The sequence below is a fragment of the Campylobacter sp. JMF_06 NA1 genome, assembly GCF_027737785.1.
Classification (GTDB): domain Bacteria; phylum Campylobacterota; class Campylobacteria; order Campylobacterales; family Campylobacteraceae; genus Campylobacter_B.
This window is the reverse complement of record NZ_JAOVUA010000001.1, coordinates 230,687-288,357: the sequence shown is the minus strand read 5'-3', so window position 1 is coordinate 288,357 and position 57,671 is coordinate 230,687. Positions and strand designations below refer to the sequence as shown.

Sequence of the window (57,671 nt, the reverse complement as noted above, 5' to 3'; positions counted from 1 at the left end):
AGATTTGACCGCGAAATTTGGCGCGCTAAATTTGGAAATTTCAAATTTAGCTACTCTTATCAGCGCAAAACGAAAAGCAAGTAAAAATGTGCTAGAAAGCCTAATAAATCGCTATTTGGGCGATTTGTATATGCCTAGCGTGAGGCTGGAATTTTTAGAGCAGAGCTTGGAAGCAAACGGCAGCGACGAAGTGCGCGTAATGCTAAATAATACCGAATTTAAAAATTTAAGCTCGGGCGAGACAAACCGCCTGCGCCTCGCCTTCATCGGGGCAAATTTGGAGATTACAAACCAAGGAAGCGGGATTTTAATCCTTGATGAGATTGATTCAAATTTGAGCGGAAAAGAGGCGATGAGTATCGCAACCGTGCTAGAAAAAATCTCGAAATTTTACCAAATTTTCGCTATCTCGCACCAGCCACAACTCAGCTCCAAAGCTCACTCGCACTTTTTAATCACCAAAAATGGCGAAATTTCGAGCGTAAAACTGCTAAATGAGAGCGAAAAAATCACAGAACTAGCCAGAATGATTAGCGGAGAGACGATAAGCAAGGAAGCATTAGAATTCGCCAAAAAGCTCAAAAATTAGCTAAATTTAAGCCAAAAATGAAACTAGTTTGGTATATTTAATCTTTGTTTAATTTTAATTTGGCTATTTTGGCGTAAAATGTTTTGTTTATAAATTTTTAAGTGAGTTTTATGATTATTGATACACATTGCCATTTAGATGATAGTAGCTATTTTAGCGACCTTGACGCCGTAGTTCAAAGAGCAAGCGAGCACGATGTCGGCACTATCGTCATCCCTGGTGCTAGCATGTCGGATTTAGCGCGCGCTAGGGAGATTTCTCACACTTATGCAAATGTATTCTTCGCCGTGGGCGTGCATCCTTATGAAATAGATGAATTTGACATTAATACGCTAAAAGAGTTCGCAAACGACTCAAAATGCGTGGGTGTAGGCGAGTGCGGTTTGGATTATTATCGCTTAAATGGTCTTAGCGACGAGCAAAAATCTAGCGAAAAAGCACGCCAAAAAGAGATTTTTTTGGCACAAATTGAGCTTGCCAAAGAACTAAATTTACCACTAATCGTGCATATTAGAGATGCAAACGAAGATGCTTATCAAATTTTAAAAACTCACGCAAATGGGCTAAACGGCGGTGTTTTGCACTGCTACAATGCAAGCCCACTACTCGCAAATTTAAGCGAATTTGGATTTTATTTTGGAATCGGCGGTGTTTTGACATTTAAAAACGCAAAAAATTTAGTCGAAATTTTACCAAAACTTCCACTTGATAAAATCGTCGTCGAAACAGACGCGCCATATCTTACCCCGCACCCTCACAGAGGCGAGCGCAACGAGCCAGCCTTCACAAGCCTTGTCGTGGATAAGATAGCCGAAATTTTAGATAAAGATGTAGAATTGATTAAAAGTATCACTACGCAAAATGCTTACAGACTTTTTGCAAATCAAATTAAAGGAGATTAATGAGAGTCATTAAAATCATTTTTTTGATGCTAATTTTCGCAGGTTTTGCGCACGCTAGCCAGTCAAAAATTTCACGAGTAAATCACGACTACATTATGAACGAATTTGGCATAGAAAACAACCTTTCAAGCCAAAAAGTCGTCGCTGACATTTACCGCTCTATCGATTCTTCGGATAAAAAATTATTCAAAGACATCATCACTTCACAAGCTCACAATGCCTTTTTGGTAAAAACTGAAATCGAAAGCATTGAAGCGCCTGAGTTTTTGCTCTACCTTGCTATGGTAGAATCTCACCTCAAAAACACTGTTACTTCGCACGCCAAAGCAGGCGGTATGTGGCAACTCATGCCTACAACTGCCAAAAATTTCGGCCTGCGTATAGATACGCATGTAGATGAGCGCAGAGATCCCGCAGCCTCGACGGACGCTGCGTTTTCATATATTTTGCATTTAAGACAAAATTTTGGCAAATGGTACACTGCCCTCATGGCGTATAATTGTGGCGAAGGCTGTATGAACAGAGCCATAAAAGCGGCTGGAAACGATGATTTAGGCACCCTACTTTCTAGCAATGCAGTGCCAAAAGAGACCAAAAATTTCATCAAACGCATTATCAAATTCGCCTACATCGCCCAAAGCGATAGTATGCAAAAGGTGCTAAGATTCGAAAACGAGCCGTGGGCGTTAAAACGCATCGCCGTAGCCCCAGGCACGAAGCTAAGCGCGATCGCCAAACAAATCGGCATTTCGCAAACCCAAATGAATAGCTACAATGCACACATTACAAACGGCGTATCACCTAGCAACGGCAAGTATTTTTTCTATATCCCAGAGAGCAAATATACAGAATTTGTCCTAAGCAGAGGCGATTTTCAGGCGTATGAACCAAACCTTATCAAAAATCGTCCAAGGCTAAGTTTTGCGAAATTTAAGCCTCAGCACGAGCATATAATCAAGGTCGAACAGATCGAAAAAACCACTCCGACATTTGCCTCTAAAACTGATGAAAAAATCCGCACAGTCGCAATGGCGTTTGATTTCAAATTTTAAATTCGGAGTAAATTTTGCATTTTAAAAAATCAATAATTTTTAGCGCGCTTGTCGCGCTAATCTTTGCTGGGTGTTTCTCATCACACAGAAATTATCCGTCATCTAGTCCTAGTTCGGGCTCAAAAGCCCCTAAAATCGGCAAAAACTCGCCTGCAACCATGCGCCCTTACAAGATAAATGGCAAAACCTACTACCCCGAGCAGGTCAGTATCGGCGATACACAAAGTGGCATTGCTAGCTGGTATGGACCTGGCTTTAACGGCAAAAAAACGAGCAATGGCGAGATTTACGATATGAACGCCATGACCGCCGCACACAAAACCTACCCGATGAACACCATGGTCAAGGTCACCAACCGCGACACTGGCGCAAGCGCTACCGTGCGCATAAACGACCGCGGGCCGTTTGTGAGCGGGCGCGTAATCGATCTTAGCAAAAGCGCAGCCAATAAAGTCGGCGTCTTCGCCAAAGGCACGGCTCCTGTGAAGCTCGAAGTCGTGGGATTTTATGGTCAAACTATCAAAAAAGGCGCGCCAAATGCGACGATTGTGGGCGGAAATTTTATGGTGCAAATCGGAGCGTTTAGAAACCAATCTGGCGCAGCACGCTTCACGCGAGAAAACGACGCTCTGCACGGATATCCTAGCGTAATGCGCGAGTTCGACCTAGACGGCGCGCCGATTTATAGGGTATTTTTAAGCGGATTCAAAAGCGAGAGCGAGGCGCGCGATTTCATCGCCAGTGGCTCACTTCAAAACGCATTCTTCGTGCGTGAGTAAAATTTATGGCTAAATTTAGGCGAAATTTCGCCTAAATTTGGTTAAATTTATCCAAAATTTTGATTTCATTTTTTCACACGCTAACGCAATTTTTAAACACTACCTCGAAAACAATCTATAAATTTAAAATTTCAGCGCAGTGTTTTGGCAAAATTTCATAAATTTTAAATTCTGCGAATTTAGCTAAATTTGCGCTTCAAATTTTTAGTGAATTTTTTATCCGCGCACAGATAGACGCCGTATCCTAGGAAAATGCAAATCGCCATTACCACAGCCAGCGAAAATGGGTGATTTGCGCCAGCAGCTCCCACGATCGCAGCGATTAGCCCAGCTACCGCCATTTGCACCGCGCCTAGCACAGCCGAGGCAGAGCCTGATTTGCCCTTGAAGCGCGCCATGGCAAGCACCACGGCATTTGGGATTATGAGACCTTTCATACCCAGCGTGAAAAAAAGGCAAACCTCAAACGCCCAAAATCCAAGCCCCAAAAGCCCGCACCCAAGCAAACACAAAGCCCCCACAATCATCGCTAAAAAGGCAAATTGCACAATCACAAAAGGCGAGATTTTTTGCACGATTTTGGCATTTATCGCCGAAAAAATCGTCATTGACAGCGCATTTACGCCAAAAATCAGCCCAAATTCCTTGCTACTTAGCCCAAAATGCTCCTTAAAAACAAACGCAGAGCCCGTGATATAGGCAAACATCGCCGCCATTGTAAGCGCAGATGAAAGCGTAAAAATGAAAAATTTGCGATTTTGCAAAATTCTAGCGTAGTTTATAAAAACGGGCTTGAAGCCCAATTTTAGGCTCTTGTCGATAATCGCGCTCTCCCTAAGCCCTAAAAATATCATACAAAATAAAATTATTCCAAGCACAAAAAGCGTGCCAAATATCACTCTCCACCCGCCAAAATCTAGTATAAACGCCCCAAATGTGGGCGCTAGCATAGGCGCTATGGAGCCTACTATCATCATCAGCGCCAAAACTGACGCGCCCTGGGCGGTGTCAAATTTATCATTTATCACAGCGCGCGCAATCACCACGCCAGCGCACCCGCCAAGAGCTTGAACAAATCTAAAAAATATAAAAGCATAGATATTTTGGGTATTAGCACATAAAATACTCGCCACGATAAATAGCGCAACGCCCGCTAGCAGGGGCTTTCTGCGACCATAAATGTCGCTAAGTGGTCCATAAATCAGCTGTCCTAGCGAAAATGCCACAAAAAACGCGCTGATTGAGAGCTGAGTGTAAAATTCGCTCGTCTCAAAGCTGGTTTGGACATTTTTGAGCGCTGGCAGATACATATCCGTCGAAAGTGGCGCCACAGCCGACATATAGGCCAAAACTATGATTAAATATGGTTTTGCGATTTTGGGCGAATTTAAAAATTCGCCGATTTTTTCAAACATCAAATTCCTTAAATTTTAAAATTTAGCTAAATTTTACCCCTAAATATCCACAGGGTTTTCGTCGTTTTCGCTCGCATTTTCATCGCCAAAAAGCTCTTCGCCTTGACTTTGATTTTGCGTATATGCGCCCTGTTTTAGGACATTTGCCATATTTGTGTCAGGGATCGCGAAGCTTTCGATATCTACGCTTTGGCTTGGCACATCTACACTTTGCATAATCTCATCTGCACCAGTTTCGATAAATTCCCCGCTTTCGCTTTCTTGCGCAAAATTTGGCGCACTATCTCCCACGCCCTGAGGCGCAAAATTTGGCGCAAATTCGGGCGCAGTATTTGGCGCACCTGCCCCATTTTCTAGCGAAATTTCGCCCACCATTGGCATTGCTTCGGCAAAATCTGGCGTCATATCAGGCGTCATTTCAAACTCGCTACTCTCCATTGGCGCACCGCCGAAGCTCACCAAATCCACAAAACGCGTATAAGGCCCCTGAAATGCGACCTCTATCGTGCGTCCTGCTTCGCCTGAGCGGTTTTTACCGATGATGATTTCAGCCTTTTCTTCTAGCTCATTTCGCTTAAATTCCTCAATCTCGCTCGGATCTTTTCCAGCCATTTCGAGGGCGGCTCTTTTCTCGCGATACGCCCTTTCTTTATAGACCTCATCACGATAAACAAAAAGTATAATATCCGCGTCCTGCTCGATCGCCCCACTCTCGCGCAAATCCGCCATTTGCGGGCGTTTATCAGATCTAAGCTCCACGCCACGATTGAGCTGAGAAAGCGCGATAATCGGTATATTTAGCTCGCGCGCAAGTAGCTTTAATCCACGCGAAATTTCGGCGATTTGCAAATGCCTCTCGCTAAAATTACTAGTGCTTGTCATCAAACCTATATAATCCACCACGCAAAGCTCGATATTTTCGTGCGCGGCTTTGAGTTTGCGCATTTGGGTGCGCACTTGTTGGATATTGACATGACCGCTATCATACACAAAAAGTGGCAAATCCATCATACGCTCACACTCGGCATTAAACCTGCTCCAATCATCATCGCTTAGCGTCGCACTTAAAATCGAATTTAGTGGCACAGAGCTTCCAATACTTAGCATTCTATACATAATCTGCACAGCTGGCATTTCCAGCGAGAAAAACACCACGCCCTTTCCCTTTTCGAGCGTTTTTAGCATGGAGTTTAGCACAAAGGCTGTCTTTCCCATACCTGGGCGCGCAGCAATGATGATAAGCTCGCCTGGTTTGTAGCCTTTGGTGAATTTATTAAGGTATGTAAAGCCCGTGTCAAGCCCCACTAGCTCGGAGCCTGCTTGCTCTTTTTGTTTGCGTAGCTCGCTGACGACTTCGGTGATGATTTCGGGGCTCGTTTTGACCCCGCCGTGTTTTTCCTCGTCGATTAGTTTGTAGATTTCTGCGCTGATTTTATCGGCAGCTTCTTTGGCTTTTTGGGTTTCATTTACGATAGTAGGCGTCCTGTGCGCGATAGAATTTAGCCCGCGTTTGATAGATTTTTCTTTTAGCTCGTTTGCGTATTTTCGCGCGTCGATTAGTCCGCTCGTGGCTAAAATTTCAGCGAAAATTTGCTCATTATACCTGCCTTCTAGCCATTTTTTGATAAAACTAGGCGCGATAGGCTCATCATGCGCCACGCACTTCGTGATAGCCTCATAAACATCGGCATGTGGCTTGAAATAAAAGTCCCCCACGCCAATCATATCGCCGATTTCGCTGTATGCCTCGTCGTCTTGTATGAGCGCGCTTAAAATCGCTCTTTCCATATCCAAATCATATAAATTTGCAGCTACTTCCATAAATTTGCCTTGATTACATTTGATTAAATTTCATTAAATTTGCCAAAATTTAGCGCTCTTCATGGCGCTTCACTTCGTCCTCTACTTCGCTTAAAAATCTCTCCACAAGCTCGCTCTCTTTTAGCTTTGCGACGATTTCGCCGTGGCGAATCACTAGCCCGTTTCCCTTGCCAAAGGCGATAGCGACATCTGCGCCTTTGGCTTCGCCAAGTGCATTTACCACGCAGCCCATGACAGAGATGTTTAAAGGTGCTTTTATGTGTTTTGTTCGCTCTTCTACGATTTTAATCGCACTTACTAAATCGCTTTGCAAACGCCCACAAGTAGGACATGAGATGATATTTATGCCGCTTTTTTGCACTCCGGCGTCTTGGAGTATGGCTTTGGCGACCTTGATTTCTTCTTCGAGTTCGCCAGTAATGCTTACTCTCATCGTATCGCCGATACCTTCTAATAAAAGCGTTCCAAGTGCGATTGCGCTTTTTATCGTCGCGTGGAAGGTCGTCCCAGCTTCGGTAACGCCTAAGTGAAACGGATACTCGCAAAGCGGACGAAGTGTGCGATACGCTTCGACCGTGCGGGGCACATCGGAGCTTTTAAGCGAAATCGCAATGTCAGTAAAATCGAAGTCTTCGAGCAATTTGAAATTATAAAGCGCACTCTCTATCATACCTTGCGGGGTTCTACCAAATTTGGCTTCAAACTGTTCTTCGAGTGAGCCGGAATTTACCCCTATGCGAATCGGCAAATTTCGCTCTTTGCACGCGGTAACGACTGCTTTTATGCGCTCTTTTCCGCCGATATTGCCCGGATTTATGCGAATCGCATCGACGAAAGGGGCGACTTCCAACGCCAAGCGATAGTTAAAATGAATATCCGCAACTATCGGCAAAGGCGAGTTTTTCTTTATCTCTGCCAAAGCTTTTGCGTCGTCATGATCCAGCACAGCACATCGCACCAAATCAGCCCCCGCAAAATAAAGGCGATTTATCTGCGCAAGAGTGTCATTTATATCTTTTGTCTTTGAAAATGTCATCGACTGCACCGAAATCGGCGCGTCCCCACCGATAGCGACACTTCCTACTTTTATCTGCTTTGTTTTGTATCTCATTGTAAATTTGCCTTGAATTTTAAAATTTAGCGTGCAAGATTGTATCAAAATGTGCTTTAAATTTTGCAAATTTATAAAATCTCTCATTGCAGAGTAAGTATTATCGCACCCAAAATTTGCAAAAAACAAAATGAAATTTTATTTCACCCAAATTTGCCAAATTTAAAACAAAACCCAACTTTAATATGATAAAATGCAAGTGTTTTTTTAATTTTTTTATAAGGATTGCTTATGAACGCATTTTTTGTTTTAGGCGACGATGTGCGCGATGTCACAGCCAAATTTGACGGCGCTGTGGCGCTAAATATCGTCCCAGATGTGGCGAGCGAGAGCGAAATCATATCGCTTTTAGAAAAAGGCGAGATTGCACAAATCTCAAAAATGGCAATAGCCAAATTTGACGCAGTCTCAAAAAACGCAAAATGCGTAATCGTCTATGGCGCAAAAGGCTTCGATGAGGTGCTAAATTTCGGCCTTAGCAAGGATTTGGCTCTGCCTGTGGTGGGACTATATACGAGCGAGAGCAAGGCGAAAATCGCCGAGAATTTCGCCAAAAAATGTGGCGCACAAGTTTTGCGCTTCACCACAAAAGATGTCTGCGCTGATTGCCTAGGCGAGGCGCTAAAAGGCGCAAAATGCGAAATTCTAACCCCAGTGAGATTTGAGAGCACACTTTATGCCAAAGCAGCGTCAAACAAAAAATCAGTCGTCCTACCTGAGGCCGATGATGAGAGGATTTTGCGCGCTAGCGAAATTTTGCTAAAAAGTGGCGCGGTAAATTTAGTCTTGCTTGGCGATGAAGCGCAAATCAAAGAAAAAGCTGGAAATTTAGGGCTAAATTTAGACGGCGTCAAAATCATAAACCCAGCAAACAACGAATTCTCTGATGAGTTTGCAAACACCCTTTACGAGCTTCGCAAAGCCAAAGGCATGGAGCTAGAAAAAGCGCAAAAATTAGTCAAAGACCGCACATTTTTCGGCACAATGTTAGTGTATAGTGGCAAGGCCGACGCTATGGTCAGTGGCGCTAGCACGACCACAGCCGAGACTATCCGCCCAGCACTACAAACAATCAAAACAATGCCGGGCGTTAGCACTGTTAGTGGCTCATTTATCATGTGCCTAGATAGCCAAATTGTGATTTTCGCAGACTGCGCCGTCGTGCCAAACCCTGATGCAAACGCCCTTGCAAGTATCGCGATTAGCTCGGCAAATACTGCGCGCGCATTTGGACTAGAACCTCGCGTAGCCATGCTAAGCTACTCTACCAAGGGAAGTGGCTCAGGCCCAAGCGTAGAAATCGTAGAAGAAGCCACCAAGCTAGTCGGCGAGCTTGCCCCTGATTTAGCAGTCGATGGACCTTTGCAATTCGACGCAGCGTTTGATCCTACAACCGCAAGCAAAAAGGCCCCAGGCTCAGCGGTAGCTGGCAAGGCAAATGTCTTTGTTTTCCCTGATTTAAATGCAGGAAATATCGGCTACAAGGCAGTTCAACGCACATCTGGCGCAGTAGCAATCGGCCCAATCTTGCAAGGTCTTAAAAAGCCAGTTAATGATTTAAGCAGGGGTTGCAAGGTCGAAGATATCGTAAATACAGTGCTTATTAGCGCAATTCAAGCAGGAGTAAATTAATGGAAATTTTAGTCATAAACTCAGGTAGCAGTTCAATCAAATTTAAATTCCAAGATATGGATAATAAAACTTGCCTTGCAAGTGGCGTCATCGAAGAGATTGGCTCAGAGCATTCAAAAGCCAAAATTGAGGCAGGCGAATTTGAAAAAGAGGTCAAAGAGCCGATTAAATCTCACGAAGAGGGCATTGAGATAATGTATCGCTTGCTAAAAGAAAGTGGCACGCTAAAAGACATCAACGATATCGAGGGTATCGGACACAGAATCGTCCAAGGCGCTGATTATTTCGACAAAGCAGCCTTCGTAGATAGCGATGTGCTAGCCAAAATCGAAGAGCTTTGCCCGCTTGCTCCACTTCATAACCCAGCAGCAGTTGCTGGAATCAAATCATGTATGAGCGCGTCAAAAACCCCAAATGTGGCTGTTTTTGACACTACATTTCACCAAAGCATGCCGCGCGAAGCATATATGTATGCGCTTCCGTATGAATTCTACGAGAAAAACAAAGTCCGCAGATACGGCGCACACGGCACTTCTCACTGGTATGTATCACGCACAGCGGCTGAATTTTTAGGCGTGGATTATGATAAATTTAACTGCATTACGCTTCACCTTGGAAATGGTTCTAGTATCACCGCTATCAAAAATGGCAAATGCGTCGATACTTCAATGGGTATGACTCCACTCGAAGGCCTTATGATGGGCACTAGGTGTGGTTCGATAGATCCTGCGATTATCGCGTATATGGAGAGAGTAGCAGGTCATGGCGCACAAGAAATGGACGCGATAATGAACAAAAAAAGCGGACTTTTGGGGATTTGTGGCACTAGCGATTTGCGCAAAGTCGAGGAAATGATGGAAGCAGGCGACGAAAAGGCAAAACTCGCCTATGATATGCTAGTCTATCAAATCGTCAAACTCGTAGGCGCATACTACGCAGTGCTTGGCAAAATCGACGCTATCGTCTTTACTGGGGGTATCGGAGAGAACGCAAATATCTTGCGCGAGAGAGTTTGCGAGAAGCTAGCGCATTTTGGTATCGCAATCGACAAAGCTGAAAACAATATCCGCAGGAAAATCAATCGCGATCTAAGCGCGAGCGAGGCAAAAATCAAAACTCTAATTATCCCTACAAACGAAGAGTTAGCGATCGCCGAGCAAGTAGTCGAGGTGCTAAAAGCTAAAAATTTAGCCTAAATTCCGTAAATTTTAGGCGAGAAATCGCCTAAAATTTGCCTATTTTTCAAAATTTACGCTACAATACGCGCTTAAATTTTAAAATTTCACTTCCACACAAAATTTAAAATTTCACCGAATTTAAGGGTTTAAAATGAGTAAAATTTATTTTATCAGCGATTTGCATTTCGGACACGAAAACATTATGAAATACAGCCCAAAATACCGAAATTTTAAGAGCGTGGCCGAAATGGACGAGTATCTAATCGCCCTGTGGAACGACACTGTGAGCGATGATGACATCGTCTATAATCTAGGCGATCTCTCATTTCACAAAGACAGCGCCAAAACAGCGCGGATTTTAGAGCGGCTAAACGGCTCTCATAGGCTGATTTTGGGCAATCACGACAAACAAATCATCGCAAACGCCGATTTGCAGGGATATTTCGACGAAATTTGCGATTATAAATATTTCAAAGCCCCAGGCGTGAAAAAGGGTCTCGTGCTATTTCACTACCCGATTTTGGAGTGGAACGGCGCGCATTATGGCTCGGTGCATTTATACGGCCATGTGCATGACAAAACCCCACCGCTAAAAGGGCGCGCGATTAATGTTTGCTATGATTATAACGGCAGATTTTTGGAATTTAAAGAAATTTTAAAAATGGCTGAGAAGCTGGATTTTAGCGGGTTTATACATAATACTAGCGATGATGATAACGAAGAGTAATGGGATTTTTAGCGTAGGTTTGGGTTTTTGGCATGGTTTGAAATACTGTGCCGAAATTTGACAAATTTTAAATTTGCGCGAATTTTCTAAATTCGGCGCAGAATTTAACTTCGCTCAAAATTCAAAGCTTCTTAAAATAAAACGCATCATCTTTTTGATAATACAAAAATCACCGTATTCGCCGTCAATATAAATTTTGCAATTCTCAAATTCGTTTAAATCCATAGCGCACCTACTCAATCACAAGTTGCATTAGATACAAATCTTCGCCGTCGGTTACTTTTAAATTTCTACTCTCGCATTTTGGGCAGATGAAGTTGTTTTGCTCCAAAACGCCGTTGTATCCGCACTTTTCGCACTCTATAACGACATCTTGGATATGGATTTTTAGCTCGGCATTTTCGCAGACCGTGCCCTGCCTAAACACATCGTAGCAGCTTTGCAAATAATGCGCCTCTACGCCACTAAGCCTGCCTACTTTGACTACGATTTCTTTGATTTCTCCGCCACCGTTTGCATTTAAATTTTTCTCGCAAAGCTCTACTAAACTCTGCACTATCGACATTTCGTGCATATTATCTCCATTTATAAAATTTTGTCATTAAATTTCTTTTTCAAAAAAACTTTTTTGCATTTTATTTATATCTTTTCCGATTTTGTAAATAAAATACTTTCTTATTTCATTATATTCCCATTGTGTCGGAATATAAATTTTAAGCATTTTATTATTTTTAGTCCTTATCTCCAATGTATCGTAAAATCTCAAAAAACCTAAACCATTTAAATATATTTGAAATAAAATTGTAGGTAAAAAAATCACAATGGCAATTATGCTAATGGCAAATAAAAAATATAAAAAACTACTTGGGTCTATAATAAAATTTGCAATGTAAATCATAGATAAAAAACCTATACACAAATATAATACAAATTTATTTATTTTTATTTTTTCTTTATCAATATCATAAGGTGAAATTGCATAAGTAACTTTTTCTATTTCTTTAATATCGTTTAAATTTAACTCTTGTATTGGGAGATATTTATTTTTTGCGTGGGTAATTTTTGAATTTTCAAAATAATAATGGCTATTTTTACGCTCTGAATATCCGTCAAAAATAAATTTAAATATTGGAAAATATAAAATTAGTAAAAATATTTCTTTTTGAAGCCTTATTAAACCAAACAATAAACCTATAAGACTAATAGAAACAAATAATACAACCGAAAAAATATTTACAGAAATCCCATAATCTTTCATAACAATCGGATTTTCATCATAATTTCTCAAATTTGATTTTTTGACATTTGGTTTATTTTCTAAATTTTCGTTTTCCAAATTTATCCTTTTGTTTTTGCTGTTCGGTCAGTATCGTTTGATACTGAATTTTAAATTTCAGCAAATTCTAGGCAAAAGCTCACCCTTTGGAAGCTCCAAAAATCGCCCTGAGCCATACGCATTTTGGATTATCACCCTATTTTGCGATTTTGCCGTGCCTGTTACTTCGCCGATGATTTCGGCATTTTTATCAAATTTACGCAACACTTCCAAAGCTTTTGCTTCATCGCCGTTAGCAACGACTGCGACAAAAGTGCCTTCGTTTGCCAGTTCGTAAGGCTCAAAACCTAGCAACTCGCACACGCCCACGACTTCATCGCTCAGCGCGATTTTTTCTTCGAAAACCAAAATTTCATTGCCCGAAATCTCGGCAAATTCGTTTAGCACTGCACTCAAACCACCACGCGTAGCATCTCTCATAGCACTTATTTTCACGCCACTTTTTAACAGCTCCCCTACTACGCCATTTAGCGGTTTGCAGTCGCTTTTAAGCTCACTTTCAAGCGAAAGCTCATCTCTGGCGGCCAAAATCACAGCCCCGTGTCTGCCGACATCGCCACTAAGCAAGATTTTATCGCCGATTTTGATATTTTTTGCTTCGATATTTTGGGCGATGATTTGCCCTATTCCGCTTGTATTTATGAAAATCTTGTCGCATTTGCCGTGCGGGACGACCTTGGTATCGCCACAGACGATTTTTACGCCACACTGCTTGGCAGTATCGGCAATGGAAGCTAAAATTCGCTCAAATTCAGCAAATTCCAGCCCTTCTTCGATGATGAAGCCCACACTGATAAAGAGCGGTTTAGCTCCAACCATACAAAGATCGTTTATAGTGCCACAAACTGCGATTTTACCGATGTCGCCACCGCTAAAAAATATCGGCGTAACGACATACGAATCAGTCGTAAAAGCTAACTCACCACCGAAATTTGGCAAAATCGCGCTGTCGTTGCACTCACGCAAAATTTCATTATCAAACGCCCTAAAAATCGTATCATTGATGAGTTTATTCATCTCTTCGCCACCACCACCGTGGCTTAAAAGTATCGTTTTTTTCAAAATTTATCCTTATTTTGTAAAATTTTACGCAAAATTTTATGAATTTCGTGCGTATTTGAAATACGCAGCACATGCGCCCTCAGAACTTACCATGCACGAGCCTATCGGGTTTTGCGGGGTGCAGACCTTGCCAAAAACCTTGCAATCATAAGGTTTTGCCTTGCCACGCAGTATCTCGCCACAAATACACGCCCTATTTTCGCCCTTACTTTCTAAATTTTGCAAAATTTCAGCGAATTTTACTCTCGCGTCAAATTCGGCGAATTCGGCTTTTAGCTTCATACCGCTTTTTTGGATTTCGCCTAGCCCTCGCCACGAAAAATCGCAAATTTCAAAATACTTATCTATCAAATTTAACGCAGTTTTGTTGCCATCAGCCTTAACTACGCGGTCGTATTCGTTATAGACTTCATGCGTGCCATTTTCAAACTGAGTTACCAAATTTAGCACACCAGCCATAATGTCAAGTGGCTCAAATCCGCTCACGGCGATTGGTTTTTTGTATTTTGTGGCGATATTTTCGTAAATTTTGCTTCCTGTGATGACGCTGACATGGCTAGGTCCTAAAAATGCGTCGATTTTGGCTTCTTTATCTTGCAAAATGGCTTCTACTGGGGCTGGGACGGTTACATGATTTATGTGAAAAAATAGATTTTTTAGCCCCAAATTTATCGCCTTATCCACCAAAACCGCACTCATCGGCGTGGTCGTCTCAAAGCCAATCGCAAAGAAAATGACATTTTTATCCGGGTTTTCTAAGGCGATTTTTAGGGCATCGAGCGGACTATAAAGTGCGCGTATATCGGCTCCACCCGCACGCAGTTTTTGTAGGCTCGTGGTGCTTCCGGGGACTCTTAGCATATCAGCCAAAGTGCAAAAAATCACGCCGTCAAGCGACGCAAGAGCGATTGCTTCGTCAATGCGAGCTCGTGGCATTACGCACACAGGACAGCCCGGACCATGCACGAAATTTATATTCTCGCCTACTAAATTTGGCAGCCCAAATTTCATAATGCTGTGCGTATGACCGCCACAAATTTCCATTATATTTATAGGTGTTTTACTAGCTTTTTTAATCGCTTCTGAAAGCCCTAAAATCAGCTTTTTATCTCTAAAATCTTTTATCAAATCCATTTTTACTTCTTTGTAAGTTTATAACTTTCTTCGATTAAATCGTATGTCGTCGCCTCGTCGCAAACGCCCAAAATTACGCTAATCCAATGCTTTTTGTTCATGTGATACGCTTCTATGATACTCTTGCCGTCGCGCAAAATTTCGCCCAAATTCGGCTCGATTTTCAAATTTAAAATATCAAGCGTTTTTTCGCTCATAAACGCGCCGGGTTCGACGCCCAGAGTTTTTACGCTCACGCCCTTCATCAGCACGGCAAACCATTTTTTGTTTTTTTCGTGGCGAAAAACGCAAAAGCCCGGCGCACTTTTCCACAAATACTCAGGCTTTGCGCGATACCTGCGCCAGATTTCTTGGATTAGTGCTTCTGCTTCCACCGCGCGCCTTATTTTAAAATTTTCGCTTTCGCTGTCATCTCGTAAATTTTAAATTCATAAATTTTAGTATGACTTAACGCACCCAAAGCCGCTGTCTCGAAAGCGTCCATAAATTTCGCGCAATATTTAGCGCTAAGAATTCGCAAAGCCTCTAATTTGGCGTTTTTGTCTGTGATTTCATAGGCTTTTGTTTTTGCGACCACGCTTTTGTATTCGGTCGTAAAAACCCTATTTCCAAGCTCTTTTGAATTATCTTTTATCGCTTCAAATTCGGCGTCGTTTAAATTTGGTACAGCGTTGAAACTGACGCAAACTATGCTCACATCGCGTCCGCCAGTGAAAAGTTCAGCTTTGCTTCCTTTTGTCGCACCGTGAATAAAAATGCTGTCATTTTCACGCACGATTGAAAGCGGGATTGAAAAAATTTCTCCATTATCCCTCACGCATGAAAACACGGCATATTCGGCATTATCGATTATTTCGTAAGCTTCGGATACGCTTAAAGCTCTATCGATTCTACGCAAAATTTAGCCTTTGAAATTCGCTAGCCCCATATCGCCCTCATCTGCCGAAATTTCGCCACTATTCATCTCTTCGGCGATTTGTTCGTAAATTTTCAAGCTCTCTAAGGCGACATCCGTGTCGATTTTTTCCATCGCAAAGCCCACATGAATGAGCACGAAATCCCCCACGCTAACTGGCTCGGAGATCAGATCTAAGCTCACGCCACGCCTAACGCCGAGCGTTTCGACGGTCGCGAAATTGTTTTCATCAATTGAAATCACTTTTGACGGGATTGAAAGGCACATTATTTGAATTCCTTTTTAAATTCCAAAAATTTTAGCCATTTTTCCACGCCCTCGCCAGTTTTACTATCTAGGGCGATTACAGCGGCTTTTGGATTTAGTTTTCGCACCTCTTTAACCACCTCTTCGACGCTAAAATCAAAATGCTCGATTAGCGAGTGTTTGGTTACCACGACCAAATCCGCCGCGCGAAACATTACAGGGTATTTTGCTACTTTATCGCTTCCTTCGGTTACGCTTAGAAGCACGACATTTGCGTGCGCGCCGACATCGTAGCTTGCAGGGCAGACGAGATTTCCGACATTTTCTATGAAAACCAAATCAAGCCCAGTGGTATCGAGGTGATGAAGCCCTTCATGCACCATAAAAGCGTCTAAATGACAGGCTTGTCCTGTGGTGATTTGATGAGCGCGCGCGCCTGCTTGCAATACGCGATCGGCGTCGCGGTTGGTTTCTAAATCGCCCTCGATTACGCCGATTTTAAATTTACCGCTTTTGATAGTGGCTTCTAGTAGCGTTGTTTTGCCACTTCCTGGGCTACTCATCAAATTTACGCATAAAATCCCGTCTTCGTCGAAATGCTCTCTGATATGCGCCGCTTCGGCATCGTTAGCTGAGAGAATTTTCGTGATTACTTCAACGGTTTTTTTATCATTTAGCACAGGGTGTGCGTGGTCGCCGTGAATTTCGCCGTGCTCGTGCTCGTGCGCCTCTCCATGAGAGTGAGCATGAGCGTGATTATGCTCGTGAGTGTGCGTAACACCGTCAGAGTGCGTGTGGCTGTGAGTGTGTCCTGCGATAGAACATCCGCAATCTTTACACATTTTTTATCCTTTAATTTGAGATTAAATATACAAGAAAAATTAAAACCAAAGCCCACACCACCGACCAAATAACAAATTTTTTCCAAAATTTATTGCTACTTTGCTCATGGGTTGCGACTTTGTTTTGTGAGTTTTCGTAAAAATCTTTTGCCTTCATATCCGCGCTACTTAAAACAGCGCGCCTGACATCGACAAATTCGCCATTATAGCGCATTGCCCCGTCTGGTTCGATCCTGTAAGAATCTATTTTTTTAACGCTCCATAAAACTTTATTGGTTGCGCTTTGCATTTTGATTAGGGCTAAAATTTGCCCCTCGCTATCAAGGGCGTAAAATTTTAAAATTTTATCGTATGTAGCCTTGTCGATTTGCCCCAAATCCGCTAAATAATCTAATTTTTCTTTAATACTTTTTTGGTGAAAAGTATGTAAAAACATAAAAATTCCTAATCGTAAAATAACTTACGATTTTACCTAAATTTAATTATTTAACGCTGAAATTTAGCCTTTAATGTAATCGCTGGCGTTGTATGCCTTGCCCGCGTCGAAATCCCGCAGTAAGCGCACTACAATGCCACTTAAAAGCAAAATCGCAATCAGGTTTGGAATCACCATAAGGCCGTTGAAAAGATCGGCTAGCTCCCAAACAAGGTCGATTTTAAGCAGTGAGCCCATAAAAACAAAGCCAATAACCAAAAGCTGTAAAAATTTCACCCCTTTTGGTCCAAGCAGATAGCGGATATTTATCTCAGCGAAATAATACCAGCCCATAATCGTGGTAAATGCGAAAAACAAAAGACAAATCGCCACGAAGCTATATCCAAGCTCCCTGCCCAAAAAATTCGACGAAAACGCCTCTTGCACGAGCGCAATCCCGCTAAATACAGCCTTGCCATCAGCCCCAAACTCCACCACGCCCGAGGTCAGTATCACAAAAACCGTGATATTTAGCACGATAAATGTATCGATAAAAACGCTCATAATGCCCAGCATTGCTTGATCGACTGGGTGAGTGACATTAGCAGCGGCGTGAGCGTGAGGGGTAGAGCCCATACCAGCTTCGTTGCTAAATAGTCCGCGCGCCACACCATATCTCATAGCCATAGCGATACTAGCCCCCGTCGCACCACCCCATGCAGCGCTTGGATCAAAAGCTGATTTGAAAATCAGCGAGATTGCACTAGGAAATTCAGAAATATTTGCGCAAATTATACTAAATCCTACCAAAATGTATAAAATCGCCATAAGCGGGACGACCTTTTCGGCTACGCGCGCGATCGCCCTGACACCGCCGATGAAGATTATCGCGCAAACCACAGCCAAAATTTCGCCGATATAGACCTTGTCGATATTAAAAGCCTTGCTAAATCCGTCTGAAATGGCGTTTGCTTGCACCATATTTCCCATGCAACCAAGCGCTAAGATTATCGCTATGGCAAAAACCACAGCCAAAATTTTGCCAAATTTCCCGCCAATACCGCGCGAAATATAAAACGCAGGTCCGCCGATAATATGACCACTTTTATCCTTTGAACGATAAATTTGAGCTAGACAAATTTCAGCAAAATTTGTCGCCATACCAAAAAACGCAGCCAACCACATCCAAAAAATCGCCCCAGGTCCGCCCATAATAAGCGCAGTCGAGGCCCCTACTAGATTGCCCGTGCCCACTTGTGCTGCAATCGCAGTCGAAATCGCCTGAAACGAGCTCATACCGTGTTTGCCCGCCTTTTTGCCATGGAGCGAAAAATCGCCCAAAAGTCTATTTCCAGCAAGCTTAAATTTTAAAATTTGAACGAATTTTAATCTGATTGTAAAATACACGCCAGTTCCGCAAAGAAGGGCTATGAGAAAGTATGGCCCCCAGATAAATGAGTTTATGTCGGTTACGATTTTGATAAAATTTTCCATTTTGTCCGCCTTAATCTGCCTCGAATTTGTTAAAAATCGATTATTTTACTTTTTTCGCGCTTAATAAAACTTAAAATTTTATAAATTTCAGTTTTAATTTATAATTGTAAGAATTTATGGCGCCAAATTTTGCTAAAATTCGCGCCGTTTTTAAAAAAATTTGAAATTCATCGAGGCTAAAATGAATCTAAAAAATGAAAATATCTCCAAACTCTCAAATTTCCCGATTATGTTTTTTGCCGTTACAATGGGGCTTGGCGGGCTTAGTATCGCTTATCGCGCCATTAGTGAGGCGTATGGTGCGCCACATTTTATATTTGAAATTTTGCGATTTTTCGCCCTTGGTGTGTTTGCGCTAATTTCGGCGTTTTACACGGCAAAAATCATCAAATTTCCACGCGCTGTGCAGTCAGAATTTACCCACCCAATCAAGCTAAGTTTTTTTGCCACATTTTCGATTAGCCTACTTTTACTAGCCATCGCATTTAACGATATTAGCGCGCTTCATAGCGCATTTTACGGCGTAGCGATGATATTTCATGCGTTTTTGACGCTTTATATCATTTCGTTTTGGATACAAAAAAACATGCTCATCACCCACTCCAATCCAGCGTGGTTTATCCCGATCGTAGGCAATCTCATCGTAGTAATCGCCGCGAGCGAAAAAGGCGAATATCTGTGGTATTTTTTTAGCATTGGGATTTTCTTTTGGATTGTGCTTTTTAGCATTGTTTTTTACCGCATTATTTTTCACGACCAGCTCGCACAAAAATTCGTCCCCACGCTTTTTATAATGATTGCGCCCCCGTCTGTGGCGTTTCTGGGCTATATCAACATCGGCGGCGAGTTTGATATGCTCGCTAAAATTTTGATAAATTTGGTGCTATTTTTCACACTTTTGATATTTTTCATGGCAAAAAGCTTTTTCGGGCTTAAATTTTTCCTATCATGGTGGGCTTTCACTTTCCCGACAGCGGCTGGGTGCATTACCTTTATGAAGGCGTATTTTTTAAGCGCGGAAGTATGGTTTGCGCGCCTTGGGCTTGGTATGTTTGCGCTTTTGTGTGTTTTGATTTGCATAGTTAGCTACCACACCATAAAAGGGCTAATTAACGGCGAAATCTGCGTGCAGGAGTGAAATTTAGCGCAAATTTCGCCAGATTTATTGTTTAAGAAAATTACTTGCAAAATGCACATTATCAACCTTAAAATTTAGTAAAAGTAAATTTATAAACTTACAAATTTTCTTAAAATCCACTTACAAATCCGCTATTTTTATTGACTTTTAAGAATTAATATTATATTATAACGCCAAATTTTCACAAGGAGCAACCTATGGCAGTAGATGTTATAAAAGTCGAGCAAATGGTCAAAGACGCTGAATTTTTAGAAAATATCAGAGGCAGAGAAAGTTATAGAAAAGCTCTAAAACTCTTAGGAATTGCTAAAAATTATAGCCTTTTGGATAGCGAGAAATGGGAAGCTCTCCATAATAGCGTGCAAACAATGGCTTCGCTCTTGGGCCTAGCAAGGGCAGAAATAGACGAGGTCTATACCCCTAAACAGCAGGTTTTAGCCGGCCACACTATGGAAATCATAGAGCTACTCAAAAAGGAAAAAACCCCGCTTCAAATCACAAAAATTTTGCAAGAACGAGGCGTGGAGGTGGCCTACTCTCAGGTCAGCCATTTCATATCAGAGACAAGGCTTAATCAATTTTCCGCACCATCAACTAGGGACAGGCTCGCCAAATACAAGGACGAAATCCAAGCCAAACTCGAAAACGGCGATAGCTACTACTCAATCGGTGGCGATTTGGCAGAGGCATACCCCGAGCTTAGCGAGCTTACATATTCGCAGATTAGCAACTTTATCAAAAGCGAATTTGGCGAAAAATACTTAGCCGAAATAAAGGCGAAATTCGCAGGTCCGACAAGCAAAGAGTTGCTAAGCCCATACAAAGATGAAATTCGCAAAATGCTAGCTAGCGGCGAGCAGCTCACGGATATCCGTGCCAAACTAAAAGAATTAAAGCCCGAGCTAGGGAATATTTCGTATTCTCAGCTTAACTACTTTATCGCAACGAAACTCTCACAAGGCTGAAAGCCTGCGATAAGGGCGTGAAATTTGGCGTGAAATTCTCGTAATGGCGCATTAGCGGTGCGCGTAATGCTGTCATTGCGAGAATTTAAAATTCCAGCATTGCATTTGCTGTCATTGCGAGAAGCGAAGCGACGAAGCAATCTACGAACTTGAAATTCCTTACGCTAAATTTGCAAAAATACTGACCTTGAATTTTTAATTCGTAGATTGCCACGCTCACTGCGTTCGCTCGCAATGACAAAAACGAATTTATAAATTCTTGCATAAGCTTAGAAGTTTTTCTAACTCCGACGCTATAAATTCTTGCTCATTTTTTGGTGGCAGGGGGATTATTGTTCCTTGAACTTTTTCGGTTGATAAATTTTTTACAACCGCCCCAGAAACAGTTTCTCTAAAAGATTTCTGAACATAATTGCAAGTTAGTAAATAAAATAAATAATCTATTATTGTTAAATTTTCAAATTTACTTAACACTAGCCAACCATCGTGTATGCAACCATTGATTTGCAAAATATAAGGTCTGCCAAAACTCATTGAATTTGTTAGTAATAGGCTACCTGCTTTTACAAATCTAGTTTTATATAATCCGTCTTTTGTAATTTTTTGTGCCGTTTTTTTAATATATTTTCCACCTATATCGCTATCGCCTATTTTTATCCAATTAAAACCATTTTCAGAATTTGTTAAATAATTTTCAATAGGTCGTGGCGAACCACCACGCACAATCTCGCAAATTTCCCCCAACTTCACCCATACCCAAGAATTTGGGATTTCAAAAGGCGGATTGAAATTCAGGTCAGTATTTAGGGGCGTGATAGTGCGATATGATTTGATTTTGGTTTTTATTTTAGCGATGATATGTTTGATTTTGTCGCTATTTTTTGGTTTTGTTTTTAGAAGTTTTTCTAAATTTGAAAGCAATTTTTCACGCTGTGATTTTAGAGTTGAAATTTTGGCGTTAAATTCAGCGATTTCATCAAGGGCTGTTTTGTTTGTCATTGCGAGATTTTTCGCAGAAAAATCGAAGCAATCCAGAGAATTGCCATTATCTTTAAATTTAGAGATTTTGGAATTTTTCTGGATTGCTTCGTCGCTTCGCTCTCTCGCAATGACGAAAGGGACGAGATTGCTCTGCCTGTTCGCTCCTCGCAATGACACGAAAGGCGAAATTTCGCTGAGAGTTCGCCACGCACGGCGTAATCAAGTATGGATTTTGGAATTTGTGTTTTAAATTTGGTTTGCAAATTTGCTAAATTTAGGGCTTTTGCTTCGTAATTTTCACACTCTTTTAATAAATTTTGCAAAACTTGTGAAATATAAATTTGCTCGTTTTTTGGTGGCAAGGGGATTATTGTTTCAATAATTTTTTCTCTTGAAATATTTGGCTGACCACTTCCGCTTCCAAGTGATAAAAAATAGTCTCTTTTTTGTAATAAAAAATAAAATAAATAGTAATTAAAAAGCAATGAATTGCAAGAACAAGCACAACAAGCTTGATTTGTTGCCAATGGAATTTTAGCAATTCCTAATTTTCCAATAGTTGCACCATACATCGCAATTAAAATACTGCCTATTTTATTGATATGTAAATTTGCTGATTTGAGTGCATTTTGTGTTATTTTCTCTTCCGTATGGTAAATAAAACTATCATTTAAATCGCCAGTTTTTAGCCAATTTATTGTTCCATTAATAAAAAATTGCGAATTATTTCTTAATGGTGTTGAGCCAGATTTCCAAATCCCCAAATCCCCCAACTTCACCCATACCCAAGAATTTGGGATTTCAAAAGGCGGATTGAAATTCAGGTCAGTATTTAGGGGCGTGATAGTGCGATATGATTTGATTTTGGTTTTTATTTTAGCGATGATATGTTTGATTTTGTCGCTATTTTTTGGTTTTGTTTTTAGAAGTTTTTCTAAATTTGAAAGCAATTTTTCACGCTGTGATTTTAGAGTTGAAATTTTGGCGTTAAATTCAGCGATTTCATCAAGGGCTGTTTTGTTTGTCATTGCGAGATTTTTCGCAGAAAAATCGAAGCAATCCAGAGAATTGCCATTATCTTTAAATTTAGAGATTTTGGAATTTTTCTGGATTGCTTCGTCGCTTCGCTCCTCGCAATGACACGAAAGGCGAAATTTCGCTGATAGTTCGCCACGAATAGCATAGTCTAAAATGGATTTTTTCAAATTCGCAGGATTAGTCATTATTGCGCCTTGTTGCTTTTAAGGATCGCCTCAATAGCTTCGAGCGTGGCGGACATTTGGGATTTTAGTTCGTTTTGTTCGTGGGTGAATTTTTCAATCAACTCAAATGGCGGTAAAATTTCGTCTTTGGCTTCGATAAATCCGCATAAATCAAGGTTGTAGTTTTTATCTATAAGCTGGGCTTTACTAAATTTGGCGGCTTTTGGGTTGCCGTTTTCGTCATTTAGTGCGGTGCGGTTTGTATCCCAAGCGAAAAATTCATCAAAATGCTCTAATTTCATAGGTTTGGTCTTAGAAAATGCCTTGTAGGCAGGCGGCATATCAAGGCGATAAAACCAAGTCTCATCGGTGCCTGTGCCGTTACGCTCAAAAAATAAAATATTTGTCGTAATGGAAGTGTATGGGGCAAAAACGCTTTTTGGAAGACGGACGATTAAATGCAGGTTAAATTCGTCAAGTAGGCGTTTTTTGAGATTGATTTTGGCACTATCATCGCCAAATAAAAATCCATCAGGCAAGACTACGGCGGCTTTGCCGTCAAATTTCAAACTCTCGGTAATCATCGCCATAAATAAATCAGCGGTTTCGCTACTTCTAAATTCGCTTGGAAAATTTGATTTTATGGTGTCGTTTTCGCTTCCGCCATAAGGTGGGTTCATAGCGATAATGTCAAAGCTAGGCTTAATGTCATCAAAATGGGTGTCAAATGAATTTGCGTGGTCTAAATTAGGATTTTCGATACCTTTGATTAAAAAATTTGTTACACATAAAATATAAGGAAGTGGCTTTTTCTCAACGCCGTAAAAGCTTTCTTTTAAAATCTCACTATCTCGTGTATTTTTGGTTAATTTGTTCAAATAATTAAAAGCTGAGGTCAAAAACCCGCCCGTGCCACAAGCAAGGTCTGCGATTTTATCGCCGATTTTCGGGCGTAAAATTTCCATAATAAAATCCGTTACAGCTCGCGGAGTGTAATACTCGCCTGCATTTCCTGCGCTTTGCAAATCTTTTAAAAATGTTTCGTAAGTGCTAGAAAGCAGAGCTCTATCGGAATTTTCATCAAGGGTAATGCTATTGATTGCGTTTATTAGCTTGCGAAGCTGGATACCGTCTTTCATAAAATTAATGCGATCTTCAAAAGCTTTTTTGACGATTTTTTTATTTAACGGCATATCGTTAGTAATGTATAAATTTTTAAGCGTAGGGAAAAGTTTATTATTTACGAAATCTATCAACTCATCACCTGTTTTGATATCTTTTCTAACATTGCCATTGGCGTCGTATTGATTAGCCCAAGTATCCCATGAAAGCTCATCTGGTATGATAGAAGTATAAATTTCGCCCTCGAATTCAGCGCTATCACGCCAACGCTTTTCGTAAAAATCATAGACTTTTAAAAACAAAATCCAAATAATCTGACCAATTCTTTGAGCGTCACCATCTACTCCTGCGTCTGTGCGCATAATGTCTTGTAATGTTTTTATATTTAACAAATCAAATCCTTATTCTGCGTAAAGTGCTGATTTTATGCTATCAATAGCAATTCTATATGAAGCAATGTCGCCAAAAGCGGTTTTTAGCTTTTTAAAGCTTGGGTCGTCAAATGGCTCTTTGCTAAAAACCTCCATACTTTCTAACTCATTTATGCCATTTTGCTCGTATCTTTCAAGCAAAATTTGCAAAATTTCTCTCGCTTCACCTTGATAATTTTCTAAAATTTTGTTTGCTTTTTTGGCTCTTTGTGAGCGAGAAAGCGGAATTTTGCCAAAAGCAAGTGAAAGCAAAATGTCAAATTCGTCCATATTTTCGTATTGAGAATAACTTCGCAATTCTTCGATTAAAATTCCTTTGTTTTCAAATTCACCAAGTAATTCAAGCTTTTTCTTACTAGAATTCCAAATTTTGAGAAATTCCTCTAAATTTGCAAATTCAATACTATCTTTGATATTTTTTTTAGAATAATCTATAAAGTTATCAGTAATTACTTCACCATTTAGATAAATTTGGTTAATTTGCGTATCTATCGTAACCTCAACTCCATTAATATAATATCTTTTTACACTCTTTGGCTCTGGCTCTGGCTCGGGAGTTGGCTGAGGTGGAAATGTCGTAGGAGGTTGCGGAATTGGCTTTGAGCTGCCACCATTTATCTCGCTAGGCGCAGGCTCATCGATTTCTACGACAGGCGGAACTTCGATTATTTCGATTGTGCCGTCGAATTCTGGGTCTTTAAATTTTTCACTAGAACCTTTAAAATCGATAACCGTGAAATATTTTTTATTTCGTTTCTCATCTAGTCTTGTGCCACGCCCTATGATTTGTTTGAAATCTGTCATTGAATTTATAATTTTGTTTAGCACGATAACTTTGGCTAGTTTGGTATCTACGCCTGTGCTTAAAAGCTGCGAAGTTGTGGCTATGACTGGAAATTTCTTTTTTGAGCTGATAAAATCACTCAAATATCTCTTACCGTCCATATCATCGCCAGTGATACGCACGACATAATTTTTGTCTTTTAAATCTAAATTTTCATTTTCTAATGCAAATTTTACCAAATTTGCCTCTTCTGTGGTTTCGCAAAAAACTATCGTTCTTGCAAATCTATCTTTTATCGTGTATTTCAAAAAATTTGTAATCGCCTTTGCAATGGTGTTAGTTCGCTCGTCGATTAAAATTTTTCTACCAAAATCAGATTGATAATATATACCCTCTGGAACTTCTTGTCCGATTTTATCAATAGTTTCACCCTGTATCTCTACGCCGTCATCGATGTTGGAAATATATCTAATGACTTTAAAAGGTGCTAAAAAGCCATCTTGAATTCCTTGTTTAAGTGAGTATTCGTAAATAGGATTTCCAAAATATTCTAAATTTGACCCACTCTCATCGTGTTTTGGAGTAGCTGTTAAGCCAAGCTGGTAGCCAAGCTAAAATAATCTAAAATTTTACGCCATGCCGAAACTTCGTTTGCGCTACCTCTATGACACTCATCAATGATAATAAAATCGAAAAAATCTCGCGGAATATCTTTATAATATGTAGTAAAAAAGTCCTCGTCATCATTTCCAGCAAGTTGCTGATAAAGCCCGAAAAATATATCATATTCACTAGCGTTAATTTTATGTTTTTGGATTTTGTCAATATTTTTACCAAGTGGCTTAAAATCTCCGTCGATACTCTGATCTACTAAAATATTTCTATCTGCTAGATAAAGAATTTTTTTAAATTTACCACTCTTATAAAGCCTATGAATAATCTCAAAAGCGGTAAAGGTCTTGCCCGTACCTGTCGCCATAACGAGTAAAAGGCGTTTTTGTCCTTTTGCGATAGCCTGAATTACGCTATCAATAGCAATTTGTTGATAATATCTTGGTTCGCGATTTTCTAAATAATACGGATAAGTTATAAGTTTTTCTTGATCTGGGGTTATATTTTTCGCATTTATATAACGCATAAAAAGTTCATCTGGGGTTGGAAATTCGCTCATTTTAAGGGTTTTATTTTTGCCAGTAAAAAAATCATACTCCATAAAAGCGTCACCGTTTGAAGCATAAGCAAATGGAACATTTAGCATTTTTGCATAATCTTTGGCTTGTGATAGTCCGTCTGTATATGATTTATCATCTTTTTTAGCTTCGACTATGGCTAGACGAATATTTTTATAAGTCAATAAATAATCAGCAAATTTAGGTGTTTTTCTAGAAACTTTATCACCCATAAATGCCATTTCGCCGTCTGTGAATTGATAATTTTGCTTTACAGGAAATTCCATATTTATTTGGTTTTGAATATTCCAGCCTGATTTTTGCAAGCTTGGCGTAATGAGTTTTAATTTTACATCTTCTTCGGTCATTTTTTATCCTTAGCATAAAATTGCAGATTTTATCAAAAATTAACAAAAAAGAAAATGAATTTTTGCTACGCTAGAATTTCGTCACTGTTTCACAACTCCTTGCAATATCAAAAAGCAAATTTTACACAAATCACCTGCACGCGAGATTTTTAGCACCTCGCGCGCAGTATCCCCCCAGCCAAAAGCCACGCTTAAAGCATGGCTAAATTACCAGCTAAAACGCGACGGATTAAAACATAATCAAATTCCCAAGCGAAAAAGCGTGGCTAAATTCCGAGCCACGCGCCACGGCTTACAACACAATCAAAATTCCAAATCGTGCGCCACGCTCAATCGAAAATCAAATTTTATAAAGCTTTTGCGACTAGTTCGTTGATATTGGCGATAAAAGCGCCCGGATCATCGACGCCTTGGGTCTCGCCTAGCTTAGCCAAATCAAAAGCCAAACGCGCCACGCTAGCAATCATAGTTTTATTATTTTCTAGCTTTTTGATGATTTCATGCTTTGCGTTGATTTCCAAAATCGGCTTAAACTCAGGCAAATTCGTCTGCCCCATTTGGCGCAAAATTTGCTGTGTGGCGTAGTCTGGATCGCTCTCGTCAAAGACAAGGCAAGAAAGCGAGTTTGTCAGACGAGTGGAGATTTTCACATCTTTTACGCGACCCTCCAAGCACTCTTTAAATTTCGCCGCCACTTCCAGTGCCCACGCGCTTTGCTCTTCGTTTTGCTCGGCGCTTTTTACGCTAGTTACGCTCTTGATTGCTGTGCCGTCAAACTCGAAAAGTCCCGGCATAACCACAGCGTCGATCTCATCATCGCAGAGCAAAACCTCCACGCCCCTAGCGTTAAAATCCTCCAAAAGTGGCGAGTTTTTCAGCATTTTCGCATCTTTGCCGGTGATGAAATAAATCTCTTTTTGCTCCGCGTTTTCGCTCATTTTAGCCTTGTATTCATCTAGGCTGATTAGCCCCTCGCGTAAATTTGACTTAAATAGCGCTAGGTGGCTAATCTCAGCCTTATCAGGGCCGAATCCATACAAGCCCTCTTTTAGCACTTTGCCAAAAAGCGCGTAAAATTTCTCATATTTTTCGCGATCATTTTTTAGCATTTTGGCTAATTCGCCTAAAATTTTCTTTACGCTTTGTTCCTTGACATGGGCCAAAATGCGGTTTTCTTGCAGAATTTCACGGCTTACATTTAGTGGCAGATCCTCCACATCTATCACGCCACGCACAAAGCGCAAATACACAGGCAAAAGCTCTTTGGCGTCATCTGTGATAAATACGCGCTTGACATAGAGTTTGACGCCACTTTGATAATCCACGCGGTATAAATCAAACGGCTCGTTTGATGGCACATAAAACAGCGTAGTGTATTCATGCACACCCTCTGCTTTGGTATGTATATGAAATAGCGGATCCGCGCTATCGTGGCTGATTTGTTTATAAAAGTCGTCATAATCGCTCTGTTTTAGCGATGATTTTGGTAGTTGCCACAGCGCGCTGGCTGAATTTAGCTGAACCACTTTGGTTTCGCTATGACCCTGCGCGCCGTCCTCGCCAGGGATATACTCCTCTTTTTGCCCAAAAATCGGGTATGGGATATGGTTTGAGTATTTTTTGATAATGCCCTCTAATCGCGCTAAATTCGCAAATTCATCATCTTTTAAATGCAAGATTATATCAGTGCCAAAGCTATCTTTTTCGCAAGGCTCGATTGTGTAGTTTTCGGCGTTCGATGACCATTTGAAAGCCTCGTCTTCAAGGGCTTTGCGCGAGATGACATCGATACTATCTGCGACCATAAACGCCGAATAAAACCCCACGCCAAACTGCCCGATTAGGTTGCTATCTTTGGCGGCATCTCCGCTCAAATTCGCCATAAATCCCTTTGTGCCAGATCTCGCAATCGTGCCTAGATTGGTCTCTAACTCGCCCTCGTTCATACCGATACCATTATCTGAAATTTTTAAAATTTTATTCTCGCTATCGAGCGAAATTTCAATGCGTGGCGTGTAGCTTAAAGCCTTGTAAGCCTCATCGGTAAGGCATAGATAATTTAGCTTATCAAGCGCGTCTGAGGCGTTAGATACGAGCTCACGAAGGAAAATTTCCTTGTTTGAATACAGCGAGTGGATCATTAAATTTAATAAATCATTGACCTCTGTTTTGAATTTTTTCTTTGCCATAAAATGTCCTTTGGATTGAATTTTGTTTAAAAATTAGCACATTATAGCACCGAGTGCTAAGTTTTGTCAATATTAAGCCAAATTTTGTTTTTAAATTTGGCTTAGAATATCGTCGATTATGGATTTTGCGCCGTTTTTGGAGCTGAAATTTACTAGCCCCCTACTTGCACTTGGAGCGTCGAAATTTTGGATTAAATCCAAAATTTTATCCTCGCTAGCCTCATTTTGGCGCACGATTTTGCATAAATTTAGATCTTGCAAAAATTTCGCATTGTAGAATTGATGATCTCCTGCTGCATGCGGAAACGGCACGAAAATCGCAGGAAGTCCGTTTGCCACGAGCTCCCACAGCGTGCTAGCCCCACTTCTGCCTACGCACAAATCAGCCTTTGAGATTAAATCAACCAAATTTTTGCTAAATCCCACGAGCTCGACATTTAAATTCGCGTTTTTGTAAAATTCGCTGTATTTTTCAAACTCTTTTTCGCCACATTGATGAATAATCTCATAGCCCATTTTGGTAAGCCTTGGCGCTAAATTTGAAGCAAGAGTATTGATAAAACTCGCCCCTTGCGAACCGCCTAAGAAAATTATCGTTTTTACCTCGCTTCGAATTCTAGATTTTTCAAAAAAAATATCGCTTACTGGATAGTCGAATTTATCACTTATGCACTGGGTATTATCCTGAGTAAATTTCGTCACGCAACCACAAGCTGTGGGAAGCTCGAATTTTTCCCTAGAATATGGGCTGTAAATTTTCTTGCAAAACGGCTCTAAAAGGTCGTTTAACCGCCCTAAAATAGCGTTTTGCTCGTGTATAAAAAGTGGCTTGAAAAAAAATAACGACGCAAACGAAGCCGGAGCTGAGCTGTATCCGCCCACGCTGATTACGGCTTTTACGCCGTTTTCTTTGAAAATTTTACGACATTTCAAAGATAGTTTTAAAATATTCATCAGCGATGAAATTTTACTAAATCCTTTTTTATTTACCACGCCAGAGCTTTCCAAAAAATACGCCCGCTCGAAAATTTCGCTATTTTCGAACCACGCTCTGTCTTGGCCGTTGGTCGAACCGATAAAAATCACCCCTATTCCGCGATTTTTAAGCTCAGTGCCCAAACTTTTTGCGATACTTAAATGCCCGCCTGTGCCACCACCACTGATTGCTATCATTTTTAGCTCCTTAAATTTGCGCGTTTGCTAATCATAAGTATAAATCCAACCGCCATTGAAGCAGCTATAACATGGCTTCCGCCATAGCTTAAAAACGGCACAGCGATACCCTTCATAGGGATTAGCCCAGTAATTCCATAAGAATTTAGACAAAATGAGAAAAACAGCATAAAAGCAATGCCAAGCCCAAAGAGAAAATATACGCTATTTACGGATTTTGAGGCTATGCGAAAGACCCTGGCAAGCATCGCAGAAAAGAGCAAAACAACGCCAAGAATTCCAAAAAATCCGATTTCCTCGGCAATGCCAGCTAGCACGAAGTCAGTATGCACCTCGCTAAGATAGCCTAGTTTGAAGCTTCCCTGCCCTAGCCCAGCTCCCATTAGCTCGCCGTTGTTTATGGCATTTAGCGAATGGCCGACTTGGTAAGGCATATTCGCATCATCTACGCGAACCTTAGCGGCTGTTTCTGGGGAGAGAAACGGAGTGATAGTGTCTTGCACGCCAGCCCACCATGAGCGAATTCTCACGATTCTGTGCGGACTAGTGACGACAAAGGTATAACCCAAAATGCCGATTATTCCCACCACTATGCCAACTAGCCTCATGCTAGTTCCGGCGAAAAACGACATACATATCATCGTCGCAGCCAAAACAGCCACTTGTCCAAGATCTTTTTGCCCTATGGCGATAACTATGCCAAAAATCGCGAAAAGAAAGACATACGGAACCCAAATTTTAATCTCTTGCCAAACCGTTTTTTTAGTATGGTTCATCTTGCGCGAGAAACTCCACGCCAAAAAATATATAAAGCCAACTTTGAAAAATTCCACCGGAGCGATACTAATGCCTGCGATTTTTATCCACCTAGCCGCTCCATTTACCTCTGATACGATTGATTTAGGCATGAAGCCCATTGAGATCATCACTAGCCCAGATACCACCCACAAAACCATACAAAACGGCGTTAAAACCTTATCTGGGTTAAACTGTGAAAGCCCCCACATAAGGAAAATGCTAAACATACCAAATATCCATTGTTTTTTGAAAAAATATAGTGGCTCAGTATCGCTTGCAAGCGTGGTATATGAGGTCAATGATAGCGAAAATACAATGCCTATGGTGATTAATGCAACCGTGAAATAAAACAGCCACTGATCTGTTCTCAAATTTTACTCCATTTAAATTTCAAAATTTAGCCAAATTTATTTGATGATATCTCTTTGCCCTTTGGCATTAACTTCGCTTAAAATTCCCATTTGCTCTAACTGCTCGATGATTGTAGCGGCGCGGTTGTAGCCGATTTTAAGACGGCGTTGCAGATAGCTAATCGAAGTTTTTTCTTCGGTTAAAATGATATTTTTCGCCTCTTCAAACAGCTCGTCAAGCTCCATATTTTGCGGATCTATCATACCTGCGCCCTCTTTTTGGCTATCGTTTTCAGCCAAAAATCTCTCATCATAAACCACGCTTTCTTGCGAACGCAAATACTCAGCTATGGCATTTATCTCATCTTCTGTGCTAAATGGCGCATGCAAGCGAATCGTAGTGCTTCCACTTGGTGGCATAAAGAGCATATCACCTTTCCCTATCAGGCTTTCAGATCCCATTTGATCGAGGATTATGCGACTATCTGTATATGAGCGAACCTTAAAGCTAATGCGACTTGGCATATTGGCTTTGATTAGGCCTGTTACAATCTCTTTGCTTGGGCGTTGAGTTGCTATGATGAGGTGGATTCCGCATGCTCTTGCCTTTTGAGCTAAAAGCACTATGTTGGTTTCGACCTCTTTTCCACCTGTCATAATAAGGTCGGCAAATTCATCTATCACAACCACAATATAAGGCAAAATTTCGCCATTTTCTTTTGAAATTTTGGCATTATAACTTTCGATATTTTTGACCCTATTATCAGCCATTATGCGATATCTGTGCTCCATTTCAGCCACGACATTTCCAAGGGCGGTTATGGCTTTTTTGGGCTCAGTAATAATCGGTGTTAGCAGGTGCGGGATATCCTCATAAAGTCTAAATTCAACCATTTTTGGATCGACCATTATTAGGCGCAGAGTTTTTGGCGAATTTCTATACAAAAGGCTTAAAATAAGGGCATTTACGCCGACACTTTTACCACTTCCTGTTCCTCCTGCGATGAGTAGGTGTGGGAGTTTTTTCAGATCTGTGACAAAAGGCTGACCCACGATATCCTTACCAAGCGCCATAGTAAGCGGACTAGAAGCTGTTTTAAAAACCTCACTTTCAAAAATTTCACGCAAATAGATTGTCTGTGCCTCTTGATTTGGGATTTCGATACCTACGACATCTTTGCCAGGAATCGGGGCTTGGATACGGATCGTCTGCGCGCGCAGTGCCATAGCCAAATCATCTTGGAGGGTTAGGATTTTACTAACCTTAATGTGCGCTGCTGGGCGAAACTCAAATGTCGTAACCACGGGACCTGAGTATGTGCGAACGACATCGCCGTCGATTTTAAATTTGCGAAGTTTATCGAGCAAATCAAAGATTTTTTGATCTATTTCGCTCTCATCGATTATATTTTGTTTTTTGGGCGGATTTTCCAAAAAATCAAGTGGAGGGAGGGCGAAATTTTGCGGTTTATCGATTTTGCCCTTTTCTAGCTCATCAAGAAGTTTTTTGTTTTCGGCAACCTCGCTTAAATGCTCGACTTTTTTTAGCGAAGCTGGTTTTTTGGAATTTGACTTTTTAAAATTTGGCTCTAAAATTTCATTTTGTAAATTTGGCTCTTTTTCTGAATTTAAGTCTAAATTTTCCCCCTCCAAATCATCGCTTTGCTCGGTTAAAAATTTTTCGATTTTGCTCTCTTGCTTTTCGCTAAATTCAGCTCTATCTTTTTTAAGCGGTTTTGGTTTTAGCTCGGTTTGCGCGCGAGTAGCTCTTTGGCGAGTTTGTTCGCGCAAAATTTCACTTTTTGCCTCGCTAGTTTGCTCTTTGATAAAAGAATTTTTGATAATATTTGTAAGCTTATCCTCGAAAATCAGCACCAGCGAAAGGACAAAAAGCGTTAGATTAAAAATCCAAATCCCCACACTTCCCACAAACTGCCTTAGCTGATTTATGACCACGCTACCGATGATTCCGCCACTATCGCCGATAATGCTTGATTGCACAAAAAGCACGGTGAAAAATAGCAAAATCACGCCTATGCAAAATTCAAAAAATCTAAAATCAAATCCCCTAAAATAGCGATACGCGATATAAACAAGCCCGAGTAAAAATAGCGGATAAATATATGAAAAATAACCAAAAAGCCCTAAATTTACCGAGCGAATCGCATTGCCAGCACTGCCGACAAGAGCCGAATCAGGCGCAATCGTAGCAAATCCAAAAAACAAAATTATAGCCGAGACGATTATAAAATATACTTCTTTTATTATGATAAATCCTTTGAAAATAAAAAGCGCAATTTTAGCAAATTTAAGGTTAAAATTTTATTTGAAAACTAGAATTTTACGAAGTTGAGATAAATCCGCGCCCGATTTGGACGCGGATTTTGTTTTAGCTTTTGACAGCTTTTCCCAAATCCCACATTGGCATAAAGATACCAAGAGCGAGTAGCAATACCATACCAGCCATGAAAAATAGCATAATCGGCTCAACATAGCTAGAAATATTATCAATAATATCGTCAAATTTCTCTTTGTAATAATCAGCGACATTTCCAAGCATTTTATCAAGGTTACCAGCCTGCTCACCAGCGCTAATCATCTGAATAAGCATACTCTCGTAAAGTCCAGTATTCTCAAAAGCCTCTGTTAGGCTAACACCTTGTTGAACAGCGATTTTAACGCTTGAAAGTTTTTCTTTTAGCGTGTGGTTATCGACCATCAAAACAGCCGTATCAAGGGCGTCTGCAATAGGAATACCAGCGCGAACTAGCTCGGTAAAAATCAGCATAAAGCGTGACATTGTAGAGTAAAAAATAATCTTGCCAAACAAATAAACCTTTAAAATTCCCCTATCCCAGCCGATTTTAAACTGATCGTTGTTTTTATACAGCCATTTAAGACCCACGATTGTAACGATGATACCAAGCAAAATATAGCCACCATAATTGCTAAGCGCACTTTCAATTCCTAGCAAAATTCTTGTAGGAAGTGGCAAATCTGCGCCGAGCTCTTCGAAAATTTCGCGGAATTTAGGCACAACATACATCATCAAAATCGTAAATGCTATCGCCATAACAATCATCAAAGTCATCGGATAGCGCATAGCCTTTTTAAATTTTCTTTGGTTTTCGTAAAGTTCAGTAAGCATAGAAGCTAGCTTGGCAAGTGATTCAGCCATATTACCTGTGGCCTCGCCAAGGCTTACCATTGCTACGACGACATCGCCTAGTTGTGGGCGGAATTTCTCAGCTGATTCAGTAAGGCTAAGACCTGCATTAAGGTCGTCGTTCATCGCGCTAAAAATGCCTTTTAGCGTCTTATCCTCTGTCGCTCTTGCGACCTCTTTAATAGAGTCGTGGATAGAAATACCAGCGTTTGTCATGACAGAAAGCTGTCTAATAGCAGCAACTAATGGCAGAGTTTTTACCTTGCCACTACCGCCCATTAAACGACTTACTTGGGTTTTAAAATCGCCTGTGATATTACCCAAATTTTGCGTTTGAGCGCGTCTAGAAATCGAACCGCCTGAGCGTTGTTTCATTAGGTTGTTCGCATTGACCTTGTTATTGACTTTTAGTCGCATTTGCTGGCGTTTTCCACCAGCGTTCATATTTACATTTAAATCTTTCATTGTTTAGCCACCCTATAAATTTCTTCTATACTTGTTACTCCACGAGCTGCACGAATAATGCCGTCTTCAAACATATCGATAAAGCCCTCCTCTTTCGCCAAAGCTCTCATATCGTCTTTCGAGCCACCATTTGCAATCAGGCTTTGCATACGATCTGTAATAGGCAAAATTTCACTTATCATCTCACGACCCATATAGCCTGTCTGACCACATTGATCACAACCAACTGCTTTGAAAAATTTATACTGCTCAGGTAAAAATTCTTTTAACTGATCGAGCATAGATTTTGGCACATTTGTCGGTTGTTTGCAGTGCGGGCATAGCTTGCGCACAAGGCGTTGAGCCTCGACCGCAATAAGCGCACCACTGATTAAATAACTCTCAATTCCCATATCTACAATTCTTGGTATCGCACTAACAGCGTCATTTGTGTGTAGTGTAGAAAAGACCAAGTGTCCAGTAAGAGCCGCTTGAATCGCGATTCTAAGCGTTTCTTGGTCACGAATCTCACCGATCATTATAATATCAGGGTCTTGACGCAAAATCGAGCGCAAAGCCGACGCAAATGTAAGGCCTGCTTTTTCATTAACATGGACTTGTTGTATTAAATTTACCTGATACTCAACAGGGTCTTCAACGGTAATGATTTTTGTATCGACACTTTTGACATCGTTTAGTGCCGCATATAGTGTGGTTGATTTACCACTACCGGTTGGTCCAGTAACTAGGATAATGCCATACGGTGCGTGCATTGCATTGCTAAATTTTTTAAAGCTTTCTGGGTGCATACCAAGCTTTTCAAGGCTAATGATAACCTTGGATTTATCCAAAATACGCATAACGGTTGATTCACCATTGATAATAGGAAGCGTCGAAATACGAAAATCATATTCGCGCCCAGAAATCGTCATAGAAAAACGGCCGTCTTGTGGCTTTCTACGCTCTGCGATGTCCATATTCGAAAGCAATTTCAAACGGCTCACAAGTGGCGGATAAATGTCTTTATCAAAGATAAAAATTTCTTGCAACATACCGTCAATTCTGGTGCGCACGACGCAGTTATTCTCAGTAGGCTCGATGTGAATATCGCTACCGCGCATAATGATTGATTGTTTTACAATCATCTCGATAAGCTGCAAAATCGCAGATGTATCATCGCCTGTGCCACTACCGCCCGTGCTAGCAAGCTCTTTTCTAATAGTAGCGACCAAATCTTTGATACTCTCGGAAAGTTCGAGTTTAGCCATATATTTATTTACTTGATTTGGATCGGCTACAACGATTTTTAGAAGGTGTTTGTTAAAAATCGCTTGAATTCTATCCTGGGCTTCCATATTAAATGGATCAGAAAACGCAACATAGATATTTAAATCGTCCGCCCTTACAGGAATTACGCCAAATTTTTTAAGTTGCGCCATCGGAGCGCGCTCAGATAGTTTGAAATCGATATCAACATCATCTAAATTCATATAGGTTAAATTTTGCTTTTTAGCCAAAACTTGCAAAAATTCTTTTTGATCGATTGAAAATTTCTCGCGAACATCTTCGTAATCGATCTGTCTGCGTTTGTAAAGCTCAGCTAAAATCAAGCAAAAATTTTCTTGACTTAAATAGTTGTCGCCGACCAAAACTTCGCCAAGGGTCAAACCAATATCCATTTTCTCCTGAATTTCAGGAACGATAGCTTGGGTTAGGACATTATTTTTTATTAGAATTGAAACAATCTGCTCTTCTATCTTTGTCATATCAATCACCAATAAATTTTAATCGAGCTAAGTTTTTCACCGGCATAGATTGCCACCACCATTTTTTTTACTCCCTCTTCTTCTTTGATAAAAAGCTCGGCTTTTTCGCCGTCATCTAGGGTAAAAACATACGCATCGCCTTTTTTGGTGTATGTTTTCTCTACAAATTTATCAAAAATTTCAGACAAAATATAATTAATCTTCGGCGTTCTGATATACGAAATATCCACGCCGTCGCAAAGCGCTAAATAAAGCATTTTCTTTTGGAAAACTATGGTCGAATACAAAGAGGCATTTTCCCTAGTTTCCTTCGTTTTATACAGCATTACCATTGGCACGACTAGCTCATTTACCCTATCCATTTTTAGGCAAGCTTTCGCGTAAGTGTTTGCTAGCGCCTCGTTTTGCTCCTCGATAAAGAGATTTCTAACGCTTTCTTGACAAATTCTATTGTATTGACCGATTTGATCCCAGTTTCGCACATCATCGACATTGACAGCGAAAACAGAGCCAAAAAATAGCGTTAAAAATAAAAATACTCTCATAGCGCACCGCTTTTGATTTGATTTATTAAATTCGCAATTTCGCCATTTTTAGCCTTAGAATTAAATGTTTCTAGCGCATAAATAGCGTCATCTTTGCGACCTTTTTTATAATTAGCTTTGGCAAAAATTATCCAGCTATTAATATTGTTTTTATCAATCTCATTTGATGTTAAAGCCCATTTTATCGCATTGTCATAATCTTTTTTATTATAAGCTTCCTCGGCCAATGAAAGTGAATACTCGATTTTATTTGTCGCATAAAATTTACTCTCCAAACTCTGTCGCTCAGAGCTTAAATTTGAAGTGCGAATTTCAAGACGAGAGCTAATCGGAGCCCTATTTACAGGGGCTGGCGCGTTAGAAGCGACATTTTGTTTTGGCGGCAATGGAGCCTTACCAAAATCAATAATCTCGTTTTTCATCGGCTGATTGAAATTCTGAGCATTTGGGTTAAAATTTGGCACATTATTAGCCTGATTAAAACCCTGATTAAATCCCCCATTTGCAAAATTTTGGTTAGAAAAATTTTGGTTATTGGCAGAATTTTCGTATGTGTTTGTGATCTTAAAACCACCAGAATCCTCGCTAGATAGCACGCCCACATCGTTGATATTTAGGCTTGGGCGTTCTACATTTTGCGCTCGGTTAGTATCGTTTGCTGGGGCGCTGATATTATAATCTGCGCGCGAAATTTCACTATTTTGCGCGACAACCTCAGTTTGCGGGGCAGTATTTATGGTAGGCTGGGCCTGCGGCGCAGGGTTTGGCACGACATCACTTATAGCAGGTTCGTTTTGGATATTTTCGTTTATGCTAGCCATGCTGACTTTATCGTCGTCTTTAAGCAACCAAAAAATCGCGCCGATCGCGATAGAAATCAAAGCCAAAAGCCCTAAAATCGTCTTGTCAAATTTAAATACAAAATTTGGCTTAGATTTCAAAAAGGAAAATTGCTTTTTGTTTTTGTTGTATTCTTCCCATTTTTTTTCTAATTCATTAACTTCGTAAAATTCAAGCATCGATTATCCCCGTGCCAATGGCCGCCATTTCTATGATTTTATTATTAATTTGAGCAAAACTAATCTCTGTTGGCTTATTTGCCTCGTAATACTCAAACAGCTCATACATTTTATACATTAATTTATTTATGTTTCTCATATTTCCATCAGTTAAATTTAGGATTAAATCGAAATTGTCATCGCTAAACATAAAATAATATTGCTGAAAACCATGAAAAACTAATTTTTTTTCTATATACAGCTTCACCTCGCCTAAATTTGAGTTTGGAAGCTCTATACTCTCCCAAATTCTGGTTTTAAAATAATCTTTGGCAAGACGATCTTCCTCGTCTGTTTTATGCACTGTAAATAAAAATTTAAATAACCTAGAATCCGCCATTAATCTAATTTTTTCAATCAAATTTCCAGGATAAAGCTGAGCTTCATCAAGCAAGATTACCACCTGCTCCACGGCTGCACCTCCACCTGTAATCCCAAGTCTTTCGCGATAAACTCTCATAAAATTTTCGTAGTTATCGATTGGCGCAACTGGGTTAGAGTGGAAAATTTGAGAATAAAGTTCTAAAAAAAACTCTTTTTCATCAAAAAAAGGTTGTGGCATAAAAACTACTTTAACCTTTTTTTCCAAATCAGCTTTTATTTTATTTAGCAAAAAGGTCTTTCCGCAACCTGGTTTGCCATAAAACAAAATCAGTTTGAGCGGTTTTTGTAGGGCATTTAAAATTTTATGGTATGCAAGAGTTGATTTATCGAGATTAACGAAGTCCGAGACTTCGTTATCTTCGATAAATATCTCTTTAATAGAGGTATAAGTGTTACTCATTATTTTTCATAAATTGATTTTGAGTAACCAAGCTCTTTTAGCGATGTAGCCAAAGGAGCGCCTGTATTGTCGATAATATGCGGAGTTACGACGAAAATAAGCTCAGTTGTGCTCAAAACATCAGCTGTGCTTTTGAATAAATTTCCTACAAGAGGAATTTCAGCCAAAATCGGAACTCTTGTATTATTTTTAGATTTTGTTTGACCAATCAAACCACCAAGAATTACAGTATCGCCATCATCAACCCAAACTACACTTGAAAGTTTCTTTTGAAGTGTATCAGGAGCGATATTTCTAGGTGTGCTAGTTTTTACATCATCTTCTGCATATTTAAAGCTACTCAAAGACGGATTGATTCTAAGCATAATTCTATTATCATCTGAAATTTCTGGCAAGATATTTAACAAAATACCGATAAAAATAGAGTATTGTGTTTGATCAGATGTGACAGAACTACCATCACTTGCCGCAGTTAGAGAAGTAGCACTTTCTAGCAATAAATAGTTGATAGTATCGCCAACAGAAATAATCGCTGGTTGGTTATTCATAGTAGTTACCTTAGGGCTAGATACAACTTTTGTTTTACCCTTAGTCTCCAAGAAGTTAATCATACCATCGATACTGAAATTTAAGTTCGCGCCGATAGCCCAAGCGCCGTTGCTAGTGCTTGCTTTGCCAGTCCATGAATTGCCAGTGCCGACATTAAGTGGAGCATTTCCAGCGGCAGCACCATTAGCAATAGTTCTAGTAGCTGAATTTCCGAAATTAAACAAACTAGCTGTTCCGGCATTGTCTATGTAAGTATTGAAACCAAGTTGGAATTTACTCCAATCGATACCTGTTGTGTATTCATTATGCAACTCGACAGAGATGATATTTACATCAAGCAAAACCTGTCTGCCAAGGCGTTTTTGCATACTTTTTAAATATTCATCAACACGAGCAATTTGAGATTTCGTAGCAGTTACAGTAATCAAACCTGCATTTTGATTAATAATTGGAGCTACGGCTACATATTTTTCTGTGCCGTTATTTAAAATACTAGTGATATCATCACTGATTTTCTCCCAAAAATCAAATTTTTCTCTCGATGTAATTTTATTATCCTCTGCTTTTTCATCATTGTCCTCTTCGCCAACTTCAACAGGAGCAGAATCAACAGATGACTTAGTAGTAGCAATACCTTCTCTTACAGAAGTGATATAATCTACCTTAAATGTCTTTGTCTCTAATGCAGAAATTTTAAGAACATTGTTTGAGTAATCATAGCTAAGGTTGTTTTCTTTGATCAATAAATCAAAAACCTCTCTTAATGACATATCTTTAATGCTAACACCTTGAAGCTCTTTTGCAAGCTCTTCTTGTGCCATAGCATCTTTTGCAACGACAGAAAATCTACACATATCAGATAATTGTGTTAGCATTTCATTTAGCGTTACAACATCATTAACCTTAATATTCAAAGCCTTTCTATCGCAGTTTGAAGCAGCAGATAAACCTGTGACACCAAGCGATAATGCAAGCATAGCAGCTAAGCTAAGTTTCTTACTTGTATGTAATAGTGACATTTTGATTTCCTTGTTTTAGTTTTAATTCGATTTTATTATCTTCGTTATTAGCGACAATAACGCTATTGCCAGTTATTTGGACAATCTTATATGAACCGATATAATCACCTAGTCCATACCATTTGTCATTTAATTTAACTTTATTGCCCATAATACCAAGCAACTGATAACCTAAACCTTCTGTTTTTTTCACCACAGGCTCAGCAGGACCAGTATTAGCCTCACGCGGATAAAATGGATCTGGCAAAGATGCGATTTGAGAATCACTAAGACCCACTCTTGGCTTGTTTAGGTTAGAAAACATACCATTATATCTATCTTGAAATGCTCTTACTTCATCAGATAGACCCTTAGGCTCATCTGCTCCAAAAAGCACACTAGACAAAACAAACGAACATAAAATTATCTTTTTCATTTGTAATTCACTCCCCAGATAGACATACCAACCGTGCCACCAATTTTACCTTCCTCGGTGCCATTGATATCCATCTTATTAACATCTACAATCATTTCTGATTGTTCAATTAAATTTACATATCTAACAACATTTTGAAAAGCACCTTCAAATTTAACATCGATATTCAACAATGCTTCTGGCTTGAATACATTTTTAGCACTCGGCTCTTTTTTAGAACTAGTAATGCTATAAATTTTAACATTGTTATTCTCGGCCAGCGTTGTTAAACTATCCATAAAGGTAGCCCAGTTTTTCTCATTGTATGTTAGCTTTGAAATCTCTGTCAATTTTACATCTAAATAGTTGATTTTATTAACAGCATTTTCTAAATTTGTCTCTTCGCGTTTTAAAACAGCTCTTTCTTGTGCAACTTTGCCAGTAGGATTGCCGTTAAAATCAGTATCATACTCTCTTTGTGACTTTTCCAATTTATCGGTCGCGCTAGCTAAATTGCTTTCGCTCTCTTCCAAATATGGCACAGAGTATGTGCTCAACGCAAAGTAAGCAATAACCACTGCCAAAGCCAAGCCCATATATAAATATGTGTTGGCGCTATTTCCTTTGGCTGCAAACCATTCATCAATTTGATCTAATGAACCTTTTTTTCTCATTAGCGCACCTCCACACTTATATTACTATCATAGACGACACTGTCATCTTTGCCTTGCAAGACGATTGTTTTAGTATATACGCCATATTTTGCTTTTTGGCTTATATCTTCTAGCAACTCTGTCATTTGCTTGTCATTTTTAGTATGAACTTCTACGGTGATATTTCTATCGTCGTTACCTATTCTTACCAATTTTCCTCTGTTTTTAACAATCATATTAGTAAGGTCAAATACAGACATACCTTTCATAGCATACTCATTTTTCTTACTAAAAATTTCGTTAATCAAACTACTACGATCGCCTAGTTCTTTATTTCTTACGCCAAATTCCTCTTTAACTTTGGCAGTTTTTTCTTTTGCTTCTTTGACTTGCTTTCTTGCAGGGACAAGCTCTGATTCTAGCCCCTTATACTCTACTGTTTTCTCATCAGCTATCATATTGTTGTAATAACCATAGCCAAATTGATACGCAGGGTAAGCAGCACCAAGCAACAAACCACCTAAAATATAGCCAATCAATTTACCACTATATCTTTGGTTTAATGGTGGTGGGCGCATAAATGGCGAGTAGTTGTGATCATCATCTGGCTCAGCCAAGTATTGCTGTCCGGCTAAAAACATCAAAGTATCTAGTTGAGTAAGCGGATAATCTTTCGCATTAATCGCTACACTAAAATTGAAATCTTTGTAGTCGATTTTTAGATTATTTTCTACAAAAACCTCGATAGCAGGGATTTTGCCGATATCTGTGCCGATATAAATACTTTGAATATTTATGTTATAGACCTTAGATATACCGTTCAAAACATCGTTGATATAGTAGAACATATCATCGAAAATTTGAATCATATAATCCCTCTCAGCTGGATTTTCTAAATTTATACCTTGTGTTGCAAGTAATTTAAAGAATTCAGCCTCTTCCATTCTATTTCCGACCAATTCAGAAAATTTGTCGTGCAAGAATTTGAGATTGTATCTAAGCTGTCTTGATTGAAAATATTCACCGTTTTGATAGACGACCAAAAACGCGTCATCTCTTTGCAGATAAACAAAACAATCAATTCCGTCTCTTGTGAGAATTCCACGAGCGTAGAGATTTTCGTAAAGAAACGGTGCCATAGCGACATAATCGATGTAATTTGTGCGAGCTGCGATAGCATCAAATTCAGCAGTCAATTTTGTGTTATCGACGACGAATACATTAAATACTCTATCATCGCTGTTAGCACCGATAACTTCGCTATATGTAATTTTATAATCCAGAGCAGTGTCAAGACCTAGCTCCTCATAAACCTTAACGACGATAGTGTCTAACAAATCGTCATCCGCGACAGTCTTGCTTATTTCGACTGTTGTTGTCATTACATCCTTATAAGGTACATAAGAAATGTAAGTCTCTTTCGCACGATTTGATTTAGAAAAATCGTGTTCAAAAACTTCATTTTCACTTAGACCGAATATGGTTTGCGTGACTTTGTTGATTGCAACAACCGAAGTAGCATTTTTACTATTTCTTGCCATAACACTCCACTTCTTTAAATGAAATTAAATATCTACGAATAATAATAAAAATAAAATGAAATGTCAATAGATAAAGTGCCTTTTTACGCCATTTTCATCATTTTTCCACCCTTTTTTTACCAAAACTATTAACTTTAAGTAAATTTTAATGTTTTTAAAGGCGGAAATTATTTTTTTTCCTCTAATTCCTATTCTCTTAATTGTTTCACCATTTTTGCCAATTAAAATTTCTTTATGAGAGTTTGTGTCGGTAATAATCTGGGCATAAATTGAGATTAAATTTGGCTTTTCTATCACCTTTTCGATTAAAACATCGCTCGAATACGGCACCTCGCTATTAGTATTTTCGAAAATAGATTGCAGGATAAATTCGCGGTAAATGTCTTTTTCGTTTGTAGTGCTTAAAATTTCAGGATCGTAAAAATACTCGTGCTCGGGCAGAAATTTGCAAATTTCGTCCAAAATTTGGCGTTTGTAGATATTTTTTTTGATACTAACTGGAATTATGGCTTCAAATTTATCTTGAAATTTTTGATATTCAAGCAGTTTTTTAACGATTTTTTCATCATTTACTTCATCGATTTTAGTCAAAATTACGATATGTTTGGCAGTGGGATTTAGCTCGACAAATTTCGCGTAGTTTTCCACGCTATCATGCACAGGCGCTAAAAACAGCGTCAAATCGCCGTCCCCAATGGCTTTGAGCGCCACTTCGACCATAAGCTTATTCATCAGCTTCTCGCTCTCGTGAAGTCCTGGGGTATCGACAAAGATAATTTGATCATCTCCATGCATAACTATGCCATTGATTTTACGGCGTGTGGCGTTGATTTTGTGCGAGACAAGCGAAATTTGCTCACCCAAAAGATAGTTTAAAAACGAGCTTTTCCCGGCGTTCGTGCGTCCGATAAGTGTAACAAATCCGCTTTTCATTGAAATTTCCCGCAAAATTTAAAGAATATATTTTGCTAAATCGTCGTTATTAACGATTACACCTAGCTTTTCGCTGACTAAATTTTCATCGATTACGATCTTTTCACCGCTGTGCTCATCGGCTTCGAAGCTGATGTCTTCTAACACCTTTTCCATTATGGTATGAAGTCGTCTAGCACCGATATCTTCGACCTGAGTGTTTGCCTGAGCAGCGTATTTGGCAAGCGCTTTTATGCCACTTTCGCTAAATTCTAACTCCACGCCCTCGGTTGCTAAAAGCGCGCAGTATTGCTTTAATAGCGAATTTTTTGGCTTGGTTAAAATTTCGTAAAGCGCGTTTTCATCTAAGCTTTCAAGCTCCACGCGAAGCGGAAATCTGCCTTGAAGCTCTGGGATCAAATCGCTTGGTTTGCTTATGTGAAACGCCCCAGCAGCGATAAATAAAATGTGATCGGTGTCTAAATTGCCAAATTTCGTGCTCACGCTCGATCCCTCCACAATCGGAAGCAAATCGCGCTGAACGCCCTCTTTGCTCGGATCTTGGCGCGAGCCGTTGGAACTAACGGCTACCTTATCAATCTCATCGATAAAGATAATACCCTCTTCCCTAGCCCGTCTCATCGCCTCTGCCTTGACGCTTTCCATGTCCAAAATTTTCTCGCTAGCTTCGTTTTTAAGGGCGACTTTGGCGTCTTTGATTTTGAGCTCTTTTTTTGTTTTTTTCGTCGCTATGCCGATGACTTTAATGAAATTTTCTTGCATATTTGCCATTTCTGGCGGTAAATTTGAGTTTGATTCTAGGGTATTTTCGCTGATTTCGATTTCGATTAATTTCTCGTCCAAACTCCCGCTAAGCAGTTTTTCACGCATTTTTTCGTAGCTTTTGGCATACTCTGCGTTTTTCTCTTCGCTAGCCCCGCGAGGCAATGGCGGCATAAGCTTTTCTAAAATTTTTTGCTCGATATACTCGTCGATTTTGTCTTTATTTTTTTCAAATTCCTCGTTTCGCACTAAATTTACAGCCGCAGCTGCCAAATCTCGCACCATAGACTCCACATCTCGCCCCACAAAGCCCACTTCTGTGTATTTGCTAGCCTCCACTTTGATAAATGGCAAACCAAACATTTTTGATAATCTTCGTGCGATTTCTGTTTTTCCTACGCCGGTAGAGCCTATCATAAGGATATTTTTAGGGGTAACCTCGCCCCTCATATCATCGCTTAATCTCATACGGCGATAGCGATTGCGAAGTGCGACTGCTATCGTGCGTTTAGCGTCCTTTTGTCCGATTACATAATCATCTAAATTTTTAACAATTTCCTTTGGTGTCATCATCTATTTATCATCCCAGATTGCGTAAGTTTTAATGTTTTCGTTTGTGTAAATGCAAATTTCACCAGCTATTTTCAGGCTCTCTTTTACCAAATCCTCTTCGCTTAAAATTCCAAACCTATCCAATGCCCTAGCTGCGCTTAGCGCGTAGTTTCCGCCACTTCCAATGGCCGCTAGGCGACCATCGTCTGGCTCGACGACATCGCCCGTGCCACTTAGCAAAAATATATTTTTTCTATCCACTACAAGCATCATGGCTTCGAGTTTGCGCAGATATTTATCCTTGCGCCACTCTTTGCTAAATTCCACCACAGCTTTCAAAAGTTCGCCCTTTGCGTTATCAAGGCATTTTTCAAACATATCAAAGAGATTAAACGCATCGGCCGTGCTTCCTGCAAATCCAGCTAGCACGCTTCCGTCTTTGCCTATTTTGCGAATTTTAGTCGCATTACCTTTAAGCACGGTATTTCCGAAGGTTACCTGCCCGTCTCCGCCGATAACCGAGCCACTTTTGCCTTTGTAAGCTAAAATCGTAGTTGCTTCAAACATTACTCTGCTACCACATCTATTTCAAATTTCGCCACAATGCCGTGTTTAAATTTCGCCGAAACATCGTAAATTCCGACACTTTTTATATTTTCGACTTCCAAGACTTTTTTATCTATATCGAAATTCTTCTGCTCTTTTAGCGCAGTTGCGATCTCTTCTTTTGTAACTGAGCCAAAAAGTGCGCCATTTGCACCTGCTTGTTTTGCGATTTTTAATCGGACATTTTTTAACGCCTCTTTAAGCTCGGTAGTTTTGTCGATTTCTTCTTTTTCTAGCTCAGCTTCTTTTCGTTTGCCAGCTTCGTATTTGCGCAAAACCTCGTTAGTCGCAGCTAGCGCAAAGCCCTTTCCTATCAAAAAATTATTTCCATATCCGTCTTTTACTTCTTTGATTTCACCGGCTTTTCCTAGCCCTTTGACATCTTTTATAAGTAAAACTTTCATTAAATTTCCTTTTAAATTTTAAAATTTTCGACCGCTTTTTCCTGCGATGATAAATCTAAGCGCATTTAGCTTGATAAAGCCGTCTGCATCTTTTTGGTTAAATACAGCGTCTTCTTCAAATGTGCTAAATTCGACATTAAACAGGCTATCTTTGCTCTCTCTGCCTCTTACAATCACATTTCCTTTGTATAGCTCTATGCGAACTACACCATTTACGCACTCTTGTGATTTGTCAATTAGGCTTTGAAGCATGATTCGCTCTGGGCTAAACCAAAAGCCGTTGTAGATCAGCTCAGCGTATTTTGGCATAAGCTCGTCTTTTAGGTGCGCTGCGCCACGATCTAGTGTGAGGCTCTCTATCGCGCGGTGAGCTTTGAGAAGGATTGTGCCACCTGGGGTTTCATAGCAACCTCTACTTTTCATACCAACATAGCGATTTTCGACTAGATCAAGTCTGCCGATACCGTGTCTTGCGCCAAGATTGTTTAATTCGTGTAAAATTTCATGCGCTTTTAGTTTTTTGCCATTTAGTGCAATTGGATCGCCGTTAGCATACTCGATTTCGATGATTTCGCTCTCATCTGGGGCGTTTTTAGGATCTGTTGTCCATCTCCACATATCATCTTCTGGGGCATGGTTTGGATCTTCTAGCACCAAACCCTCATAAGAGATATGTAGTAAATTTGCGTCCATTGAATATGGTGATTTACCTGGTTTTTTTGTTATATCAATACCATGTTTCTCGGCGTAAGCCAAAAGCTTTTCACGGCTGTTTAAATCCCACTCGCGCCATGGAGCGATGACCTTTATATCAGGTTTTAGCGCGTATGCACCAAGCTCGAAGCGAACCTGATCGTTTCCTTTGCCAGTAGCGCCGTGGCTTACAGCGTCTGCGCCTGTTTTTTGTGCGATTTCGACCATTTTTTTCGCAATTAGCGGTCTAGCGATACTTGTGCCTAGCAAATACTCGCCCTCATACACTGCATTTGCGCGAAACATAGGGAAAACATACTCTTTTACAAACTCTTCTCTTAAATCTTCGATAAAAATATTTTCTGGTTTAATGCCTAGTTTTAGGGCTTTGTCTTTGATTGGGGCTAGGTCTTCGTTTTGACCGATATCAGCGGTGAAGGTTACCACTTCGCAACCATAATTATCGCCAAGCCATTTTAAAATAATACTCGTATCAAGTCCGCCAGAATACGCTAGAACTACCTTTTTTACGCTTTTTTGCATAACCACTCCTTTGATTTGAAAATAACGGCAAAGATTTTAGCTAAATTTTGGTTTAAAAGTTCTGAAATTTGCGAAATTTGGGAAATTTGCGAAATTTTAAGGCGTTAAAATAAAAATTAATATCAAATTTGCTAAAATTGATTTTGAAATAAACTTTCAATAAAGGTAGATAATGTTTTCATCATTTTTCAAAAGCAAAAAATGGCGAATTTTGGCATGGGGCGGTATGTTTTGCATACTAGGTATAAATTTGTTTCAAACCATTTTAAATGTAAAATTTAACGAGTGGTATCGGACATTTTATGATATGGGTGGCGAGATAGACAAGCACACAATCGATGAATTTTACCAGCAAATTTTGCTTTTTATCTGGATTGCTGTTTGGTTCGTGCTATCGGTGGTTGCTGAGCGATATATCACGCGTGTATGGGTGCTAAAATGGCGCGAGGCGATGACATTTGCATATATCGGCTTTTGGCGCAAGGTAGAGCGCGATATCGAGGGTAGCTCGCAGCGTATCCAAGAGGACATTTATCGTTTCACAAAAACCCTCGAAGATGTCGGCATGCGTATCGTCTATGCCTTTATGACGCTCTTTGCCTTCATACCGATTTTGTGGAATTTAAGCTCAGGGGTCAAAGTACCAATACTCGAAAATATCCCAGGCGGGCTTGTTTGGATTGCGCTAATCGTTAGTATCGGAGGGCTTGGGGTTTCGTGGTTTGTGGGACGCTACCTGCCACGCCTAGAATACAACAACCAAAAAGTCGAAGCAGCCTTTCGAAAAGAGCTAGTATTCGCCGAAGAAGACAAGCAAAACTACGGCAGCGAGACAAAGATTATTTCGCTTTTTGACAAGCTTAAATTTAACTACCACAAGCTATTTTTGCACTATTTGTATTTCGATGCATGGCTAAATACATACTCACAAATCCTAGTCATGGTGCCTTACCTCATCATGGGTCCTGGGCTTTTTACCAAGGCAATCACGCTTGGCGTGCTGATCCAAACGGCAAACGCGTTTAATAAAGTGCGCGTGAGTTTTAGCGTTTTTACGAATAACTGGACGACGATTACGGAACTTCGCTCAATCCACATGAGACTTAAAGAATTTGAGGAAAATATCGGGTATAAGCCAAATTTAGAGTAAAAAAAATAGCGAATTTGGGTGAAATTTACCCAAATTCGCAAAAAGGAGTTCAATGAAAATTTTAAAATTTAACTTCTAAATCTACCCAGAAATTTCGCCCACGACCGACTTGCGAACTAGCCTTATATGTATCTGCACGAATATATTGCTTATCTGTTATATTATTCACACCAAAATTTATCGTAGCTCCATCTAAGAAAGGTAAATATTCGTTTTTGCTAACTTTATAGCTTCCTTGAAAATCAACAGTCGTAAATGGTTTATCTACATACGGATAACGAGTGCCATAATACTCAGGATAGTAATACTGTGGTTGAGTTTTAGGTTTTAACCAATGGCTAACTTTCACACCCAAATTTAAATTCTTCATAGGTGAATAATCGACTTTTCCGATAAATCTATCAGCTGTTTTTCTGATAGGCTCTTTTGTTTGTGCATCATAAATTTTTAATTTCTCGTAACTGGCACCAAAACTAAAATCACCAATATCATATTTAGTTGAAATTTCATAGCCTTTTCGTTTTACTTTACCGATATTTTGATATTGACCGTATTTTTGCAGATTGGTAGGATCTGATTGATCGTTCATAGCATTTGGTGGCGGAGTTCCCAAATCTCCCCTATCAACGAATTCTATAAAATTACTAATCTCTCCGTTGAAATGGATAAATTTAAAGTTAAAATGATCGTCATCGCTTAACAATGCTTGATCTTCGTAGCTAAAACCGATTTCATATTCTTTCGCAATCTCGGGTTCTAGCCCATCGGCTGGAACATACCAATAAGGTCTATTTACCGGACCTGCCATACCGGCTTCGTGTGGCGTAGGAGCCCTAAAACTCTCGCTATAACCAGCAAGCAAAGTTAGCTTATCGAAAATGGTATAACCAAGCGCAACCCTTGGCGAAAATCTGCTATCTGAAAATTTATCACCATACTCTCGCTTAACCTCTCGTTCAAATTTATCATATCTACCGCCTAGCGTAAGCTCAAAATCACCCACAGAAATAATATCTTGAAGATAAATTCCTAGATCTTTCCATTTATTTGGGTGTGATGCAAACATACTCATTGATTGATCTATACCATTTCTGACATAGCTAACACCCTCTTCTCTTTGCTGGTAATCAAAACCCAAAACTAGATTATGATTTAAAAATCCTGTATCAAATTCTGCGTTATTTTTTAAATTAATTCCCCAACGCTCATCTTCGTTTTTATATCTCAAATCTGTTCCAGAAATATAAAATCTGTCATATTTAGCATCTGTTTTATAAGCCTTAAACGATAAATTTACAAATGGATTTGCAGGAGTGTAAAAATAATCAAACACATAATCTCGTTGCGTCAAATCAGCACTTAGGGTTAGCTCATCTGGGTTTTGCCTCATAGGTTGCCATGCAGTCATCAAATCGCCGTTATAATCAAAAATGCTAAATTGCGCTCTATGGCTATCGTAAAAATCAAAGCCTAACTTGAAAAACAAAGTCCTTATATCTTCATCAGCATTTGTTTTTGTGGTAGGGGTTTGTGAATAATGAGAACCGCCATCGGCCCATTTGATATTGCCATAACCAGCTTGTTTGCCGTAAATCAAAATATCTATCGGGACATCATTTGGATCGGCATACACAGCAGCTCTACCGCTTTTCATATTGTTTGACTCTGATCTAAAACCAAGCATTGCACCAAATTCTTTGCCTTCGCTTAAATAATCCCTAGCATCTTTTGTAGTCATATCTACGATACCGCCTATCGCACCAGATCCATGCAAAATAGAGCTAGCACCCTTGGTAACTTCCACGGTTTTTAAAATATCATTATCTACTCTAAGGCTGGAAGTTTGATTTGAAAACAAAGTAGCGTCTCGTTTTACACCATCTTGCTTAAATATAAGCCTATCGCCGTCTCCCCAAGTCGAAAAGCCACGAATAGAAAATTCTTGTGCCGTAGGTCGAAGCAAGCCCTCTCCCACACTTACGCCAGGAATATCACCTATTACATCAATGACATTTGATTTTTGTTTCAGCTCTTTTTCGCCAACTACACCAACCGAACCTGCGTATTTTAAGTTATCGACCTCCGTCAAGGTCGCACTAACGATAATCTCGTCGAATTCAACCGCATTATGCTTGGGAGTTGTTGCGTTGTTTTCGACACCAAAAAGCACACCAGCCACAACGATAGAAAGATAAAAGCTCTTTTTCATGTGGAATTTCCTTTCGTTAAATTTGCATTTAAAAATCGTGGTAAAATTATATTCATTATCAACTTAAAATATATTGAAAATTTTTATCAATAAAATGTAATAGCGATTATACCTCGTTTTTATCGAAGTTTTTATAAAATTTTAAGGAAAATTTATTAAAAAATTTTGCAAGAATTTATTGTTTTATTTTCGTTTAAAATTTTAAAATTTATGAATTTTATGCTTTATAACAAAATTGATAAAACAAATTTATAGTAGTAAAATTTTTGATTAATTATAAAATTTTAAATTCGCCTAAATTTCCAAATTTTAAGGCGAATTTGGCTACAATCCCGCCCATGAGAGTCGATAAATTTTTAAATTCAGTAAATATCACAAAAAGGCGCGCTGTCAGCGAGGATATGTGTAAAAGTGGCGTAGTCTATATCAACGGCGCAGTGGCAAAAGCTAGCAAAATCCTAAAAATCGGCGATATAATCACCATAAAATTTTTAGAAAAAGATAAAAGCTATCAAGTTCTGGGCTTTCCCGCCACCAAAAACACGCCAAAAAGTGAGCAAGAAAAATATGTCAAAGAGCTTTAAACTCACGCTTGGTGAGAGTGAAATTTCACAAATCGCTGAAATTTTGCCACGCAGTGGAGTGATTTTGCTAAATGGCACGCTAGCAAGTGGCAAAACCACGCTAACGAAGGCTATCGCGTTAGCGCACGGCATAGATCCAGCCACTGTGAGTTCGCCGACATTTTCACTCATGCAAAATTACGGCCAAATTTATCACTACGACCTGTATAATGGCGGTAGCGAGGCGATGATGAACAATGGCTTAATCGAAAATTTATTCGAAGATGGGCTTCATATCATCGAGTGGGCGGACGAGAATTTGATAAAATTTATTGAAAAATATGAGCTGGATTGTTGCGTGGTAAATATCAAGGTCATGGGCGACAAACGCGAATACGAGGTAGTTTATGCATAGATTAGAAGTAAAAGATTTGAAAAAGACTATCAAAGGCACCCCGATAATCAAGGGCGTTTCATTAGAGGTCGAAAACGGCGAAGTCGTGGGCTTACTAGGTCCAAATGGCGCAGGCAAAACCACGACATTTTATATGATTTGCGGGCTGATTTCTAGCACGAGTGGCGAGATTTTGCTCGATTTTAAGGACATTAGCAATGTCCCGCTTCACAAACGCGCCAAGCTTGGCATTGGATACCTGCCCCAAGAAAGTAGCGTTTTTAAGGATTTAAGCGTGGAAGAAAATTTAATGCTTGCCGCTGAAATTACCTACAAAGACAAAAAAACAGCTGCCGAAAAAGTCGATGAAATGCTAAATTTGCTAAATATCGAGCCGATAAGAGAGCGAAAAGGGGTGAGTCTAAGCGGTGGCGAACGCAGACGCTGCGAAATCGCGCGAAGTCTAATGATAACGCCGAAATTTCTCTTGCTTGATGAGCCATTTGCAGGTGTCGATCCTATCGCGGTTAGCGACATACAAAACATAGTGCGAAGCCTAAAAGAGCTTGACATTGGCATTCTCATAACCGACCACAATGTCCGCGAAACTTTGGCGATTTGCGATAGAGCCTATGTCATAAAAGACGGCGAGTTACTCACTAGTGGCACAGCCAAACAGGTCGCAAACGACGAAAATGTGCGAAAATACTATCTAGGCGATAATTTTAAATTTGATAGTGAAATCGTAGAGTAAATCGAATAAACTTTAACAAATTTTGGACAAATTTCACCAAATTTAAACCCTAAAATTTTAATAAAATTTGCCAAATTCCAACCTAACGAAATTTGGCAAAAATTCAAAAATTTCGCAAAATTATACTTAAAATTTTACGAAATTTTATGCGTTAAAATCCCTGTAAAATTTTACCAACTATACTTCGCGGTTAGTGTTACCTTCGCGCCCTCTCCGTAATAGCACCAGTAGTTGCACCCTGCGACATACTCCTTATCAGCGATATTTGTCGCATTTAGACGAAGCGAAAAGTCCTTATACGAATACTCCGCCATAGCGTCAATTAGCGTGTGTGACGGCACACTCACAGCGTCGTGGCGAGGCGATGTCCATGCACTGCTCTCGCTCTTGCTTTTGCCCACATAGCGCACGCCAGCGCCCATTTTGAGCCCATGTCCGCCACCTAAATCCATAGAATAAACCAAAAAGCCAGAGAGCATATCTTTTGGGATTAGTGGCGTTGGCGTCATGTAGTCAAAGCCATCGACATTGATTTTGGCTTCGTTGTAGTGCGTGTAAGCGGCGATTAGGTTTAAATTTTCACTTAAATTCACATTTGCGCCAAGCTCCACGCCTTTGGCTACCTGCTTTCCAGCCTGAGATGAAAAGCTCGAACCATCGGTGTATGGGACATTTCTCTGCTCTATGTCAAAATACGCTAGGCTAAATTCGCCGTCTATGAAGCTTGGCAGATATTTTACACCCGCTTCGTATTGTCTAGCCGTGGTTGGCTTGTAAAACTCGCCCGAACTCGTGCGGCCGGATTGCGGCATAAAAGACTCGGAGTAGTTGAAATACGGCATAAATCCGCTATCAAATGCGTATAAAATCCCAGCCTGATATGTGGTTTCGTCCGTGTCGTAGCTTTTATCACCATTTAGCGTGGCTTTTGCCTTGTCATGGCGCACTCCAAGGGTCAAATTTAGCTTTTCAAACAGCTCAATTTTATCGTTTAAATAAAACCCAAGCTGACTTTGATCCAAGTCATAATTCGGGTTTGAAAACGACAGCGCCGGATTTGCCGTTAGGCGGGTGCGCACGGGATTATAGACATTTATAGTGCCTACGAAGTAGTTGTAAAAATACTGCCCCCTAGCACGGATATCTCTGTAATCCACGCCCAAAGTTAGGCGGTTTTTCACACTCCCCCACTCGTCTTCGTAGCTTATGCGGTTATCGAATATATGCGAATTCACACTCGCATCGACAAAGAGTAAATCCTGCGCGATATCGGTATCGTTTATCATATTATACTCGACACTTGCGCCGATTTGGTCTTTGTTTTCGCGGTTAAATTTATAGCTTGATTCGAATTTTAGCTTGTCGTTAAAGCTATGCGCCAACTCATATCCAACTGAAATTTGATCGCGCGATAGACTATCGTTTAATGCGCCCAAATTCGCACTTGGCGAAATTTTACCCTGCGCGCCAGGTATCATCGTGCCTACATAAGGGAAAAACCCGTTGCTTCCAGTGCCACTATCATGCGTGAAGCTAGATAGAAGCGTGAGCTGCGTATCATCGCCTAGCAAAAACAATATTAAAGGCGCGATGAAAAAATGCTCGTTCCATGTGTAGTTTATGTCGCCACGCTTTTTCTCATAATCGCTTACAATGCGAAATTTCACATTTTCGCTAAATCCGTCGCTGACATCGAAAAACACCCCACGCAGGTGATTTGAGCCAAATTTCGCGCCGATTTCGCCTTGTGGGGTGAGAGTTGGGCGCTTAGAGATGAGATTTATCACGCCACCAGCGTATGATGAGCCATAAAGTAGCGAGTTTGCGCCCTTTACCACCTCGATACTCTCATATCCGTATAAATCAGGGCTGATACCAAAATATCCGCCCTTATACGCACTAGCGCCGTCCAAGCTCACACTCGCTTCAAACCCACGAAGTCTAAGCCAGTCGCTAGTATCCAAATCCGCGCCATAAGGCTGTCCGATGAAACCTGCTTCGTATTTGACGGCCTCGTCTAGCTGTGTCGCGCCACGCTCTTCGATCGCTTTTTTGCTCTCGATTACAGATGAGCTTCCAGCACTCATGAAATCGACCTTGCCACTACCCTTGCCTACCGAGCCTACCACGGCGATTTCGTCTAAAACCTGCGCCTTGTTTGCCCTCTCGGATACTTCCTGCGCCAAAACAGCCGCCGCACACAAACTAAGCGCAAACGCGCTACCAAAAATTTTTCGCATAAATGCTCCTTTGATTAAAATTTATTAAATTTTTCTTGCAATCCATAGAAAATAAAGGCTTCCGATTATCGTAGCGACCACGCCACAAGGTATTTCGTAAGGAAAAATCAAATTCCTACCCAAAAAATCCGCCACGCTCATTATCAAAGCCCCGATTAGCGCACTTGCCATGAGCCCAGCGCCCGTTTTGCGAAAACCCAAAAATTTCGCCAAATGTGGCGCGATAAGCCCCACAAAACTCACTGGCCCCACGCAAAGTGCGCTAAAAGCCGACAATACGGCGCAAAATACAAACAAAATAGTTTTAAATTTGAAAATATCCACGCCCACGCTACTAGCGCACACATCGCCTAGGCTTAAAATCGTAATTTCTCTTTGAAATCTCATCACCACGCCAAAGCTAATCGCGCAAAGCATCGCCAAAAGCAAAACCTGCGAAAAACTCGCACCGTAGGTGCTTCCAGCGCTGTATGAGATAAAATCATAAATCCTGCTATCCCCGCTAAAAAGCAAAATTTTCTCCACCGCGCTCACAAAGGCACTCACCGCAATCGCGCTTAAAATCACGCGCATTGGACTCATGCCACTTCTCGCATTTATCGCCAAAATAAAGCCCAAAACCACCAACGCCCCAAATACGCCAAAAACAAAGCCAAGCGCAGGTGCGAAAAACATCGAAGCAAGCACACCAAGGCTCACGCCAGAACTAATGCCAAGAAGCTCGGGCGAGGCCATGTCGTTGCGGGTTAGGCTCTGTAAAATATAGCCACAAACAGCCAAAATTCCGCCACAAAGCAAGGCTGTGAAAACGCGGTTTATGCGCAGAGCAAAAATCTCGCGCGAGAATTCGCCATAAAATAGACAAAACGCCACAAAAACAGCCAAAATTCCGCCAAGAAGTGGCAAATTTAAATACTTTGCCCTTTCGCGAATTTCGTTTTTGGTGCCGTTTCCTGCGTTTGCGTCCTTTGTGGCGCAGTGTATTAGCCACAAAAACATCGGCGCACCCAAAAATGCGCAAATCGCACCCGCAGGAAGCGAAATTTGGGTTAAATTTTGTAGTATTATGAGCCCTGCGTCGCAAATTCCAAGTATCAAAGCCCCCAAAATGGCGCAAAAAATCGCTTTTTTGACAAACGAGCTAAATTTCAGCTGATTTGTGAGATAACTCGCTCCAAGCCCCACAAATGCGATAATCCCGCAATGCGCCACCGCCACAGCGGTAAAATACGCACCCAGCACAAAGCCTATAATTCGCACCAAAACGACATTTAGCCCAAGCGATTTTGCCGTGCTATCGCCAAGCCCAAAGAGCCAAAACGAACGCGCAAAAGCTAATGTTACAACTAGGGCTGGAAGCGATAAAATCGCCATTGTGCGCAGGTTTGCGTAGCCGTTTTGGGCTAAATCGCCACTTAGCCAAACCGTGATAAAATAGCTTTCATCTTTGAAAAAAATCAAAAGTAGCGCACTTAGTGCGCCAAAGACTAGCCCTATGATTAGACCGCACAGCGTTGCGCTAAATGCGCTAAACTCGCGCGTATTTGTGAGTGCAAACAAAAGCCCAAGTCCGATGAGCGCACCCACAAACGCACTTAGCGTGATGCCAAGCGCGGGCGCAAACAGCCCCAAAAACAGCACACCAAAGGCGCTTGACGCGCTTACGCCACTGGTGCTATCACTCGCTAACGGATTGTGCGTAATAGCGCAGAGCAAAAGCGATGAAAGCGAAAGCAACGCACCGCAAAGAAGAGCCGTCAAAATGCGTGGCAGGGTGGAATTTAGCACCACAAGGGTGCGAATTTCGCCTAAATTCGTGTGTGCGCCAAAAAGTGAAATGGCGCAGAGTATCGCAAAAATGAGCATTAAGATTGGCAAAGTTTTATTCATTTGCGCTCTTTTGCGAAATTTTAGAATTTGGCGAATTTGATAAATTTGCCAAATTTGGCGAAATTTCTAAATTTTGCGAAATTTTGGAATTCACTAAATTTGTCTCATTTTTCAAAATTTCACTCAGCAAATTTGCAAATTTTTGCATACTTAGCCACGCACCAGCGCTCCACACAGCCTCTATTTGCGCGCGGTTTTGCAAAATTTGCAAATTTTTATAAATCCCATTTGAGGCGATTTGCGAGTTTATATCAACCCTGTTTGGCTCGATTATGACGAGCTTTGCACCCTGCTCCACCTCATAAAGTGCGCTTACATGGGCACTCGCGATACCCCAGAGATTATATGATAAATTACTTGGAGCCAAATTTTGCACTCCAAGTTTTGATAAAACCACGCCATACAGGCTGTTTGCGCCATAAATCCTAATGTGAGCCGCGTCGATAAACTGCACGACTAAAACTGGCGTGGCGAAATTTTCTAGCTCTTTTTTCTTTTTTTCGAAAAATTCGTTGTTTTTGGCAAGTAAAATTTTCGCCCTCTCTTCGCAATCCAAAATTTTCGCCACTTCCAAAACAGCCAAATTTAAGTTGTCTTCCAAATTTCCATCTTTATAAACATCGATAATGCGGGTTTTGGCGTATTTTGAAATGGTTTTTTCGTGCCCCGCAAAAAACGATGGCAAAAGCACAAAATCAGGCTTCAAAGCTATTATCATCTCCAAACTCGGCTGGTTTC

The 57,671-nt window shown here is 40.3% G+C and carries 52 protein-coding genes and 1 pseudogene (2 of these 53 running past the window's edge); 13 read left to right on the top strand and 40 right to left on the bottom strand.

The window, feature by feature from the left end; all coding sequences use genetic code 11:
• The 4 genes from OFO07_RS01500 to OFO07_RS01485 form a co-directional block, all read left to right on the top strand.
• Positions 1-589, top strand: the 3' portion of a protein-coding gene (locus tag OFO07_RS01500) for an AAA family ATPase (RefSeq protein ID WP_270870683.1). 932 nt of this gene lie to the left of the window's left edge; only the last 589 of its 1,521 coding nucleotides appear in the window; its start codon lies off the left edge, out of view; the stop codon is at positions 587-589.
• A gap of 110 nt (positions 590-699) precedes the next feature.
• On the top strand, positions 700-1,491 hold the full coding sequence (locus OFO07_RS01495) for a TatD family hydrolase (RefSeq protein WP_270870682.1): 792 nt from the start codon (positions 700-702) through the stop codon (positions 1,489-1,491).
• A complete protein-coding gene (locus OFO07_RS01490; protein WP_270870681.1) occupies positions 1,491-2,543 on the top strand; it encodes a lytic transglycosylase domain-containing protein in 1,053 nt (350 codons plus the stop codon). The genes OFO07_RS01495 and OFO07_RS01490 overlap by 1 nt, the downstream gene beginning before the upstream one ends.
• Positions 2,544-2,557: 14 nt before the next feature.
• Complete coding sequence (locus OFO07_RS01485) at positions 2,558-3,322, top strand: septal ring lytic transglycosylase RlpA family protein (protein WP_270862473.1); 765 nt, start codon at positions 2,558-2,560, stop codon at positions 3,320-3,322.
• A 179-nt stretch (positions 3,323-3,501) separates the two neighbouring features.
• On the opposite strand, the gene OFO07_RS01480 is transcribed toward OFO07_RS01485, so the two are convergent.
• From OFO07_RS01480 to ispG, 3 genes and pseudogenes are all read right to left on the bottom strand, one after another.
• Entirely contained in the window at positions 3,502-4,737 is a 1,236-nt protein-coding gene (locus OFO07_RS01480) for a multidrug effflux MFS transporter (protein WP_270870680.1), read from the bottom strand.
• A gap of 462 nt (positions 4,738-5,199) precedes the next feature.
• Positions 5,200-6,558: pseudogene (locus tag OFO07_RS01475) on the bottom strand (replicative DNA helicase); the annotation flags it as partial.
• Between the two features lie 49 nt (positions 6,559-6,607).
• Positions 6,608-7,669 (bottom strand): flavodoxin-dependent (E)-4-hydroxy-3-methylbut-2-enyl-diphosphate synthase, encoded by a 1,062-nt coding sequence (gene ispG, locus OFO07_RS01470; protein WP_270870847.1) that lies wholly within the window; start codon positions 7,667-7,669, stop codon positions 6,608-6,610.
• A 231-nt stretch (positions 7,670-7,900) separates the two neighbouring features.
• On the opposite strand from ispG, the gene pta reads away from it, so the two are divergent.
• From pta to OFO07_RS01455, 3 genes are all read left to right on the top strand, one after another.
• Positions 7,901-9,301, top strand: coding sequence for a phosphate acetyltransferase (gene pta / locus OFO07_RS01465; RefSeq protein WP_270870678.1), 1,401 nt, complete (start codon positions 7,901-7,903; stop codon positions 9,299-9,301).
• Complete coding sequence (locus OFO07_RS01460) at positions 9,301-10,497, top strand: acetate kinase (protein ID WP_270870677.1); 1,197 nt, start codon at positions 9,301-9,303, stop codon at positions 10,495-10,497. Before pta ends, OFO07_RS01460 begins: the two co-directional genes overlap by 1 nt.
• Positions 10,498-10,630: 133 nt before the next feature.
• A complete protein-coding gene (locus OFO07_RS01455; protein WP_270870676.1) occupies positions 10,631-11,206 on the top strand; it encodes a metallophosphoesterase in 576 nt (191 codons plus the stop codon).
• Positions 11,207-11,438: 232 nt separating this feature from the next.
• Here OFO07_RS01455 and hypA read toward each other — a convergent pair whose 3' ends face one another.
• The 10 genes from hypA to OFO07_RS01405 all read right to left on the bottom strand — a co-directional run bounded on the left by hypA (position 11,439) and on the right by OFO07_RS01405 (position 18,651).
• Entirely contained in the window at positions 11,439-11,780 is a 342-nt protein-coding gene (gene hypA / locus OFO07_RS01450; protein ID WP_270869442.1) for a hydrogenase maturation nickel metallochaperone HypA, read from the bottom strand.
• A 27-nt stretch (positions 11,781-11,807) separates the two neighbouring features.
• Positions 11,808-12,542, bottom strand: coding sequence for a hypothetical protein (locus OFO07_RS01445; RefSeq protein ID WP_270870675.1), 735 nt, complete (start codon positions 12,540-12,542; stop codon positions 11,808-11,810).
• A 57-nt stretch (positions 12,543-12,599) separates the two neighbouring features.
• Complete coding sequence (hypE, locus tag OFO07_RS01440; RefSeq protein ID WP_270870674.1) at positions 12,600-13,604, bottom strand: hydrogenase expression/formation protein HypE; 1,005 nt, start codon at positions 13,602-13,604, stop codon at positions 12,600-12,602.
• A 36-nt stretch (positions 13,605-13,640) separates the two neighbouring features.
• Positions 13,641-14,738: a hydrogenase formation protein HypD gene (gene hypD / locus OFO07_RS01435; RefSeq protein WP_270870673.1), complete on the bottom strand. Its 1,098-nt coding sequence runs from the start codon at positions 14,736-14,738 to the stop codon at positions 13,641-13,643.
• A 2-nt stretch (positions 14,739-14,740) separates the two neighbouring features.
• Positions 14,741-15,112, bottom strand: coding sequence for an MmcQ/YjbR family DNA-binding protein (locus OFO07_RS01430; RefSeq protein WP_270869436.1), 372 nt, complete (start codon positions 15,110-15,112; stop codon positions 14,741-14,743).
• A gap of 8 nt (positions 15,113-15,120) precedes the next feature.
• Positions 15,121-15,636, bottom strand: coding sequence for a pyridoxamine 5'-phosphate oxidase family protein (locus tag OFO07_RS01425; RefSeq protein ID WP_270869435.1), 516 nt, complete (start codon positions 15,634-15,636; stop codon positions 15,121-15,123).
• A gap of 3 nt (positions 15,637-15,639) precedes the next feature.
• Entirely contained in the window at positions 15,640-15,921 is a 282-nt protein-coding gene (locus OFO07_RS01420; RefSeq protein WP_270870672.1) for a HypC/HybG/HupF family hydrogenase formation chaperone, read from the bottom strand.
• Positions 15,921-16,742 carry a hydrogenase nickel incorporation protein HypB gene (hypB, locus tag OFO07_RS01415; protein ID WP_270870671.1) on the bottom strand — a complete coding sequence of 274 codons (822 nt, stop codon included), beginning with the start codon at positions 16,740-16,742 and terminating at the stop codon, positions 15,921-15,923. The genes OFO07_RS01420 and hypB overlap by 1 nt, the downstream gene beginning before the upstream one ends.
• Before the next feature lie 10 nt (positions 16,743-16,752).
• Positions 16,753-17,178, bottom strand: coding sequence for a hypothetical protein (locus OFO07_RS01410; protein ID WP_270870670.1), 426 nt, complete (start codon positions 17,176-17,178; stop codon positions 16,753-16,755).
• Between the two features lie 63 nt (positions 17,179-17,241).
• Positions 17,242-18,651: an alanine/glycine:cation symporter family protein gene (locus OFO07_RS01405; RefSeq protein ID WP_270870669.1), complete on the bottom strand. Its 1,410-nt coding sequence runs from the start codon at positions 18,649-18,651 to the stop codon at positions 17,242-17,244.
• A 160-nt stretch (positions 18,652-18,811) separates the two neighbouring features.
• On the opposite strand from OFO07_RS01405, the gene OFO07_RS01400 reads away from it, so the two are divergent.
• Both OFO07_RS01400 and OFO07_RS01395 read left to right on the top strand, forming a co-directional pair.
• Positions 18,812-19,789 carry an SLAC1 anion channel family protein gene (locus OFO07_RS01400; RefSeq protein ID WP_270870668.1) on the top strand — a complete coding sequence of 326 codons (978 nt, stop codon included), beginning with the start codon at positions 18,812-18,814 and terminating at the stop codon, positions 19,787-19,789.
• A 197-nt stretch (positions 19,790-19,986) separates the two neighbouring features.
• On the top strand, positions 19,987-20,754 hold the full coding sequence (locus OFO07_RS01395; RefSeq protein ID WP_270870667.1) for a hypothetical protein: 768 nt from the start codon (positions 19,987-19,989) through the stop codon (positions 20,752-20,754).
• Positions 20,755-21,003: 249 nt separating this feature from the next.
• On the opposite strand, the gene OFO07_RS01390 is transcribed toward OFO07_RS01395, so the two are convergent.
• The 23 genes from OFO07_RS01390 to OFO07_RS01280 all read right to left on the bottom strand — a co-directional run bounded on the left by OFO07_RS01390 (position 21,004) and on the right by OFO07_RS01280 (position 47,733).
• Positions 21,004-21,753: a restriction endonuclease subunit S gene (locus OFO07_RS01390; protein WP_270870666.1), complete on the bottom strand. Its 750-nt coding sequence runs from the start codon at positions 21,751-21,753 to the stop codon at positions 21,004-21,006.
• Positions 21,750-22,958, bottom strand: coding sequence for a restriction endonuclease subunit S (locus OFO07_RS01385; RefSeq protein ID WP_270870665.1), 1,209 nt, complete (start codon positions 22,956-22,958; stop codon positions 21,750-21,752). The genes OFO07_RS01390 and OFO07_RS01385 overlap by 4 nt, the downstream gene beginning before the upstream one ends.
• Positions 22,958-24,451: a class I SAM-dependent DNA methyltransferase gene (locus tag OFO07_RS01380; protein WP_270870664.1), complete on the bottom strand. Its 1,494-nt coding sequence runs from the start codon at positions 24,449-24,451 to the stop codon at positions 22,958-22,960. The genes OFO07_RS01385 and OFO07_RS01380 overlap by 1 nt, the downstream gene beginning before the upstream one ends.
• Before the next feature lie 9 nt (positions 24,452-24,460).
• Positions 24,461-25,582, bottom strand: a complete 1,122-nt coding sequence (locus tag OFO07_RS01375) for a type I restriction-modification enzyme R subunit C-terminal domain-containing protein (protein ID WP_270870663.1) — start codon at positions 25,580-25,582, stop codon at positions 24,461-24,463.
• Between the two features lie 281 nt (positions 25,583-25,863).
• Positions 25,864-26,811, bottom strand: a complete 948-nt coding sequence (locus OFO07_RS01370) for a DEAD/DEAH box helicase family protein (RefSeq protein WP_270870662.1) — start codon at positions 26,809-26,811, stop codon at positions 25,864-25,866.
• Between the two features lie 347 nt (positions 26,812-27,158).
• Positions 27,159-29,000, bottom strand: a complete 1,842-nt coding sequence (gene htpG / locus OFO07_RS01365) for a molecular chaperone HtpG (protein ID WP_270870661.1) — start codon at positions 28,998-29,000, stop codon at positions 27,159-27,161.
• A 90-nt stretch (positions 29,001-29,090) separates the two neighbouring features.
• Positions 29,091-30,173, bottom strand: coding sequence for an undecaprenyldiphospho-muramoylpentapeptide beta-N-acetylglucosaminyltransferase (gene murG / locus OFO07_RS01360; RefSeq protein ID WP_270870660.1), 1,083 nt, complete (start codon positions 30,171-30,173; stop codon positions 29,091-29,093).
• A 2-nt stretch (positions 30,174-30,175) separates the two neighbouring features.
• Positions 30,176-31,342, bottom strand: coding sequence for an FtsW/RodA/SpoVE family cell cycle protein (locus OFO07_RS01355; RefSeq protein ID WP_270869421.1), 1,167 nt, complete (start codon positions 31,340-31,342; stop codon positions 30,176-30,178).
• A 36-nt stretch (positions 31,343-31,378) separates the two neighbouring features.
• Positions 31,379-33,550, bottom strand: a complete 2,172-nt coding sequence (locus tag OFO07_RS01350; protein ID WP_270862527.1) for an FtsK/SpoIIIE family DNA translocase — start codon at positions 33,548-33,550, stop codon at positions 31,379-31,381.
• Between the two features lie 160 nt (positions 33,551-33,710).
• Positions 33,711-34,952 carry a type II secretion system F family protein gene (locus OFO07_RS01345; protein ID WP_270862445.1) on the bottom strand — a complete coding sequence of 414 codons (1,242 nt, stop codon included), beginning with the start codon at positions 34,950-34,952 and terminating at the stop codon, positions 33,711-33,713.
• Positions 34,949-36,697, bottom strand: a complete 1,749-nt coding sequence (locus tag OFO07_RS01340) for a GspE/PulE family protein (RefSeq protein WP_270864455.1) — start codon at positions 36,695-36,697, stop codon at positions 34,949-34,951. Before OFO07_RS01340 ends, OFO07_RS01345 begins: the two co-directional genes overlap by 4 nt.
• A gap of 5 nt (positions 36,698-36,702) precedes the next feature.
• Entirely contained in the window at positions 36,703-37,242 is a 540-nt protein-coding gene (locus OFO07_RS01335; RefSeq protein ID WP_270869420.1) for a hypothetical protein, read from the bottom strand.
• Positions 37,239-38,261 (bottom strand): tetratricopeptide repeat protein, encoded by a 1,023-nt coding sequence (locus tag OFO07_RS01330; protein ID WP_270870659.1) that lies wholly within the window; start codon positions 38,259-38,261, stop codon positions 37,239-37,241. The genes OFO07_RS01335 and OFO07_RS01330 overlap by 4 nt, the downstream gene beginning before the upstream one ends.
• The gene (locus OFO07_RS01325) at positions 38,254-39,084 is read right to left on the bottom strand and encodes an ATP-binding protein (protein WP_270870658.1); all 831 of its coding nucleotides are present in this window, start codon (positions 39,082-39,084) and stop codon (positions 38,254-38,256) included. Before OFO07_RS01325 ends, OFO07_RS01330 begins: the two co-directional genes overlap by 8 nt.
• Entirely contained in the window at positions 39,084-40,652 is a 1,569-nt protein-coding gene (gene mshL, locus OFO07_RS01320) for a pilus (MSHA type) biogenesis protein MshL (protein WP_270870657.1), read from the bottom strand. The genes OFO07_RS01325 and mshL overlap by 1 nt, the downstream gene beginning before the upstream one ends.
• Complete coding sequence (locus OFO07_RS01315; protein WP_270862440.1) at positions 40,630-41,067, bottom strand: hypothetical protein; 438 nt, start codon at positions 41,065-41,067, stop codon at positions 40,630-40,632. Before OFO07_RS01315 ends, mshL begins: the two co-directional genes overlap by 23 nt.
• Entirely contained in the window at positions 41,064-41,720 is a 657-nt protein-coding gene (locus OFO07_RS01310; protein ID WP_270870656.1) for a hypothetical protein, read from the bottom strand. The genes OFO07_RS01315 and OFO07_RS01310 overlap by 4 nt, the downstream gene beginning before the upstream one ends.
• The gene (locus tag OFO07_RS01305; protein WP_270870655.1) at positions 41,720-43,240 is read right to left on the bottom strand and encodes a hypothetical protein; all 1,521 of its coding nucleotides are present in this window, start codon (positions 43,238-43,240) and stop codon (positions 41,720-41,722) included. The genes OFO07_RS01310 and OFO07_RS01305 overlap by 1 nt, the downstream gene beginning before the upstream one ends.
• 63 nt (positions 43,241-43,303) lie before the next feature.
• Positions 43,304-44,173, bottom strand: a complete 870-nt coding sequence (gene era, locus OFO07_RS01300) for a GTPase Era (RefSeq protein ID WP_270858761.1) — start codon at positions 44,171-44,173, stop codon at positions 43,304-43,306.
• Between the two features lie 18 nt (positions 44,174-44,191).
• Complete coding sequence (gene hslU / locus OFO07_RS01295) at positions 44,192-45,508, bottom strand: HslU--HslV peptidase ATPase subunit (protein ID WP_270870654.1); 1,317 nt, start codon at positions 45,506-45,508, stop codon at positions 44,192-44,194.
• Positions 45,509-46,054: an ATP-dependent protease subunit HslV gene (gene hslV / locus OFO07_RS01290; RefSeq protein WP_270858759.1), complete on the bottom strand. Its 546-nt coding sequence runs from the start codon at positions 46,052-46,054 to the stop codon at positions 45,509-45,511. It lies immediately after the preceding gene.
• Positions 46,054-46,497 carry a 50S ribosomal protein L9 gene (gene rplI, locus OFO07_RS01285; protein WP_270868000.1) on the bottom strand — a complete coding sequence of 148 codons (444 nt, stop codon included), beginning with the start codon at positions 46,495-46,497 and terminating at the stop codon, positions 46,054-46,056. The genes hslV and rplI overlap by 1 nt, the downstream gene beginning before the upstream one ends.
• An 18-nt stretch (positions 46,498-46,515) precedes the next feature.
• Positions 46,516-47,733, bottom strand: coding sequence for an argininosuccinate synthase (locus tag OFO07_RS01280; protein ID WP_270870653.1), 1,218 nt, complete (start codon positions 47,731-47,733; stop codon positions 46,516-46,518).
• Between the two features lie 172 nt (positions 47,734-47,905).
• On the opposite strand from OFO07_RS01280, the gene OFO07_RS01275 reads away from it, so the two are divergent.
• Entirely contained in the window at positions 47,906-48,883 is a 978-nt protein-coding gene (locus OFO07_RS01275) for a putative transporter (protein WP_270864465.1), read from the top strand.
• Positions 48,884-48,944: 61 nt separating this feature from the next.
• Here the strand turns inward: OFO07_RS01275 and OFO07_RS01270 are convergent, their stop codons facing one another.
• The gene (locus tag OFO07_RS01270) at positions 48,945-51,092 is read right to left on the bottom strand and encodes a TonB-dependent receptor domain-containing protein (RefSeq protein WP_270870652.1); all 2,148 of its coding nucleotides are present in this window, start codon (positions 51,090-51,092) and stop codon (positions 48,945-48,947) included.
• Positions 51,093-51,430: 338 nt separating this feature from the next.
• On the opposite strand from OFO07_RS01270, the gene OFO07_RS01265 reads away from it, so the two are divergent.
• The 3 genes from OFO07_RS01265 to lptB are packed head-to-tail and all read left to right on the top strand — an operon-like array spanning position 51,431 to position 52,803.
• The gene (locus tag OFO07_RS01265) at positions 51,431-51,676 is read left to right on the top strand and encodes an RNA-binding S4 domain-containing protein (protein ID WP_270870651.1); all 246 of its coding nucleotides are present in this window, start codon (positions 51,431-51,433) and stop codon (positions 51,674-51,676) included.
• Positions 51,660-52,070: a tRNA (adenosine(37)-N6)-threonylcarbamoyltransferase complex ATPase subunit type 1 TsaE gene (gene tsaE / locus OFO07_RS01260; RefSeq protein WP_270870650.1), complete on the top strand. Its 411-nt coding sequence runs from the start codon at positions 51,660-51,662 to the stop codon at positions 52,068-52,070. Before OFO07_RS01265 ends, tsaE begins: the two co-directional genes overlap by 17 nt.
• Positions 52,063-52,803, top strand: coding sequence for an LPS export ABC transporter ATP-binding protein (gene lptB, locus OFO07_RS01255; protein WP_270868006.1), 741 nt, complete (start codon positions 52,063-52,065; stop codon positions 52,801-52,803). The genes tsaE and lptB overlap by 8 nt, the downstream gene beginning before the upstream one ends.
• 170 nt (positions 52,804-52,973) lie before the next feature.
• Here lptB and OFO07_RS01250 read toward each other — a convergent pair whose 3' ends face one another.
• The 3 genes in view from OFO07_RS01250 to OFO07_RS01240 are tightly spaced (at most 24 nt apart) and all read right to left on the bottom strand, a layout consistent with a single transcriptional unit that may run on beyond the window.
• Positions 52,974-55,043 (bottom strand): TonB-dependent siderophore receptor, encoded by a 2,070-nt coding sequence (locus OFO07_RS01250; protein ID WP_270870649.1) that lies wholly within the window; start codon positions 55,041-55,043, stop codon positions 52,974-52,976.
• Between the two features lie 24 nt (positions 55,044-55,067).
• On the bottom strand, positions 55,068-56,933 hold the full coding sequence (locus tag OFO07_RS01245) for an iron ABC transporter permease (protein ID WP_270870648.1): 1,866 nt from the start codon (positions 56,931-56,933) through the stop codon (positions 55,068-55,070).
• A protein-coding gene (locus tag OFO07_RS01240) for an ABC transporter substrate-binding protein (protein ID WP_270870647.1) crosses the window boundary here: on the bottom strand, positions 56,926-57,671 show its 3' portion. It continues 202 nt past the right edge of the window; only the last 746 of its 948 coding nucleotides appear in the window; its start codon lies beyond the right edge, outside the window; it ends in the stop codon at positions 56,926-56,928. The genes OFO07_RS01245 and OFO07_RS01240 overlap by 8 nt, the downstream gene beginning before the upstream one ends.

Bases quoted from the DNA above. Each gene is read 5' to 3' on its own strand.
- OFO07_RS01495 (WP_270870682.1), top strand. From the start codon at position 700: ATGATTATTGATACACATTGCCATTTAGATGATAGTAGCTATTTTAGC.
- OFO07_RS01490 (WP_270870681.1), top strand. From the start codon at position 1,491: ATGAGAGTCATTAAAATCATTTTTTTGATGCTAATTTTCGCAGGTTTT.
- OFO07_RS01480 (WP_270870680.1), bottom strand. From the start codon at position 4,737: ATGTTTGAAAAAATCGGCGAATTTTTAAATTCGCCCAAAATCGCAAAA.
- ispG (WP_270870847.1), bottom strand. From the start codon at position 7,669: ATGAGATACAAAACAAAGCAGATAAAAGTAGGAAGTGTCGCTATCGGT.
- pta (WP_270870678.1), top strand. From the start codon at position 7,901: ATGAACGCATTTTTTGTTTTAGGCGACGATGTGCGCGATGTCACAGCC.
- OFO07_RS01460 (WP_270870677.1), top strand. From the start codon at position 9,301: ATGGAAATTTTAGTCATAAACTCAGGTAGCAGTTCAATCAAATTTAAA.
- OFO07_RS01455 (WP_270870676.1), top strand. From the start codon at position 10,631: ATGAGTAAAATTTATTTTATCAGCGATTTGCATTTCGGACACGAAAAC.
- hypA (WP_270869442.1), bottom strand. From the start codon at position 11,780: ATGCACGAAATGTCGATAGTGCAGAGTTTAGTAGAGCTTTGCGAGAAA.
- hypD (WP_270870673.1), bottom strand. From the start codon at position 14,738: ATGGATTTGATAAAAGATTTTAGAGATAAAAAGCTGATTTTAGGGCTT.
- OFO07_RS01420 (WP_270870672.1), bottom strand. From the start codon at position 15,921: ATGTGCCTTTCAATCCCGTCAAAAGTGATTTCAATTGATGAAAACAAT.
- hypB (WP_270870671.1), bottom strand. From the start codon at position 16,742: ATGTGTAAAGATTGCGGATGTTCTATCGCAGGACACACTCACAGCCAC.
- OFO07_RS01410 (WP_270870670.1), bottom strand. From the start codon at position 17,178: ATGTTTTTACATACTTTTCACCAAAAAAGTATTAAAGAAAAATTAGAT.
- OFO07_RS01405 (WP_270870669.1), bottom strand. From the start codon at position 18,651: ATGGAAAATTTTATCAAAATCGTAACCGACATAAACTCATTTATCTGG.
- OFO07_RS01395 (WP_270870667.1), top strand. From the start codon at position 19,987: ATGGCAGTAGATGTTATAAAAGTCGAGCAAATGGTCAAAGACGCTGAA.
- OFO07_RS01390 (WP_270870666.1), bottom strand. From the start codon at position 21,753: ATGACAAACAAAACAGCCCTTGATGAAATCGCTGAATTTAACGCCAAA.
- OFO07_RS01385 (WP_270870665.1), bottom strand. From the start codon at position 22,958: ATGACTAATCCTGCGAATTTGAAAAAATCCATTTTAGACTATGCTATT.
- OFO07_RS01370 (WP_270870662.1), bottom strand. From the start codon at position 26,811: ATGACCGAAGAAGATGTAAAATTAAAACTCATTACGCCAAGCTTGCAA.
- htpG (WP_270870661.1), bottom strand. From the start codon at position 29,000: ATGGCAAAGAAAAAATTCAAAACAGAGGTCAATGATTTATTAAATTTA.
- murG (WP_270870660.1), bottom strand. From the start codon at position 30,173: ATGATAGCAATCAGTGGTGGTGGCACAGGCGGGCATTTAAGTATCGCA.
- OFO07_RS01345 (WP_270862445.1), bottom strand. From the start codon at position 34,952: ATGAAAGATTTAAATGTAAATATGAACGCTGGTGGAAAACGCCAGCAA.
- OFO07_RS01340 (WP_270864455.1), bottom strand. From the start codon at position 36,697: ATGACAAAGATAGAAGAGCAGATTGTTTCAATTCTAATAAAAAATAAT.
- OFO07_RS01335 (WP_270869420.1), bottom strand. From the start codon at position 37,242: ATGAGAGTATTTTTATTTTTAACGCTATTTTTTGGCTCTGTTTTCGCT.
- OFO07_RS01330 (WP_270870659.1), bottom strand. From the start codon at position 38,261: ATGCTTGAATTTTACGAAGTTAATGAATTAGAAAAAAAATGGGAAGAA.
- OFO07_RS01325 (WP_270870658.1), bottom strand. From the start codon at position 39,084: ATGAGTAACACTTATACCTCTATTAAAGAGATATTTATCGAAGATAAC.
- mshL (WP_270870657.1), bottom strand. From the start codon at position 40,652: ATGTCACTATTACATACAAGTAAGAAACTTAGCTTAGCTGCTATGCTT.
- OFO07_RS01315 (WP_270862440.1), bottom strand. From the start codon at position 41,067: ATGAAAAAGATAATTTTATGTTCGTTTGTTTTGTCTAGTGTGCTTTTT.
- OFO07_RS01310 (WP_270870656.1), bottom strand. From the start codon at position 41,720: ATGAGAAAAAAAGGTTCATTAGATCAAATTGATGAATGGTTTGCAGCC.
- OFO07_RS01305 (WP_270870655.1), bottom strand. From the start codon at position 43,240: ATGGCAAGAAATAGTAAAAATGCTACTTCGGTTGTTGCAATCAACAAA.
- era (WP_270858761.1), bottom strand. From the start codon at position 44,173: ATGAAAAGCGGATTTGTTACACTTATCGGACGCACGAACGCCGGGAAA.
- hslU (WP_270870654.1), bottom strand. From the start codon at position 45,508: ATGATGACACCAAAGGAAATTGTTAAAAATTTAGATGATTATGTAATC.
- hslV (WP_270858759.1), bottom strand. From the start codon at position 46,054: ATGTTTGAAGCAACTACGATTTTAGCTTACAAAGGCAAAAGTGGCTCG.
- rplI (WP_270868000.1), bottom strand. From the start codon at position 46,497: ATGAAAGTTTTACTTATAAAAGATGTCAAAGGGCTAGGAAAAGCCGGT.
- OFO07_RS01280 (WP_270870653.1), bottom strand. From the start codon at position 47,733: ATGCAAAAAAGCGTAAAAAAGGTAGTTCTAGCGTATTCTGGCGGACTT.
- OFO07_RS01275 (WP_270864465.1), top strand. From the start codon at position 47,906: ATGTTTTCATCATTTTTCAAAAGCAAAAAATGGCGAATTTTGGCATGG.
- OFO07_RS01270 (WP_270870652.1), bottom strand. From the start codon at position 51,092: ATGAAAAAGAGCTTTTATCTTTCTATCGTTGTGGCTGGTGTGCTTTTT.
- OFO07_RS01265 (WP_270870651.1), top strand. From the start codon at position 51,431: ATGAGAGTCGATAAATTTTTAAATTCAGTAAATATCACAAAAAGGCGC.
- tsaE (WP_270870650.1), top strand. From the start codon at position 51,660: ATGTCAAAGAGCTTTAAACTCACGCTTGGTGAGAGTGAAATTTCACAA.
- lptB (WP_270868006.1), top strand. From the start codon at position 52,063: ATGCATAGATTAGAAGTAAAAGATTTGAAAAAGACTATCAAAGGCACC.
- OFO07_RS01250 (WP_270870649.1), bottom strand. From the start codon at position 55,043: ATGCGAAAAATTTTTGGTAGCGCGTTTGCGCTTAGTTTGTGTGCGGCG.
- OFO07_RS01245 (WP_270870648.1), bottom strand. From the start codon at position 56,933: ATGAATAAAACTTTGCCAATCTTAATGCTCATTTTTGCGATACTCTGC.